50 protein-coding genes and 3 tRNA genes (2 of these 53 running past the window's edge) are annotated in these 57,671 nt (G+C 54.1%); 15 read left to right on the top strand and 38 right to left on the bottom strand.

What is annotated here, in order from left to right:
• From mdoH to CPH80_RS03355, 4 genes are all read right to left on the bottom strand, one after another.
• Positions 1-268, bottom strand: partial view of a glucans biosynthesis glucosyltransferase MdoH gene (mdoH, locus tag CPH80_RS03370; protein ID WP_227520332.1) — the start only. The gene continues 1,853 nt to the left of window position 1, outside the view; only the first 268 of its 2,121 coding nucleotides appear in the window; its start codon is at positions 266-268; the stop codon falls past the left edge of the window.
• Positions 246-545 (bottom strand): hypothetical protein, encoded by a 300-nt coding sequence (locus tag CPH80_RS03365; protein ID WP_096275618.1) that lies wholly within the window; start codon positions 543-545, stop codon positions 246-248. The genes mdoH and CPH80_RS03365 overlap by 23 nt, the downstream gene beginning before the upstream one ends.
• A 23-nt stretch (positions 546-568) precedes the next feature.
• Positions 569-2,122 (bottom strand): glucan biosynthesis protein G, encoded by a 1,554-nt coding sequence (locus tag CPH80_RS03360; protein ID WP_096275617.1) that lies wholly within the window; start codon positions 2,120-2,122, stop codon positions 569-571.
• An 87-nt stretch (positions 2,123-2,209) separates the two neighbouring features.
• A complete protein-coding gene (locus tag CPH80_RS03355; RefSeq protein WP_096275616.1) occupies positions 2,210-3,364 on the bottom strand; it encodes a ShlB/FhaC/HecB family hemolysin secretion/activation protein in 1,155 nt (384 codons plus the stop codon).
• 344 nt (positions 3,365-3,708) lie between these two features.
• Between CPH80_RS03355 and galU the strand changes: the two genes are divergently transcribed.
• Both galU and CPH80_RS03345 read left to right on the top strand, forming a co-directional pair.
• Complete coding sequence (gene galU / locus CPH80_RS03350) at positions 3,709-4,548, top strand: UTP--glucose-1-phosphate uridylyltransferase GalU (RefSeq protein ID WP_096275615.1); 840 nt, start codon at positions 3,709-3,711, stop codon at positions 4,546-4,548.
• Between the two features lie 79 nt (positions 4,549-4,627).
• Positions 4,628-5,506: a RibD family protein gene (locus tag CPH80_RS03345; protein ID WP_096275614.1), complete on the top strand. Its 879-nt coding sequence runs from the start codon at positions 4,628-4,630 to the stop codon at positions 5,504-5,506.
• On the opposite strand, the gene CPH80_RS03340 is transcribed toward CPH80_RS03345, so the two are convergent.
• Genes CPH80_RS03340 through CPH80_RS03325 form a run of 4 tightly spaced genes read right to left on the bottom strand, consistent with a single transcriptional unit; the run spans position 5,481 to position 9,806 of the window.
• A complete protein-coding gene (locus CPH80_RS03340) occupies positions 5,481-6,434 on the bottom strand; it encodes a lysylphosphatidylglycerol synthase transmembrane domain-containing protein (RefSeq protein WP_096275613.1) in 954 nt (317 codons plus the stop codon). The two genes, CPH80_RS03345 and CPH80_RS03340, sit on opposite strands and share 26 nt — an antisense overlap.
• A complete protein-coding gene (locus CPH80_RS03335; protein WP_096275612.1) occupies positions 6,431-8,404 on the bottom strand; it encodes a glycosyltransferase in 1,974 nt (657 codons plus the stop codon). The genes CPH80_RS03340 and CPH80_RS03335 overlap by 4 nt, the downstream gene beginning before the upstream one ends.
• Positions 8,391-8,789, bottom strand: coding sequence for a 6-pyruvoyl trahydropterin synthase family protein (locus CPH80_RS03330; protein WP_096275611.1), 399 nt, complete (start codon positions 8,787-8,789; stop codon positions 8,391-8,393). The genes CPH80_RS03335 and CPH80_RS03330 overlap by 14 nt, the downstream gene beginning before the upstream one ends.
• Before the next feature lie 9 nt (positions 8,790-8,798).
• Complete coding sequence (locus tag CPH80_RS03325) at positions 8,799-9,806, bottom strand: zinc-dependent alcohol dehydrogenase (RefSeq protein WP_096275610.1); 1,008 nt, start codon at positions 9,804-9,806, stop codon at positions 8,799-8,801.
• Between the two features lie 132 nt (positions 9,807-9,938).
• On the opposite strand from CPH80_RS03325, the gene CPH80_RS03320 reads away from it, so the two are divergent.
• The 8 genes from CPH80_RS03320 (at position 9,939) to CPH80_RS03290 (ending at position 15,746) form a co-directional block, all read left to right on the top strand.
• Positions 9,939-10,682: a CDP-alcohol phosphatidyltransferase family protein gene (locus CPH80_RS03320; RefSeq protein ID WP_096275609.1), complete on the top strand. Its 744-nt coding sequence runs from the start codon at positions 9,939-9,941 to the stop codon at positions 10,680-10,682.
• On the top strand, positions 10,669-11,286 hold the full coding sequence (locus CPH80_RS03315) for a YceI family protein (RefSeq protein WP_096275608.1): 618 nt from the start codon (positions 10,669-10,671) through the stop codon (positions 11,284-11,286). The genes CPH80_RS03320 and CPH80_RS03315 overlap by 14 nt, the downstream gene beginning before the upstream one ends.
• 125 nt (positions 11,287-11,411) lie before the next feature.
• A complete protein-coding gene (locus CPH80_RS03310; RefSeq protein WP_096275607.1) occupies positions 11,412-12,485 on the top strand; it encodes a hypothetical protein in 1,074 nt (357 codons plus the stop codon).
• 37 nt (positions 12,486-12,522) lie between these two features.
• Positions 12,523-13,611, top strand: coding sequence for a hypothetical protein (locus CPH80_RS03305; RefSeq protein ID WP_096275606.1), 1,089 nt, complete (start codon positions 12,523-12,525; stop codon positions 13,609-13,611).
• Positions 13,612-13,759: 148 nt separating this feature from the next.
• Positions 13,760-14,707: a DMT family transporter gene (locus CPH80_RS03300; RefSeq protein WP_096275605.1), complete on the top strand. Its 948-nt coding sequence runs from the start codon at positions 13,760-13,762 to the stop codon at positions 14,705-14,707.
• Positions 14,708-14,761: 54 nt separating this feature from the next.
• Positions 14,762-14,838, top strand: a tRNA-Val gene (locus CPH80_RS03295).
• 190 nt (positions 14,839-15,028) lie between these two features.
• Entirely contained in the window at positions 15,029-15,190 is a 162-nt protein-coding gene (locus CPH80_RS21490; RefSeq protein ID WP_157746843.1) for a hypothetical protein, read from the top strand.
• Between the two features lie 160 nt (positions 15,191-15,350).
• Positions 15,351-15,746 (top strand): glutaredoxin family protein, encoded by a 396-nt coding sequence (locus CPH80_RS03290; protein WP_096275604.1) that lies wholly within the window; start codon positions 15,351-15,353, stop codon positions 15,744-15,746.
• Between the two features lie 76 nt (positions 15,747-15,822).
• Here the strand turns inward: CPH80_RS03290 and CPH80_RS03285 are convergent, their stop codons facing one another.
• The 7 genes from CPH80_RS03285 to CPH80_RS03255 all read right to left on the bottom strand — a co-directional run bounded on the left by CPH80_RS03285 (position 15,823) and on the right by CPH80_RS03255 (position 21,828).
• Positions 15,823-16,830 (bottom strand): NAD-dependent epimerase, encoded by a 1,008-nt coding sequence (locus CPH80_RS03285; RefSeq protein WP_096275603.1) that lies wholly within the window; start codon positions 16,828-16,830, stop codon positions 15,823-15,825.
• Positions 16,831-16,858: 28 nt separating this feature from the next.
• A complete protein-coding gene (locus tag CPH80_RS03280) occupies positions 16,859-17,581 on the bottom strand; it encodes a TIGR04219 family outer membrane beta-barrel protein (protein ID WP_096275602.1) in 723 nt (240 codons plus the stop codon).
• A 45-nt stretch (positions 17,582-17,626) separates the two neighbouring features.
• On the bottom strand, positions 17,627-18,340 hold the full coding sequence (gene purC, locus CPH80_RS03275; RefSeq protein WP_096275601.1) for a phosphoribosylaminoimidazolesuccinocarboxamide synthase: 714 nt from the start codon (positions 18,338-18,340) through the stop codon (positions 17,627-17,629).
• A 46-nt stretch (positions 18,341-18,386) separates the two neighbouring features.
• Positions 18,387-19,514 carry an outer membrane protein assembly factor BamC gene (bamC, locus tag CPH80_RS03270; protein ID WP_096275600.1) on the bottom strand — a complete coding sequence of 376 codons (1,128 nt, stop codon included), beginning with the start codon at positions 19,512-19,514 and terminating at the stop codon, positions 18,387-18,389.
• A 47-nt stretch (positions 19,515-19,561) separates the two neighbouring features.
• On the bottom strand, positions 19,562-20,440 hold the full coding sequence (gene dapA, locus CPH80_RS03265; protein WP_096275599.1) for a 4-hydroxy-tetrahydrodipicolinate synthase: 879 nt from the start codon (positions 20,438-20,440) through the stop codon (positions 19,562-19,564).
• A gap of 65 nt (positions 20,441-20,505) precedes the next feature.
• Positions 20,506-21,585 (bottom strand): AI-2E family transporter, encoded by a 1,080-nt coding sequence (locus CPH80_RS03260; protein WP_096275598.1) that lies wholly within the window; start codon positions 21,583-21,585, stop codon positions 20,506-20,508.
• Between the two features lie 15 nt (positions 21,586-21,600).
• Complete coding sequence (locus CPH80_RS03255) at positions 21,601-21,828, bottom strand: sulfurtransferase TusA family protein (protein ID WP_096275597.1); 228 nt, start codon at positions 21,826-21,828, stop codon at positions 21,601-21,603.
• A 222-nt stretch (positions 21,829-22,050) separates the two neighbouring features.
• Here CPH80_RS03255 and CPH80_RS03250 point away from each other — a divergent pair, with 222 nt between their 5' ends.
• Positions 22,051-23,475: a M48 family metalloprotease gene (locus CPH80_RS03250; protein WP_264754861.1), complete on the top strand. Its 1,425-nt coding sequence runs from the start codon at positions 22,051-22,053 to the stop codon at positions 23,473-23,475.
• 2 nt (positions 23,476-23,477) lie between these two features.
• Here CPH80_RS03250 and nadA read toward each other — a convergent pair whose 3' ends face one another.
• The 14 genes from nadA to aspS form a co-directional block, all read right to left on the bottom strand.
• Positions 23,478-24,539, bottom strand: a complete 1,062-nt coding sequence (nadA, locus tag CPH80_RS03245) for a quinolinate synthase NadA (RefSeq protein ID WP_096275595.1) — start codon at positions 24,537-24,539, stop codon at positions 23,478-23,480.
• A gap of 184 nt (positions 24,540-24,723) precedes the next feature.
• A tRNA-Lys gene (locus tag CPH80_RS03240) sits at positions 24,724-24,799 on the bottom strand.
• 73 nt (positions 24,800-24,872) lie between these two features.
• Positions 24,873-24,948 (bottom strand) — tRNA-Lys (locus CPH80_RS03235).
• A gap of 85 nt (positions 24,949-25,033) precedes the next feature.
• Positions 25,034-25,804, bottom strand: coding sequence for a tol-pal system protein YbgF (ybgF, locus tag CPH80_RS03230; RefSeq protein ID WP_096275594.1), 771 nt, complete (start codon positions 25,802-25,804; stop codon positions 25,034-25,036).
• Between the two features lie 27 nt (positions 25,805-25,831).
• Complete coding sequence (pal, locus tag CPH80_RS22890; protein ID WP_096275593.1) at positions 25,832-26,401, bottom strand: peptidoglycan-associated lipoprotein Pal; 570 nt, start codon at positions 26,399-26,401, stop codon at positions 25,832-25,834.
• Positions 26,402-26,469: 68 nt separating this feature from the next.
• Positions 26,470-27,723 (bottom strand): Tol-Pal system beta propeller repeat protein TolB, encoded by a 1,254-nt coding sequence (gene tolB, locus CPH80_RS03220; protein ID WP_413772284.1) that lies wholly within the window; start codon positions 27,721-27,723, stop codon positions 26,470-26,472.
• 73 nt (positions 27,724-27,796) lie between these two features.
• Positions 27,797-28,828: a cell envelope integrity protein TolA gene (gene tolA, locus CPH80_RS03215; RefSeq protein WP_172898580.1), complete on the bottom strand. Its 1,032-nt coding sequence runs from the start codon at positions 28,826-28,828 to the stop codon at positions 27,797-27,799.
• 22 nt (positions 28,829-28,850) lie between these two features.
• Positions 28,851-29,297 (bottom strand): protein TolR, encoded by a 447-nt coding sequence (gene tolR / locus CPH80_RS03210; RefSeq protein ID WP_096275591.1) that lies wholly within the window; start codon positions 29,295-29,297, stop codon positions 28,851-28,853.
• A gap of 46 nt (positions 29,298-29,343) precedes the next feature.
• A complete protein-coding gene (tolQ, locus tag CPH80_RS03205) occupies positions 29,344-30,081 on the bottom strand; it encodes a protein TolQ (protein ID WP_096275590.1) in 738 nt (245 codons plus the stop codon).
• 3 nt (positions 30,082-30,084) lie between these two features.
• Entirely contained in the window at positions 30,085-30,546 is a 462-nt protein-coding gene (ybgC, locus tag CPH80_RS03200) for a tol-pal system-associated acyl-CoA thioesterase (protein ID WP_227520331.1), read from the bottom strand.
• Entirely contained in the window at positions 30,539-31,570 is a 1,032-nt protein-coding gene (gene ruvB, locus CPH80_RS03195) for a Holliday junction branch migration DNA helicase RuvB (protein WP_096275588.1), read from the bottom strand. The genes ybgC and ruvB overlap by 8 nt, the downstream gene beginning before the upstream one ends.
• Positions 31,571-31,709: 139 nt before the next feature.
• Positions 31,710-32,339, bottom strand: coding sequence for a Holliday junction branch migration protein RuvA (ruvA, locus tag CPH80_RS03190; RefSeq protein ID WP_096275587.1), 630 nt, complete (start codon positions 32,337-32,339; stop codon positions 31,710-31,712).
• A gap of 30 nt (positions 32,340-32,369) precedes the next feature.
• Positions 32,370-32,897, bottom strand: coding sequence for a crossover junction endodeoxyribonuclease RuvC (gene ruvC, locus CPH80_RS03185; protein WP_096275586.1), 528 nt, complete (start codon positions 32,895-32,897; stop codon positions 32,370-32,372).
• A 12-nt stretch (positions 32,898-32,909) separates the two neighbouring features.
• A complete protein-coding gene (gene aspS / locus CPH80_RS03180; RefSeq protein WP_096275585.1) occupies positions 32,910-34,715 on the bottom strand; it encodes an aspartate--tRNA ligase in 1,806 nt (601 codons plus the stop codon).
• Between the two features lie 202 nt (positions 34,716-34,917).
• On the opposite strand from aspS, the gene fabR reads away from it, so the two are divergent.
• Positions 34,918-35,541, top strand: coding sequence for an HTH-type transcriptional repressor FabR (gene fabR, locus CPH80_RS03175; protein WP_096275584.1), 624 nt, complete (start codon positions 34,918-34,920; stop codon positions 35,539-35,541).
• Here the strand turns inward: fabR and CPH80_RS03170 are convergent.
• From CPH80_RS03170 to guaB, 8 genes are all read right to left on the bottom strand, one after another.
• Positions 35,486-35,947, bottom strand: coding sequence for an HIT domain-containing protein (locus CPH80_RS03170; RefSeq protein ID WP_096275583.1), 462 nt, complete (start codon positions 35,945-35,947; stop codon positions 35,486-35,488). The two genes, fabR and CPH80_RS03170, sit on opposite strands and share 56 nt — an antisense overlap.
• Before the next feature lie 10 nt (positions 35,948-35,957).
• Complete coding sequence (locus CPH80_RS03165) at positions 35,958-37,298, bottom strand: UDP-glucose dehydrogenase family protein (protein ID WP_096275582.1); 1,341 nt, start codon at positions 37,296-37,298, stop codon at positions 35,958-35,960.
• A gap of 39 nt (positions 37,299-37,337) precedes the next feature.
• Positions 37,338-38,333 (bottom strand): UDP-glucose 4-epimerase GalE, encoded by a 996-nt coding sequence (galE, locus tag CPH80_RS03160; RefSeq protein ID WP_096275581.1) that lies wholly within the window; start codon positions 38,331-38,333, stop codon positions 37,338-37,340.
• Positions 38,334-38,339: 6 nt separating this feature from the next.
• Positions 38,340-38,843, bottom strand: coding sequence for a tRNA adenosine(34) deaminase TadA (tadA, locus tag CPH80_RS03155; RefSeq protein ID WP_096275580.1), 504 nt, complete (start codon positions 38,841-38,843; stop codon positions 38,340-38,342).
• Between the two features lie 106 nt (positions 38,844-38,949).
• Complete coding sequence (locus tag CPH80_RS03150) at positions 38,950-47,307, bottom strand: GH36-type glycosyl hydrolase domain-containing protein (RefSeq protein WP_197703604.1); 8,358 nt, start codon at positions 47,305-47,307, stop codon at positions 38,950-38,952.
• A 408-nt stretch (positions 47,308-47,715) separates the two neighbouring features.
• On the bottom strand, positions 47,716-48,648 hold the full coding sequence (locus CPH80_RS03145) for a formate/nitrite transporter family protein (RefSeq protein WP_096275579.1): 933 nt from the start codon (positions 48,646-48,648) through the stop codon (positions 47,716-47,718).
• A 102-nt stretch (positions 48,649-48,750) separates the two neighbouring features.
• Positions 48,751-50,328 (bottom strand): glutamine-hydrolyzing GMP synthase, encoded by a 1,578-nt coding sequence (gene guaA, locus CPH80_RS03140; protein WP_096275578.1) that lies wholly within the window; start codon positions 50,326-50,328, stop codon positions 48,751-48,753.
• Positions 50,329-50,361: 33 nt separating this feature from the next.
• Positions 50,362-51,825: an IMP dehydrogenase gene (gene guaB, locus CPH80_RS03135; RefSeq protein WP_096275577.1), complete on the bottom strand. Its 1,464-nt coding sequence runs from the start codon at positions 51,823-51,825 to the stop codon at positions 50,362-50,364.
• A gap of 238 nt (positions 51,826-52,063) precedes the next feature.
• Here guaB and xseA point away from each other — a divergent pair, with 238 nt between their 5' ends.
• Together xseA and CPH80_RS03125 are read left to right on the top strand one after the other, a co-directional pair.
• Positions 52,064-53,440: an exodeoxyribonuclease VII large subunit gene (gene xseA, locus CPH80_RS03130; protein ID WP_096275576.1), complete on the top strand. Its 1,377-nt coding sequence runs from the start codon at positions 52,064-52,066 to the stop codon at positions 53,438-53,440.
• Between the two features lie 89 nt (positions 53,441-53,529).
• Positions 53,530-55,404 carry a propionyl-CoA synthetase gene (locus tag CPH80_RS03125; protein WP_096275575.1) on the top strand — a complete coding sequence of 625 codons (1,875 nt, stop codon included), beginning with the start codon at positions 53,530-53,532 and terminating at the stop codon, positions 55,402-55,404.
• On the opposite strand, the gene leuA is transcribed toward CPH80_RS03125, so the two are convergent.
• Entirely contained in the window at positions 55,382-57,103 is a 1,722-nt protein-coding gene (gene leuA / locus CPH80_RS03120) for a 2-isopropylmalate synthase (protein ID WP_096275574.1), read from the bottom strand. The two genes, CPH80_RS03125 and leuA, sit on opposite strands and share 23 nt — an antisense overlap.
• A gap of 146 nt (positions 57,104-57,249) precedes the next feature.
• Here leuA and CPH80_RS03115 point away from each other — a divergent pair, with 146 nt between their 5' ends.
• Positions 57,250-57,671 carry the 5' portion of an Lrp/AsnC family transcriptional regulator gene (locus CPH80_RS03115; RefSeq protein WP_096275573.1) on the top strand. It continues 76 nt past the right edge of the window, so 422 of the gene's 498 nt are visible here — the first part of the coding sequence; the start codon lies at positions 57,250-57,252; the stop codon falls past the right edge of the window.

Below are 57,671 nucleotides of genomic sequence, written 5' to 3'. Positions count from 1 at the left end.
CGCCCAATAGCCTGATTACAAAGCCGAACACAGCCGTCCAGAACCCGATGGCTATCCACGCGTAAAGAATGGAAAAGAGCACCAGCATGCCGATTTCGAGCAAAGTTCCACCATGGTATGGCAACACCCATAGCAGAAAATAAGACGCCACACCGGTTTGACCAAATACCAGCAGCATCAACACAGCGCGCCGCAGGTTCGCGACCCTTCGCCACCTGTGTGTCACAGGGCTTCGCGTTTCGGCACTATCCACGGCGATGGTACCCAATGCTGCCTCTGCACAAAGGCGGTGCTGCTAAAGGAATGACCACCTCGGGAATAGCAAAGTATTCCGGCAGGCGGTCCATAACGCTCTTTAATAATCGGTGGCCTGTCAGCTCACGGCGGTCATTAACAATATTGTTAGAGCCTTCGCCGATCTCGGCCATGGCTTCGTCGATGAGCTGCAGCATCTGGCGGCAGCGCTCACTGGTCATTTCCACACCTGCTTCGCACAAATAGCCATACACACGGCTGAATACATGTTGGAAGGAAATATCGTCCATGTTCGTCTCGCTGCCTGTTAGATCTACTTTGGATTTCCACGCAAGTCTGTTTTGGGCCCAAGCAGGTAAGTCCAGGTTTCCGTGACGGGGTTATTATCCCTATTCAAAACGCCTCTCAGCGTGAGCGGCTGCTCTGCGGGAGGCTTTGCGAGAATCGACAGGCGCCACACATCGCTGACCTCAATATACTCAACAAAGTGCTCAATCACCTCAACGCCTTCACCGCCGCTCACTTGACTGACAACCGCCGCATCCGGGCTAAGCCCAGCGAGCTCACCGCCTTTGAAGTCAACAATCAATCGCAAAGCGTCACCTGAACCACCATTCTCTCTACCATTGCCAATAAACGTCCGCACGGCTTGGCCATTCGGTTGTTCGGTAATTTCGGGCTCGCCGAAGGTAACAGAGTACTCAAGGCGGCGATTTTCACCGGCGTTGACTGATTTATCCGGCTTGAAGAAAGCCACGATGTTATCGTTGGTTTCTGCGCCCGATGGGATTTCAACGAGCACGACCTCACCTTTTCCCCAGCCTTCATGGTCTTTGCCAAGAGGCTTTACCCACATGCTTGGCCTGCGGTCGTAGCGTGCTTCGTTGTCCTGAAAATCATTGAACTGTCGGTCACGCTGAATCAGGCCGAAGCCACCAAGATCTTGCACATGATGATAGCTCAGCTGCAGGTCGGCCGGATTAACGAGCGGCCGCCAGAGCCATTCACCGGTTTTGTCGTCGTTGATCAGCAGGCCATCAGAATCATGCACCTGGGGGCGCCACTCCCCCCGTGGGCGTAGTGTGTTGTCCCCATAGAAAAACATGGATGTGAGCGGTGCCTGGCCTAGCTGCTCAATGTCATTGCGGAAAAACAGTTGGGCAGTCACATCCATTTGCGTGTTTTTACCCGGATGAATTTCAAAGCGGTAAGCACCCGTTAGGCTGGTGCCATCCAGCAGGCCGTAGACCACCATAACGTCGCTACCTGCCTTCGGGTGTTCCATCCAGAATTCAGTGAATGCCGGGAACTCCTCACCGGATGGCAGGCCTGTGTTTATCGATATTCCCCGGCCCGAAAGCCCGAAGTTTTGGCTCGCTCCTACGCCCCGAAAATAACTCGCACCGCCAAACACCAAAAACTGGTTTTGTACATCTTTGCCGGATAAGGGATAGGTTAACTTGAACCCAGCATAACCAAGGTCTGCAGGAATCCGTTTCGCCAGTTCAGGGTTGGAGTATTCAAACCGGGCTTTATCAAACCCGATGGGTTGTACACCTTCGCTATCGATAACATTGAGCTGGACAGCATTGGAGTAAAAGCTGCCCTGGGGAATCATCATCACCTGAAACCGTGACTTGCCAGATCGCCAAAGGCTCTCTTCGGGCTTAAAGCGGATCGACTGGTAATCGGTGTAACTAAGGTTTTTGAGGAAGTCGGGGGCCTGTGCGGGTTTCTGATACTTTTCACCAGCCAGGGCTTTGGCTTTTTCAGCCACATCGTTAAAACCGAACGCCTGCGCGTAGCCGGAAATCGTGATCAGAATAATAAAAGAACAAAAAAACACGGGCAGCCGTGGTACAGCCATAGCGAAACTCCTTGCAAACCTAGCCACACATGTAACACCCACGACAGGGGTTGTCTCAAGTGACATCTTGGTAAGGGGAGCTTGCGATCAGATGCTAACGGTAATAGAAAAGGAAAGATCAGGGTGGGTAGGCATCATGAGAGCGGTGTTGGAAGCGTTGAGCATTTGCCCCACGCTCATGTCTGCACGGAAGTCTCTGGAATAGAGCTGGAAGGAAACTTCGCCAGAACTGGTGCTGCCAAAACGATCAGACTGGGCCGCTGAGTATGGCGCCCAGCCCTGAAGCAGAGAAAACGTAATGGAGGAGTTTAGCTCAGATGCAAATGGCCAATGGTAGCCCGGGCTGCGCGCATTCATCCGCAGCCAGCCACCTTCAGCCACATACACTGACTGGCCGTTAAAGCCGCGCATCAGGCTAGGCCCCGCAATGGCCAGATATTCGGAGGATGGCAAATCTCCTGGGGCAAACTGATACCGCCCATTTAATCCAAGGTTCCAGCTCAGCACTTCTCGGCTGAGAGAGGCTGCGAGAGCCAGTTTGTGAAAGCCATCGTCATCACTGCGATAACCAGATGCGCTGAAAAACTCCTCAGAATCCAGTCCGCCAACCGCGGTTAGAGATGACGCTGCATAAAATCCGCCAATCAGCTCCCGTGAAGCCTTGCCTTCAAGCCCGAAACTCGAGAGCCGGTGCGCAGAATCCTCAAGCCATACGGCGTCTTCAAACGCACTGCTGGTGCCGCTGGTGTGGGAAAACACACTGTCTACTTGAATGCCCTGCCACGACCAGAGGGAACGGTTGCCGGTCACCCTAAGGTTGCGGCGCTCGCCATGGGCATCGTAACGCTGCCCCGAACCGCTCACAGCACCGGAATAATCTCTGTTTGCGAGATCAACCCGGATATCACTGCCTGCAAATGGAAAAGAGTATCGCAGGGCAAGAGTGGTAGATTCGGCACTGCCCTCGCGAGCAACAGAATCGCTGAAGTTGAGGCCGAGTACGTGTCGGGACCAGAGCAGATTATTGCTCGTTAGATTGATTCGCCCGTCCGCTCTGTCACTGGTTTGTCTGGAGTTGCCGGAAAACTCAACATGGGAAGCAACATAACGGGTAACCGATTGAAGAAGATCTGAAGGATACAGATCCCACAAAGAGGACTCGGCGGTAGATCGCCCACTGTTCGCTGACACCTGGCCCGCAGCCAAGCTAAACATTAGAGCTGCGAGCAGAATACGTCCCACAGAAAAGCCTCTTTGGAGTGAAGAATAAGAATTACGGAACATTTAAAAACCACAGGGGGAGTCTAAAAAAACACCACGCCAGAATCTAGTGGCAGTTGCCAAAAATTACAATTTTAACATAACTAAAAACAGTAGGTTATAGCGACATTTAAATCTACTGCATGAGATACGACGGGCATCTTACCGGAACACGCTCGGCTAAACCGCCGGTTACAAAACGTAATGAATCTCGCCCACCCTCTCCCTTTGAACGGATAACTTGGTAAACTCGCCGCACTCTATGGAAACTGCCTGCCTGACGAAGCAGCTGGCCGGCTACAAATCCCCACCAAAGGACGAACGCAATGATCAAACAATGCCTGTTCCCAGTTGCCGGTTACGGCACCCGCTTTTTGCCAGCTACAAAAGCGATGCCGAAAGAAATCCTGCCCATTGTTAATAAGCCGTTGGTGCAGTACGGCGTGGAAGAAGCAGCCGCAGCCGGTATTCATGAGTTTGGCTTTGTGACGGGGCGCGGAAAGCGGGCCATTGAAGACCATTTTGATATTAGCTACGAACTTGAGCACCAGATTGCGGGATCAGGCAAAGAAGGCCTGCTGACCTCCATTCGTGATTTGATCGACAACAATACCTTCGCGTTTACCCGCCAGGTTGAGATGAAGGGACTTGGCCACGCCATTCTGAGCGGCCGCAACCTGATGGGCGACAACCCGTTTGCGGTTGTGCTCGCAGACGACTTCTGTGTTGGGCCGGGCGAAGGCGAAGACGGCGTTTTGGCGCAGATGGTTAAATTGTATAACCAGTTCCGCTGCTCCATTGTTGCCATTGAAGAAGTTCCTGCAGATGAAACGCATAAGTACGGTGTGATTGCCGGTGAGTCCATGAAGGACGGCCTGTACCGCATCACCGATATGGTTGAAAAACCGGCACCTGAAGACGCGCCAAGCAATCTGGCGATCATTGGCCGTTATATTCTCACACCAGACATTTTCGACATTCTTGAGCGTACACCGGCCGGTAAAAATGGTGAGATTCAAATCACCGATGCGCTGCTGGAGCAAGCGAAGAATGGTTGCGTGCTTGCCTACCAGTTTAAAGGCCGGCGTTTTGACTGCGGCAGTATTGACGGGTTTGTAGAAGCTACCAACTACGTGTACGAGAACATCTACAAAAAGCAGCAATAAGCGGCACTTTCGGCGAACTGGCCGCTTGTTCGGCCAGAAGCTGCCTCTACTGGGGTGAACTCAATCACGCAGGGATCTTATGACCTCTCACGCTCTGGATACTGAGTCCGCTTGGAAACTGATCTTGCTAGCGGAGAACCGAACGGGTGTGACACTGGCGCACCCCGGATCTGAAGAACCTGCCCTCGAGCTAAACAGTATCGGGGAATGGCGCCTGCTGGTGCCAGCGACAGAAGAAGCCAGTGCACTGCTCAGCGTGTTCCTACCTTTATGCCCACCACTTGCTGCGGGCGCCCCCTTGCACGTTATCGGCCAGCTCGGGCAAAGCCTAGATGGCCGTATCGCAACGGTTACCGGGCATTCCAGGTTTATTAATGGTAACGATGGGATTGTTCATCTGCACCGCATAAGGGCGCTTTCGGATGCCGTGGTTGTTGGCGCTGGTACGGCGGCAACGGATAACCCCCAGCTGACCGTGCGCTGTACCAGCGGTGAAAATCCTGTAAGAGTGGTTGTTGATCGCAATCGCAGAGTGCCGGAAAGCCACCACCTGTTTACGGACGGAGCAGCACCCACACTGCGACTGGTGGCCGGCGACTATACCCCTGGAATGGCTGAGGGCTATGGGGAGCGCGCCGTAATAGAGATCCCCTGTTTGGGCAATGGAATAGAGCCTGTGAGCCCCAAACTCATTCTTGAGGTTCTTGCGGATCTTGGTTTGAAAAAGATCTTCGTAGAGGGCGGCGGCATGACGATCTCATCTTTCCTCGAAGTTGGCTTGCTCAATCGCCTTCATGTGATGGTCGCACCGATGATTATCGGCAGCGGTAGGCCTGCTTTTTCCCTGCCAGAAATTGACTTCTTGGATGACGCGCTCCGGCCCGCGTCTCGATTTGTGAATCTGGGCACTGACATGTTGTTTGATCTGGATTTCAGCATTTCTTTGCCGGCGAACTGAACACAAACAAGGCGCCCGGCAAGCTGGAAACAAATATTAAAACGCCATATGCCACACTCAGAGCCACGCCCTGCTCCGCGGGCAAGCCCACCATGGGCCACAAGATAACCGCTGCGCCTTCGCGGACGCCCCAGCCAGAAACAGTAACCGGTATCACCATGCTGAGCAAAAGAAGACTGCACAGCGCCGCGACTACAACCGCCGAAGGCAGGCCAGCCAAATAACCCGCGCCGTTTGCAAGTACAAGGAACACCGCCAGATAACTTGCCACGACTAGCAGAGAGGTTAGCACCTGCAACGGGAAGGCTGGCCATGACAACAAAGCCAGAGTGAGATCTTCGCGCAGCGTGTCAAAATATACGGATACCCGCTCGCTCCTCCGGGCAAAAAACCACGCCAGTAAAACCACAGTGGCCACGGCTGCAAGCAGCGAGTAAAGATGGCCCAGAGAGCCTGAGCCGGTGGCGTCATTACCGATAATTCTGCCTGTGATAAACAACCACGCGAGGCCAGTTACAACCACAGCCGCCAGCACTACTTGCCCGGACAAACGCTCGATAGCCACACCGTGGGCAGCTGCCGCCCGGTTGTCAGTATCCGCACCATGACGCAGTGCCCGGTTTACATCACCCAGAACACCGCCCGGCAAAACCTGGTTGGTAAAGGTTGCCAAATAATACTCGCGCACTGCCTGCATGTAGGGTATCGGAAGGCCTAGAAGGCCGGCAGTATACCGCCACCGCCAAGCCGACAAACACACTTGGCCAACGCCTAACACAAGCCCAAAAACCAACGCAGATGGAGGAATGCGGGCAACTTCGCGAATCAGTGTTTTGCCATCCACGAACAACAATACCGCACCTATGATCAGAGCCGTCACCAGCCATTTCAATGCGATGCGAATGCCTGTATTGCGAAACAAATTCATGCGGATCGTTCGAGTATTTTTTCGACAGCGCAGCCAGGCGGCAGGCCAAGAACATCCTGATGGTGCACGGTGATTTCCAGCTCGCCCGCTACCTGTTGCTGCTTTCTGGCAGCAAACCAGGCATCCAGCCGATCACTGGCATCTTCAGCACCCGGGCTTTGTTGTTTTGCTGCAGTTACCCAGCCTGCCATGAGCATCGTCGCCAGCTGGGCGTCCTTGCTGTCGAGCTGCCAGGGGGTTTCAACAACCTGCACCTCATAGCCCTTCATGCGCAGTTGGTCTGCAAGCACAGCGGCGGCTTCCGGCCCAAGCGCGGCACCTGTGCCTTTATCGCCATGTTGATGCTGGTTAACCAGCTCCCGAAGCAGAGCGTCGTCTTTATGGGCCGGCGAAAGCGTAAAGCGGCCGGTATAGCTCAGCACAACGAGAATAGCCGCTTGCTTTGAAATCACCTCGGCCACAAGCGCTGCCAGCCAAGCTTCAGAAACCAGATCAATGAGTGCCGAGGCTGTTACAACAGACGTGTCTTGGGGGAGAAATCCCTGAAAATCTTCCGGCATTAAACGGCGCTGCAAAGTCTTAAACGACACATTCAGCTGGTGCGCCTTTCTGGCGGCCGCAGCCAGCAAATCGTTATCCTGATCAACCAGCAGCCATTCCTGCGGCAAAGAAAACGCAGGGGCAAGATAGGCGACGTTTGAGCCGCGACCTGTGCCTATATCAACGATCCTGACCGGGTTTTGGTGGTTGCTCTTTAAGGTATCCCCTGCCCACTGTTCCAACCGCTGTGTCAGTTCCACGGAACGCGCACAATGATCTGCGGCTTCGCGGGCCTGTAGCCATTCGTCTGCAAAGAAGGTGGCGCGATGGCGTTGGTCAAAATAGCCAAGCCCTTGCAGGAACAGGCTTGCCGTATCCGCCCAGCTTCTTATGTTGCGGGATTCAGCCGCAGCAAGTTCACGGGCATGCTCCAAAGCTGCAGAGTCGCCCAGCCATGTTCGCAGGCTGGCTTGCAGAGCATCTGTGTCCCCTGCCCGGTACAACAAGACACCCGGCCTGTTCCCGGTATGCTTCAAGGCGCCGCCATCGGATGAAATAACGGGCAGCCTTGCCGCTAGGGCTTCATCAATCACCATGCCGTAGCCTTCATACAACGACGGCAGCACAAACAGATCAGCTTCCCGGTAGAGACTCGCGAGCTGCTGTTCTTCAACTTCTTCTGCAAAATCAATTCGACCGCCGAGACCTGATTCTTGAACCTGCTGCCGCACGCCATTTGCGTAAACCGGATCACGCTCGCAGGAGCCGGCCAAGGTACAGTGCCATTCCAGGCCTTTCAGGCCGGCAAGAGCGTCTACCAGATGGCCTTGCGCCTTGCGCGGTGAAAGATGCGCAACGCAGAGGATTTTCGGAGCCTTTGACGCTTGGGCTTCATGCTTCTTGCCGAAAATCTCAGTGTCGCTTGCCAACGCGTTACCAGCCGGGCTTTCCACTCCCGGCTCGGCAGTTTGAATACGCCCGGCGTCAACGCCGTAATCTGCTAGTCGGGACGCCGTAAATGCGCTTGTTGTAAAAACATCCCGAACGATTCTTAATGCCTTTTCTTCGCGTTCAAAAAACCAATCCTGCTCGCTTAGGCTTAGCCCGGTTTCGTCTGCCAGCGGGTGGTGAATAAGAGCCACAAGACGCAAACGCTGCGCATGTTTTTCGAGGGTGCTGGGCATTGCACTCATCGCAAGCCCGTCCAAAATTACCCAGGAGCCGTCAGCAAACTGCGAGAGCAGGCTGTCCATCCCGTGTGTGGCGATGCCATCAGGCTTTGGGAACCTACCCGGCAGCCCCGTTACCTCCGCTGTCGCGCCAGCCTGATTCAGCGCTTCGATCAGTTTTCGCACATAGCGATAACCACCCGTGTTCTGGTTCGGATCGCCTGGCACGATAAAGTGCAGAGCCGTGTCAGATTCCAGCATGGTAGCTGGCCCAAGCAATGTGCGACTCAGCCAAGGTGACCTTCAGCGCACAGACGGCTTTTGCCGTCTCACCCAACCGCCCTTCGTGGATGGCTGTAGCCATGCGATCGAACACCTTCTTCGCCATGAACTCGGTGGTGGTGTTGCGGCCACGGAAGTCTTCGATGTCGTCGAGGTTCTGCATGTTGAATTCGCTCAGCACTTGCTTGAGAACCTCTGAAGCCAAGCCAATATCAATAATCAGATCATCACTATTAAGCTCGCGGCGCTCAAATGTCATATCAACGACATAGGTGGCACCGTGGGTCTTTTGCGCCGGGCCGAAGATCTCACCATTAAAGCTGTGCGCGATCATCATGTGATCCCGGACGGTCAAGCTGAACATAAGAAGCTCCTAGTATTTTATGCGGTGGCAAAGCGTATCACTGCCGTTCGAAAGAATCCGACTCATGGTTTCCGGCATCTGCTCAAACGCCGTCTCACCCGTAATCAGTTGGTCCAGAATATCGTGTTGAAGCAACTCAAGCGCCAGCTCGAGGCGTTTGCGGTATGTCCATCGGGGCTGGCGTGCCGGCGGAATTTGGCCGACCTGGCTGGATTGTAGCGTAAGCCTGCGTGAGTGAAATGCGCCCCCAAGTGGCACAGAAACAGACCTATCGCCGTACCAACTCATTTCCAGCACGGTTGCATCCTGACCTGCCAGAGACAGCGCGGTTGTAAGGCCAGATGCATGACCGCTGGCGTGAATAACCAAATCGTGATCATCTGCCAAAGACCCCGAAGCAAGGGTCAGCCCCAGAGCTTCTGCGACCGACGCACGGGCGGGATTAGTATCAATCACCGTTACCCGTGTTCCCGGAATACGGCTAGCGAGCCAACTGACAAGAAGGCCAACCACACCCAACCCCACCACGGCTATGCGATCACCTACGGCCGGCATGGCATCCCAAAGGCCATTGATCGCGGTTTCCATATTGGCTGCAAGAATGGCCCGCTCCGGCGGAACGCCAGCTGGGATAGGTGTCACCGCGCTGGCTGGGACGGAATAACACCCTTGATGGGGGAATAGACAAAACACCGTTTTACCGATGAGCTCAGCCGGGCCCTCAAGTACTCGCCCAACATTGGCATAGCCGTATTTTACCGGCCATGGAAACGCGCCTTCCTGAAACGGGGCCCGCATGCGATCGTATTCACTTTGCGGAACCCGGCCGTTGAATACCAGAGATTCCGTACCCCGGCTGACACCAGACCAAAGCGTTTGCACAACCACCCAGGGCTGGTTGTTCTCCGGTTGGCCGGATGCTACGGGTGCTGCCAGAATACGACCTTCCCCGGGCCCAGTTATCCAAAAGGCCCGGGACTCGGATTGTTGTGATGAATAGCTTGGGCCGGAACTCATCCTGCACTCCTCTGAAAAGAATTCACTGTGGTATGCATTAACGTGCTTTGGAAACTATAGTCATTAGTATATGCCCGGCACCGATTGACGCCTGAAGGCGATGCACACAAGCCTATACGCTGGAGCAATGTTATGGATTTTGGAGGGCAATCAAGACCTTTCATATTACCGCCCTGGGTCGACCTGCTCTGGGGCGCTGTATTCACCGCATTGTGGATGGTTGGTGCTGCGCGATTATATTCATCATCCGGGTCGATGTTTCTCATAGCAGCCCTGCTTTACGGTTTCATTTGTGTCGCTGTGCTCACGCGCTGGCCCCGAGGTAAAGATTTTGGCTGGGCAAATCGCGCTACGCTCTTTCGGAGCAGCCTGATTGTTGCCCTGGTCGCTGGCGCCCCATTTATACCTGCGCATCCCACATCGACCTACACACTCTGGATTTACGCCGTTGGTGCTCTGATTGCACTGATTCTCGACGGCGTCGATGGCAAGCTTGCCCGGGTAACCCACTCCGCCAGTGCTTTCGGCGCCCGTTTCGATATGGAAATGGACGCGCTGTTGATTCTGGGTTTATGCGTAGCCGTGACCGCGAGCGGTAAAGCCGGCACCTGGGTTATCGCTCTCGGGCTTATGCGCTACTTGTTTGTTGCCGCTGCTTTCGCGATGGATTGGCTAAACCACCCATTGCCCGAGAGTTTCCGGCGCAAAACCATCTGTGTATGGCAGATCGTTACGCTGATGGTCGCTATTGTACCGCCCATTCCACCCATGTTCGCCAGCCTGACGCTGGCAACCGCCCTGTTGTTACTCGCCTGGTCGTTTATGACGGACGTGTATTGGCTTTATGAAAGGAGATTTCATTATGAAACCCTCTAAATCGCTTTCCCTGACACCGGCGTTTATTGCCTGCTTAGCACTGGCGCCTATTACAAACGTAGCAAATGCCGAGCCCGCCAAATTCGAGGTGGATGACGAGCATTTCTCGATGGTCTTCGAAATTATGCACATTGGCTACGCTCCGGTCATGGGGATGTTCCGGAAGGTTGAAGGCGAATTCGTTTACGACGATGAAACCCAGGAGTTGATATCAGGCGAGCTCGCGTTCAAAAGCAAAAGCGTGTTCACCAATCATGAAAAGCGCGATAGCCACGTCACTGGCAAAGATTTTCTCAACAGCGGCAAATATCCAGACATCACGTTCACAGTCACGGGCTTTGAGACAACCGGGGAATCGACTGGAGTCGTCACTGGGGATTTGGACCTACTCGGGCAAACAAAGCCGGTTGAGCTGGATGTTACTCTGAACAAGGCTGCCGAATACCCTATTGGCCATGAGGAATACACTCTGGGCATTAGCGCTGAAGCAACGCTCAAACGCAGTGACTGGGGTATGACCTACGGGCTCGATCCCGCTCTAGTGGGGGATGAGGTAACTCTCAGGTTTGGCTTTGAGGCGATAAAGGATTCTGGCTGGTTTTGAGTGACTTTGTGACGACGATCACAGGAAACTTACATATCTTTACTTTTATCGACTATATTTTTGCCAGTAAGGACTAATCGGCACTAGGTTTGTCGAACAACACAACAAAAAAGAAGGACAGACGAATGCCCCCAAAGGCGCTCGTAGTCATTGTAGCTGCAGCCTCCATTGTGGTCGGTACGGGATATCTGTTGTCAGAAGACAATCGCTTCGGCTTTAGTTGGAACACAAAAGCTGTGGGGGCTGGAAGCCAATACAAACCCACCCTGCCGACGTTCCCACCTGGATCTTCTCAGGCGGCTGCGGGCTTTCAGCAAAAGCCGCCCTCGAATAATCCGGTTGGGTTTATGTTGGCCAAAGTAGCAGACCAATATGCAGAGTCCGTTCGTTATCCGCCCTGGTCAGTACCTTTAACCCAAGCCCAGGCAGACGGGTACCGTGGCAATCGCTACGAGCCTGTGGCACTGCCCCTGGAAAACGGCGGTCAGTTTACGGTTACCCTCGATAAGTTCCGCTTTACGCGCGGTGAAGACATCCTTGTTGTCGCCTCGTTACAAGGCCCTCAAGTGATGGGGTATTCGCTTCGGGCGACACTTGAGCGCCCTGAATCCAGAGACACCGTTGGAAGCACAACGCTGGAGCAGGATAACCAGACTGGCTACTACCAGGGCAGCCTGACCACCGACGAAGAGCCTGGGGAATATCGGCTTATCGTGGAGGCAACCGTTGATGGAAAGCCTGTGCGGCACGCCTCCAGCCTTACCATCGAACCCTATCTCGGGGACTTTGAAGGGTTGGAAGACACCTATCTAAGTAACAACAATCTGGTTATTCCTGTTAGCTTCTCACCGCAGGATTCGGGCTTCTATGCGTTATCTGCCCAGCTGTATAACGGGCAGCAACCAGTGGCTCAGCTTCAGGCTGAGAAGCGCCTCGACCGCACCTCCGACACCCTCTCGCTAAAAGCCCATGGGACGGTGCTTGCCAACAAGTCGTTCAACGGAAAGTTTCAGTTGCGCAACTTACAGATACGGCAGCTGCCTGCCCGGCCCGGTGACCAAACCCATTATGCCTTCGGCCCAGATGACGGGTACGACTTTGAACCGCCGGATCTTGATGATCTTAATGACACTCCGGCGGTAGATCCCGAATCAGGACAGCGTGCAGCTCTGCTGAAACAGCTGGCTGACAAGTTCTGAGGTACCACAACAATAACCAAGCAAAGACGGAATAATCATGACAACAAAAAAGCCCCGAAATGCCTGTAAAATCGCGCTGGCGGCAGCGCTCACCAGCAGTATGATGGCCGGAACTGCCCAAGCGCAGCTTGCCGGGCACAACGTTATACTGGTTCACGGATTCCAAATGGAAGACCTTTCAACCCCACCCGCCAACCTTCAGGCGATCAAAGACGCAGGTGAGGACTACTGGCAAACATTCTGGCTGTCCCGCTCGGAAGCCCGCATTGATTGGCCAAGCGATGGCCGGGTGGAAGGCACCATTGCACAACGGGCCTACGAGCAGATTCGCGAAATAAGTCAACAGGGACTGTGCAATGACTTTTGTATCGTCGTTTCCCACTCAACCGGCGATCTGGTGACACGTTACATGCTAGAAAACCAGGCTCGCTGGCTGCAGAACGAGGGTTTGCCACCACTGAAAATCCTTGCCTCTATAGACTACTCCGGCGCCGGTGGCGGAACCGAGTTGGCAAACTTGGCCATGTCCCTCGCGTACAACCCAACTTGGTACAACTGGGGCCTTCGTGCAGCGGTGCAAGCATTCACCGGCATAGAGCCTTCACCGGGCAAATTGGGTGTGGTGAATGATCTGCAAACCAACACCGCCAGAAACCTGGCCCTGAGCCCCAACTCGATTCCACGGCTGCGGTTCGTGGCAGGCGGATCATCCTACGGTGGCATCACCAAACCATTCATCTCTGGTAAGGACGACGGCGTTGTACCCACCCACTCCGCCTGCGGTGCCACCTCCGCTCAAGGCATAGACTCCTGCTCTGGCAATCTGAGCATGGGCGGCAAAGTAACCAGCCAGAACGGCCCTGCGGGGCTTTACTACAACCATTACCCGGTATTGATGAACGAAGGCGCGACCCACAGTGGCGTACTGGGCACAGAAACCGGCAACATCTCAGTACCGGTAGTAAACAACGCCACCCTGAACGGCCTGCAGGTCGACTTTGCCACCCGGAGCTACAACCAGCGCCCCTGGTGGAAGCTATGGGGATCCGGAGACCAGTACATTGAAGTACCTGGTTCAGATCAGACCGACATGTCTTCGCTTGTGTACTCCACACTTAACAACTGACGCGATCTGATTTCTTTGTGTTGCGTTACGCGAAGAAAGCTCTTGAAAATATCGCCGGCTCATGGAAGAGCCACCTTTCTTTTTTAGTTCGCTAACTATACATTGTTGGGCTATCACCTTTTCTTACCTCTTTTAAAGCCCCTATCCCATGTCTGACGCCCACAAATCTGACCTGCTTCTCGTCACCGTAACCCTGCTTGCTGCCATAAGCTGGATGTTCTCAAAAGAAGCCGTTTTGCTCATGCCACCTCTATTGTTTATGGCGTTGCGGTTTTTGGTCGCAGGCGGCTTTTTAGCTGTGATCGCCTGGCGGCCATTGACGCGCCTGACCGCGGATCAGCTTAAGCGTGGTGTAGGCGTTGGGTTGGTATTCGGTATAGCCATGAGTTTCTGGGTGATGGGTTTGTTTCATGCCACCAGCATGGGGGAAGGCGCCTTTATTACCAGCCTTGGCGTGGTTATTGTTCCGATCATCGCTCGCCTCGCTTTCAAAGAGGTGCAGCCAGCGAGCACCTGGTTTGCTATTCCGGTAGCCGTAGCTGGGCTGGCTTTGCTTTCCCTTCGCAATGGTTTTCAGCCAGAGTCTGGCCAGATATTCTTTGCGGTGGCTGCAACCATCTTTGCGCTGTATTTCACTTTGAACACCCGAGCTGCAAACCAGCGCACGGTGGTCAGTCGCGGTAAGACAATCGAAAAACACCGCATTCCCGCCCTACCCCTAACGGCCATTGCGCTGCTTACCGTCGGGCTGGTTACTTTGGCTGAATCTTTGGTGCTGGAACCTTGGCAGCCAACGTTCGGCAACCCTCCACCGTTTTTAATCTGGTGGGTGCTCGCCAGCGCCATCGTGGGAACAGCCGGGCGTTTCCTTGTGCAAACCTATGCTCAAAGCCTGTCCACCCATAGCCACGGCGCCGTTATTCTGGTGCTTGAACCGGTTTGGGTATCTCTGTTTGCAGCGGGTTGGTTCGGTGAAACCATGACCCCCATGCAACTGGCCGGCTGCGGGTTAATCTTCGCTGCATTGATCGTTAACCGCTGGGGCGCCTTGAGCAAAGCCCTTAAAGCCTCCCTGAGAAAACACAAAACCGGATAAAAGAGGTTGACCAAAAACCCCGGAGTCAGTATATTTCGCCCCGTTGCAGATTGCAGGACCATAGCTCAGTTGGTTAGAGCGCTGCCTTGACATGGCAGAGGTCCCCAGTTCGAATCTGGGTGGTCCTACCATTTCTGCCAGAAAAGTCAGTTGCTTGCGCCCTCCGCGAGAACTGGCTTTTTTATGCCCAAAAAAAGCCGAAGAACTATTGCAGCCTTTTACCTGAACTTTACGTTATGATGAGATAACCAGGTTGATTTCTATGAAATCATTAGTCTGGCGAAATCACTTTTGTTCGTTTGATAAATACGAGAGAAACGCATGCGTAAATCAGGATTATTTGCGGCTTTCGCGTTGAGTGCTGTCGTAGCAAGCCCCGCTGTGGCCCAATTGGATGTGGAAGACCAGATTAAAACCCGCCAGAGCGACTTTACGTTTGCCGCATGGAAAGAAGCGTGCGTGTGTAGAACCAACAACCAGTGAAACAGTAGTGTGGGCACATTCCACAGGGAAATCGACTTCATCTAAAAGCCCCTCAACTAGCGCTCACTTACAATCCACGGCGGCAGAATACCCGAACCGTGCTTGTTTTGCTTTATACTACAGCCCCTTCTTAATGCACCAACCCTAAAAGGTCTGATTAATGCGACTGGTTATTCGTTACTTTTTCCGGACGTTACGTCTTATTTTGACACCCTTTGTACTGTTGAGCGAAAAGCTGGGCGGCGGCAAGCCCCTAGAGCGCAGTGCCGAGGAACAGCAAAAAGTGGACACTGCCTGCGAGCAGCTTGCGTTATACCAGTTCAAAACTTGCCCATTCTGCGTCAAGGTCCGAAAGCAGATCGCGCGGCTGAACCTGAACATTGAAAAGCGCGATGCCCAACACAATGAAACTCACCGTGCGGATCTTGAGCAAGGTGGCGGCAACATAAAAGTGCCATGCCTGCGAATCAAGAATGACGATGGCAGCGAACAATGGATGTACGAATCCGGTGATATCAACGCTTGGCTAGAACAACGCTTTGGGAAAGCTGACTGAGACAGGAATAGCGGCTTGTATTGATTCACGCCCCTCTTTGGAGGGGCGCTTTAATTCTGGGGAGACGCTTGCGGGTTCAGACTTGGTAAAACTCGCGGTACCAATCCACAAAGTTGGCTATGCCCTCCTCCACGGAGGTTTCCGGTTTGTAGCCCACATCGTTGATCAAACCATCGACGTTTGCGTAGGTAGCCGGTACATCGCCTGGCTGCATGGGCATCAGGTTTTTTTGAGCTTTTTTGCCCGTTCGTTCTTCAATAATTTCGATGAAGCGAGACAACTCTACGGGGTTATTGCTGCCAATGTTGTAGATGCGATACGGGGCTTTGCTGGTACTGGGGTCAGGAGCTTCCCCACTCCATTCGGTATTGCCAAGAGCCACTTGGTCGAGCGTACGGATAACACCCTCTACAATATCGTCAATGTAGGTGAAATCCCGTTTGTGCTGGCCATGATTGAATACGTCAATCGGCTTTCCGGCGAGGATGTTTTTGGTGAAGATGAACAGCGCCATGTCAGGGCGACCCCAGGGGCCATACACTGTAAAAAACCGCAGGCCAGTGGTGGGCAAATCGTACAGGTGACTATAGGTGTGGGCCATCAGTTCATTAGCTTTTTTAGACGCCGCATACAAGCTTAACGGGTGATCCACGTTGTCGTGAACGGAAAACGGCATAGCTTCATTAGCACCGTATACAGAACTACTGGACGCGTATACCAGATGCTTCACATGGTTATGCCGGCACCCTTCCAAGATATTCATGAAGCCAACGATATTGGCATCCACGTAGGCATTAGGGTTTTCTAGCGAATATCGTACACCTGCTTGGGCGGCAAGGTGTACGACACGCTCGGGGCGGTACTTTGCGAAGATCTCTGACATCACAGAGCGATCTGAAATGTCCTGACGCACTTCTGTAAAACCGGAGTTACCGGTAAGGCGTGCAAGCCGGGCTTCCTTGAGACTGACATCGTAATAGTCGTTAACATTGTCAACGCCGATGACCTCGTCTCCCCGCTCAAGCAACCGATGCGCCAACTGCGCACCGATAAAGCCGGCGGTACCCGTGACCAGAATCTTCAAGTCTTTCGCTCCTTATTCTAAGCCTTTGTTAGAAAGTTACGCCGGCACTGATGAACGGGCCGTCGATTTTAACGTCAAACACGTCGCTGCCATCTTCATAGTCAACAGCCAGCTGGCGATAGCCTGCGCGCAGCTGCAGCAAAGAAATGCTGTACTGGCCATACACATTGAAGTCGCGCATGGAGTCGCCGTCAAAGGCAATGAAGTTGCCTTCAGCGCCAACGGCTACGCCGGTCAATGGCAGGTCAAAGCGGGCGGCGATATAGCCTAGTGGTAGAACAGCATCTGCTTTGGTTTTGCTTGGTGTACCGCCGCTGTCCATAATCAGAAGTTCACCGGAAAAGTCCCTAACCGTTAGGCCCAGATCAAGGTTTACCCAGTTATCAAGGATTTCGTAATACAGGGTAAGATCGAGTTGCTCAAGATCGAGATCTGAGCGCACAGCACCACTCAAACCATCATATGAACCACCAAGCGTACCATTACCGCTTTGCTGAACCAGCGTATAAGCCAGACGCACATTTGGAAGCACGGGGACTGGGTGTTCCAGATAGATACTGGCGTTCGCGTTGCCATCATCTTTCAGTCGCAACTGATCATCTACGTCTACGGAACGATTGTCTTGGGCAATACTCCCCGACAAGTCAGAATCCCAGTAGCTCACGCTGGCGCCAAGGCCAACAATGTCGGCTTGGGCCAAAGGGGCGGCCAAAATCAAAGAACTTCCTACCGCAAGTGTCAGTTTACGCATAATGCACCTGTATCGTTTTTGTCTGTTTGGATTTATCGGTAATGATCAGTTAAAGCTGATACCTAAGCGGCGACCAACTTCTTCATAAGTTTCGATAACGTCGCCTAGCCCTTGGCGGAAGCGATCCTTGTCCATCTTTTTCCGGGTTTCCTTATCCCAGATACGGCAGCCGTCTGGGCTAAATTCATCGCCCAAAACAATCTCTCCACCGCTACGCCCGAATTCCAGTTTGTAATCCACCAGTAGCATTCCAGCTTCATCAAACAGGTTTTTCAGTACGTCATTTACTTTGTAAGTTAGCTCTTTCATGCGGGCAAGCTCCGCTTCGCTCGCCCAGTTATAGCTCACCGCCAGAGACTCATTTACCATGGGGTCGTGCAGCGCGTCGTCTTTCAAAAACAACTCATAGGTCGGCGGGGTAAGCTCTTGCCCCTCTTCCACACCAAGGCGACGGCACAAGCTACCAGCAGAGATGTTCCGCACCACACACTCTACCGGGATCATGTCCAGCTTTTTGACGAGTGCTTCGGTAGCAGATAACAAACCTTCAAAATGTGTTGGTACACCCGCAGCTTCCAGTTTTTCCATGATGAACCCGTTGAAACGGTTATTCACCATACCTTTGCGATTCAGCTGTTCTTTCTTTTCGCCATCAAATGCCGAGGTATCATCCCGGAAGACAAGAACAAAACGATCTGGATCGTCAGTGTAGAACACAGATTTGGCTTTGCCTGCGTAAAGTTCTTCGCGCTTTTCCATTATAGTCTCCAAAACAGGGGCCCGCGCTGCGGGCGCCCTTTCTTAATCAGTATAGGTAATCGAACAGCTGTGTGAGCAGATCTTCAGCACGCCTGTCACCGCTGTAGCCTTCGGCCTCTTCAGCGGTAACCTGCACATGGCCATCGCTCTCAACCAGATTAACCGTGTGAGTATGGCGGGCTTTTTCTTTATCACTGAACCAACTGAACCAGCCCGAATCGCGCTCATCGGCGGTGCGACCATCAACAAAGAGCCAGCCTTCACTGCGGTTGAGGTCAACCACTACAACCTCTGACTCGATGAGCGATCGGTTCACCTCGGCCCACGAACGGCCGTAGTCGAGATCCATGCGGATGGATTGCGCCTTATCATTCTCAGTGACAAGCTTCACCAACGGCTTGGTGACCATACCCGAAGCTGCACGGGAGAATGACTTGCTCTCTTCACGGGCTTTCAAGAATTCGCCAAGATCGGCAAGAAGGCGCTTCTGCAGCGCCAACTGTTCCGGTGAAGGTTCTGACACACCACGCCAGGAAATCAGCTCATTGGGCCAAGACGAGCTTTCGTCCGCCGTGTTCTCGGATGTGAGCTTGCGCACTTGGATCTCGGTGGTTTTACGGCGAACACCAGGAGCAATGCGAACCTGCAATACCGCTTTAGGCTCGGCAGTGGTCGCTTCGGCGGGCTCACTGGAAAGCTCAAGAAGCTCACGGGCGCGCATACTAAAGTTGGCCAGCTCACTTTGCATCAGGCCCAGTTGTGGATTGTCGTGGGCGACACCTAGGCTCTGCTCATTCATATAAGCCGTTACTGCAGGCCAGATGCGACCCGGCACATCGTTTACCAGCAGCCAAACTCGGCTATCGAGTTCCTCAACCGCGTAGTTCTCGTCGAGAATTTCTGAGGTCATATCCGGTGGCCGAGGAATATCAGACGGATACATGTTGCTGGCGTCTGCTGAGTTTACCTGGCGAACGGGCATTACCTGAGAAAAGCGGGACGAATCCGCTGTTTCTGGCAGCGCCAAGGCGTCGCCTTCCTTCGCGTTCACATAGCGTTCAGAACGATCTTCGATCAGGCTGCAACCAGACGTCGCGACAGCGAGTAGTAGTCCGGATGCAATAGCCAAGGGTCGGAGTGCAAAAAACTTACGGGTTCCTGAAAGAACCGACATCGGCCTTCTCTCTGTATGGGACTGTTTCAGGGTTGGTGTCAGCAAACTCAGAGTACACCCGAGGCTTTCATAGCTTCTTCAAGCTCGGCGTGGAACTTCTCGCTGAACGGAGTCAGCGGCAGCCGTATACCTTCGCCGATCATACCCATGCGCTGAAGCGCCCATTTAACCGGGATGGGGTTGGCTTCTAGGAACAGCTTGCGGTTCAGGGGCATCAGAAGCTCGTTCAAACGCTCCGTCTCTTCCCGGTTGCCCGCAATGGCTGCCGCGCACATCTCGGCCATGCCTTTGGGCGCTACGTTCGCGGTAACAGACACATTACCCTGAGCGCCCGCAAGAATGAGCTCAGCTGCAGTGGCGTCGTCGCCAGAATAGACAGCCAGCCTGCCGTGCAGCGCATCGATCAGTTCTGCACCGCGGGGGATATTGCCGGTGGCATCTTTGATGGCAACAATGTTTGGAATATCGGCCAGGCGCAGAACGGTTTCGTTGAGCATGTCGCATGCGGTGCGCCCAGGCACGTTATAGAGCATTTGGCTCAGCCCCGGCACCGCTTCTGCGATGGTTTTGTAGTGCTGATACAGGCCTTCCTGAGTCGGCTTGTTGTAATAAGGCACAACCAACAGGCAGGCATCTGCACCAAGCTTGTAGGCTTCGGTGGTCAGCTCGATGGCTTCACGGGTGCTGTTACCGCCACTACCGGCAATAACAGGAACCCGCCCGTTAACACGTTTGATGATATGGCCCATTACCCGGCAGTGCTCTTTCTGATCGAGCGTTGCGGATTCACCGGTGGTTCCTACAGCAACGATACCGTCTGTACCGTTCTGCAGATGAAAATCGACCAACTTGTCCAGATCCTCCCAGTGAATGTCACCGTTTGGATGCATGGGCGTGACCAGTGCGACAAGGCTACCCGTAATCATAAAAGCTCCGTCCGAGTAAATTAGATATGGTAATGTTGGGCACGAACTGACACAAGGAAATTAAATTACCCCTCGTCTGAAGTCGTTAAGGAAGCAGGCCCCTTCACCGGCCAGGCAAAGAATACTGCCTTCAGCATAGTCGCCAACGGAATGGCAAAGAAAACGCCCCACAACCCCCAAATACCGCCAAAGAACAGCACCGAGATAATGATCACAACCGGGTGCAGATTGTTCACTTCGGAGAACAACACGGGGACCAGCACGTTACCGTCCAAGCCCTGAATAGTTCCGTATACCACCATCACCCAGATGAAATGACTGCCCCAACCGAAGGCGAACAGTGCAATCACTGCAACCGGAATAGTAACCACGGCAGCGCCGATGTACGGAATGACAACGCTCAGCCCCACTAAAAGCGAAAGCAGTGCCGCATAAGGTACACCCATAAGCTTGAACCCGATGTAGGTTGCGCCTCCAACTATCATGATTTCTAGGGCTTTTCCCCGCACATAGTTGGCACACTGCAAGTTCACTTCATGCCAGATTTTCAACATCATGGGGCGCTGGGGCGGCAACAACTTTGAGATGGCGCCAAGCAGAACTTCCCGATCCTTCAGAAAAAAGAACACCAGAATCGGCACCAGCACCATGTATATCAGCAACGCGACCAAGTCGGGAATACTGGATATTGAGACGGACACAAGCCACTGGGTCATTTGCCCTACTTCCGTGTTCACCTGGCCGTAAAGGCTGCTAACCGTTTGGGCTGAGATGATGTGCGGGTACTCGTCGGGCAGCAACTCTACATAGGATTGCAGCTCGCCGATGATACGGGGGGCTTCGCCTGCGAGGTTGCTGACCTGAGTCCATATCAGCGGCAACAGGCCAAAGATGAACCCCACCAGCACACCGAGAAATATCAGGAACACGCCAAGTATTGCCAGGCCCTCGGGCACGCCGAGGGTGTTAAGTCGGGTAACCAGGCCCTGCAGAATAAAGGCAACGATGAGGGAGGCAATCGCCGGTGCAAGCATGGCGCCGAACCAGATCACAAAAACTGTGCCTATCACCAGAATCAGGAAAAGAATGACGGCTTCGTCGTCTGAAAAATATTTGTGCGCGAGACCGCGTAAAATTTTGACCATCAAGGACTCCGGAAATTAGCCGCCGCACTCTATCACAAAGCAGTACTGGCCATCAGTTTCTGAGGAATTCACCAAGCGGTGGCGAGACAACGCCAAAAAGGCCGGGATGTCGCGAGCGGAGCCCGCGTCGGTGGCAATCACCTCAAGCTTTTCGCCAGGGGACATGCCATTGAGTTCCAATTTTGTTTTCAGCAGAGGCATTGGGCAACGAAGCCCAGACGTATCCAGTGTACGATCGACCATATAAAAGGTGCACCATCACAAGACATGGAATTCGCAAGCCGGCATTATGCCCCCAGTGATACTGTATTGCATCACAATACCTGTTAATCCGCAGATCAGGATTTTGTATCGGAACGTCAACCAAAATCTGCGGTTACAGGAACGGTTCGAATCAGGAGCACATAGCATTACATGATTAACGTTCTTACGGAGTTTGGCTGTTACCGGAAGCTGTCGATCGCCATGACTTTTGCGTTTGCTCTGGTTTCAAGCCCTGTGTCGACTGCGCAGGAAACCCGGCTGCCAAACATTGGAGGCACCGGGGGCGGCCTTATTTCGGGGCAACAGGAAAGTGATATAGGCCAGCAGGTTATGGTCTCGATCCGGCGATCTGCACCGCGCATAACGGATCCTCTGGTATACGATTATCTCAGCGCCATTATCTACCGACTGGTGCCCTCAGCCCCCCTGGACAATCGCAATCTCACCCTGGCACTGATTGATAGCCCCGCCATCAACGCTTTCGCGGTTCCCGGCGGTATTGTGGGTGTTAACGGGGGCCTGTTTCTTAACGCTGCTACGGAGCAGCAGTTCGCTTCCGTGCTCGCCCACGAGCTTGCCCACCTTAGCCAGCGGCACTTTGCCCGCCGGCTGGAACAACAGGAAACCAGTGCGCCCCTCACCATTGCCGGAATGATTGCTGGCATTGTGCTTTCTGCGGTTACGCAATCCGATATAGGCATAGCCGCCATCGCCGGCACACAGGCCCTAGCAATACAGAATATGCTGGCGTATAGCCGTTCGCACGAGCAGGAAGCCGACCGGGTGGGGCTAGATATTCTGGCGACCGCCGGATTAGATCCCCAGGGCATGCCTGAAATGTTCGAGATTATGATGCGGCAGAACCGGCTACAGGGAAACAACATGCCGGAGTACCTTTCAACGCACCCTCTGACGCAGAACCGGGTTGCCGATACCCGTAACCGTGCGGCGCAGTATCCTGAGAAGACGATTCGAGACGCCCAAGAATACCATCTGATGCGCAGCCGCCTGCAGGTGCACTATGCGGCTTCGCCTGAAATTGCCGTGGACACCTTCGAAAACTATCCGAACAAACCGGATGCCCAAAGCAACGAAGCGATCCGATACGGGCTGGCGGTCGCCTACTTGAGTAACAATCAGTTTGAAAAAGCGGCCGATACTATCAACGAGTTGCTGGCCAGCAACTCAGGGCGGATAACGTTCCAGGTAACACTGGCAGAGATTCGGATTCAGGAGAAAAAACTGGATGAGGCGCGATCGCTGCTAAAAGAGGCTCTTAGCCGAAACCCGGGCAACTACCCTATTACCTCAACCCTTGCAGATGTGGAAATTGCAGCCAGCAATGGCACACAGGCCGCTGAGTACCTCAAACAACTGACCCGCAGAATGCCCCAGCAGGAGTATCTGTGGTTACGTTTGGCAGAAGCCGAAGGCATGGCCAGAAACATCGTGGGTGTTCACCGCGCCAGGGCGGAATACGATGCACTAATGGGAGATTTGGAGTCGGCCCAAAGGCAGCTGAGGCAGGCTCAAGAGAAACTGCCAGCAGGCTCAGCCCAGCGGCAAGTGGTAAGCGAGCGGCTGAGTGAAATCACCAACCGCCTTCAAGCGAGCCGAAACAGCTGATTTCAGGCGTTACCAGCCACCTGAAGGTTCATCCCCGCGGTGAAATCCAGCATGCGCCTTAGAGGCCTTAGCGCGGCCTCTCGCGTTTGTGAATCCACAAACACTTCTTGGTCACCATTCTCTATCACATGAAGCAGGTTTTCTAAGCCGTTCATGGCCATCCACGGACACTGGGCACAACTGCGGCACGTAGCGCCGTTACCGGCTGTGGGTGCTTCAATAAGGGTTTTATTGGGCGCCAGCTGCTGCATTTTATAGAAAATGCCGTTATCCGTAGCGATAATAAACTGCTGGTTCGGCAAGGTTTGCACCGCGTGAATCAGCTGCGATGTTGAGCCAACCACGTCCGCCATTTCAACCACCGCGTCTGGAGATTCTGGGTGCACCAGAACCGCTGCATCTGGGTAAATGGCCTTAAGGTCTTCCAAACCGCGATGCTTAAACTCTTCGTGCACGATGCATGAACCATCCCATAGCAGCATGTCTGCGCCCGTGGTTTTCTGAACGTAATGGCCAAGATGCTTGTCTGGTGCCCAAAGAATTTTCTCTCCACGAGAATCCAGATCTTCTACGATTGCCTGAGCACAGCTAGACGTTACAACCCAGTCTGCACGGGCTTTTACTGCGGCCGACGTATTGGCATAAACCACAACAGTACGATCGCTGTTCTCATCGCAGAAAGCTTGAAACTCATCTGCTGGACACCCGACATCGAGAGAGCAGGTTGCTTCCAACGTGGGCATTAAAACACGCTTTTCAGGATTCAGTATTTTGGCGGTTTCACCCATGAAACGAACGCCGGCCACAACCACGGTCGTGGCGGGATGCTGATTCCCAAAACGGGCCATTTCGAGTGAGTCTGCCACACAGCCACCGCTTTCCTCAGCAAGGCGCTGGATATCTGGATCTGTGTAGTAGTGCGCCACGAGCACGGCGTCTTTTTCCTTGAGGGCAACCTTGATACGAGCTTCAAGCCGCGCCTTCTCATCAGCGCTGAGCGGCTTCGGCTCCGCTGCACGGGCCAAGTGTTCATGAACACGGATTCGGTCTTCAGCTTTAGTCATCTACAGCTACTCTCAGTTACTTTCTGCGCCTGAGTATATCATTACAAACACCCGTAGCACTGTACGGACTATACCGTGTTTCGCAACAGCCACTTTGGCCGCAGCCGTAGGTAAACCAATAAGTAAAAAAAAAGACTGCATCTCTGCAGCCTTTTAAGCTTTAACTTTTTTAAGTTTCAAAATATGGTGGGTCGTGATGGATTCGAACCATCGACCAATTGGTTAAAAGCCAACTGCTCTACCAGCTGAGCTAACGACCCAAAACTTGTGACCAGTGCCTGGAGACCCTGATCGATTCCGTGGCGGCTCAGAAACTGCCCCGGAATATCGATATGGTGGGTCGTGATGGATTCGAACCATCGACCAATTGGTTAAAAGCCAACTGCTCTACCAACTGAGCTAACGACCCAAGCGAGGCGCATATAGTAATGATTTTTCCCCGACGATCAACCCTTTCGCGCCATGTTTTTAAATATTTCTCTAATTACTGGTTCTCAGCCTTGGCTAGAGCCCAGAAATTTTTTGGCCAACCGGGCCGCTTCGCTTTCGGGATAGTCATTAACAACCTGCTCCATTTGGCGACGAGCCTCAGCTTTCTTGTCGAGCCGATCCAGCGTCACCCCCAGCTTGTAGACGGCGTCCGGCGCCTTGCGATGATCCCCATAACGGGTTGCCACAATAGAGAAAGCTTGGCGCGCCTGCTCAAGCTGAGGCTTTACAAGATACACCTCACCTAGCCAGTAATAGGCATTCACCGTTAAGTCCCCTTCTGGGTACTTATCGATAAACTCATAAAGCTGACTGATGGCTTGATCGTATTCTTTCTCGCTATGAATAAGATCCTGAATGGCTTTGTATGCTTTGCGCTCCTCGGCCTCGGGCTGTCGATACTCTCGCACTTCAGCCGTGCTCTTTTTGTTTCCAGCTGCGCCACCTGCAGCCTCGCCAGCCTGAGGCTGGGCCGACACTTTCTGTGAAAGATCGAGAATGCGCTGATCCAGATCTATGTATCTGTCTCTGCCTTGGCTCTGCAGTCGTTTTAAAAGGTGTCGTTGCTCTTCAGATTCACCCTGAAGCCGCCGCACCTCGCCCTGAAGCTGCTGGATCATGTAGAACAGCTCCGACGTGGCCTGACTAGTATTGGCCGTGCGCTCGGCCTCTGAGGCATTGCTCTTGTATGCGGACGTAGATGACTGCGCCAGCGTTATTTCCGCTTGCCCGAGGGCAAGCGGAAAAATCACTGCCGCCATGAGCTGTTTTCTCATGGGTTTAACCTGATGTTGTGTGTGCGTTTACTCGAATACCAGTTCCACACGACGGTTCTGTGCCCATGCGCTCTCTGAAGAGCCCATGACCGCTGGCTTCTCTTCACCATAGCTTACGGTTTCCATTTGGCCCCGTGAAGCACCATTCACAACCAGGAAGCTTTGAACAGCATTGGCACGACGCTCGCCTATGGCCAGGTTATATTCCTTGGAGCCACGCTCATCAGCGTGGCCTTCAAGGCGCACGTTCTGGCCAGGGTTGTTGGACAGATAGCGGGCGTGAGCCATCAGTCCGTCGCGAGCTTCAGGCTTGATTTCGGAGGTGTCAAAATCAAAATAGAATGTGGTGATTTCGCGCAGGGCTTGCTGTTCAGACTGCTGCTGAATCTCCATGCGCTCCTCTTCAGTCATGGAAGACGAAGAAACACCATCCTGATCGCCACCGCCATAAACGGTAGAGCCTTGATCCTGATCGATCGGCGCTACATCGGAGTCGTAGCCGCCTTCTTCCATGTTTTCACCGGTAGTGCTACAACCGGCGAAAAGGCCTGCGGAGAACAAAAGAGCAATTACTTTGGTTTGAGCTGACAACTTCATGGTTCATTCCTTTCCGTTGGTTGACTTAGATTTTTGCCTTATCAGATGAATGCTTTTGCAATCACCCACTACCGAACAATAGGTCCCCAAGCGGGGTCGCGGACGTCACCCTCCGAGGCGGGAAGGCTGTATGCAGCGCCACCGTCGGCGGAGATGACAGTCAGTACGCTTTCACCGCTGTGCTTGGTGGCATATATCAACATGCGGCCGTTCGGCGACACGCTGGGGGACTCATCGGATTCTGTACGAGTAAGAACTGTTTCCTCCTCGCTTTTAAGGTTGGTGCGTGCGATCAAGAACGCCCGATCTCGCTGGTGTACGTAATACACATAATCGCCTGTGTTGTCCGGGCGCGGGCGCGCATTGTAACGACTACCAAACGTGATGCGCCGTGGCTCAGCACCGGGCTTTGCCATGTAATAAATCTGTGGGCCACCAGAGCGGTCTGAGGTAAAGAACACGCCTTCATTGGAACTATCCCAGGCTGCCTCGGTATCAATCGCCCAATGGTCGGTCAGTTTTGTTACTTTCTGAGTCTGAAGATTCATCTGGTAGATCTCAGCGTTACCATCTTTCGATAACGTCATGAGAAGCGACTGGCCGTCTGCCGACCAGGACGGCGCTGAGTTGAGGCCCGGGAAGTCGGCCACTTTTGTGCGCTGCCCAGAACTGAGCTGATGGACAAAGATAACGGGCTTGCCAGTTTCAAACGAAACGTAAGCCAGCTTTTTGCCATCCGGTGACCATGCTGGCGACAGAATAGGCTCTTTGCTTTCAAGACGAACCCTGGCGCGCTTGCCGTCTATATCACTCACCTGCAACCGATAACGGGATGTTCCGTTTGCCCTATCGAGCGTTACGAACGCCAGCTTGGTAGAAAAAGCCCCGGGAACGCCGGTAATAGCCTCATATACTTTATCGCTGACATGGTGGGCCAGTGAGCGCATATTTGAGGCTGGCGCTGCGGCGGTTTCACCAAGGATTCGCTCTTCACGGTTAACATCAAACAACTCATAACGAACCTCCACCCGATCGCCGTTTCGGGTTTGTTCGCCTACCAGCACATATCGCTGGCCAAGCATGCGCCAGTCTCGAAAATATACGTCTGCACGCTTTGATGGCAGGCTCAGCATCTTCTCCGGAGATAGCGGACGAAACTCGCCACTCATAGCCAGGTCGGCCTGAACAATGCTGCTCAGCTTATCCCCTGCTGGCATGCTGCCACTTTCGGAAAACGGCACCACTGATAATGGGATAGCGGAATCGGCTCCTTCGGTAACACGGATCAGTAATTCGGCCTGGGCGCTGGTAGTTAGAAGCATCAGGGCAACCGCCACATAAAACGCCTTTGATAGCCTGAAAAAAACTTTCTGCATCATAGTGTTACCCGCTTCCTTATCTCAATCTGCGAGGATTGAATTCAATGGTAAACTGGCGGAAATAGGTTTCAAACGTGTCCCGCTCAGACGGCACCGGGTACCGGTTTAAAGACTTTACTGCGCCTAGCGCAGAGTTATCAAACGCCGTGTTTCCGCTGCTAGCCAGCAATTTTACGCCAGCCAGCTCACCGGTTGGCAGCAAGGTAATCTGCAACCGAGCGGTCATGTCTTCTGTCGCTGAAGAAGGCGGATACCAAGCCTGACTGAGGCGTTCACGGATCAACGCTTGATATTTTTGGCTCTCAGACAGCATTTGGGCTTCTCGAGCTTTGGCAGCGGCGGCCTGTTTTTTGCGTTGCGCCTCTTCTGCGCTGGCTTTGTTTGCTTGCTCGGCCTGAGCTTTCAGCTGCTGCTCTTGGAGCCTGCGCTCAGCCTCTAGACGCTTACGTTCTGCCTCCTTACGCGCCTGCTCTTCTTTTTTCTTGCGTTCGGCTTCTTCGCGCTCACGCTGTTCTTGCTGGCGCCGCTTTTCCTCTTCGGCCTTGCGCTTGGCTTCTTGCTGCCGCTGCTTTTCAGCTTCTGCCTTCTGGCGCTCCCGCTCTTTCGATTCAGCGTCTGCCTTCTGGCGTACCGCTTCTGCTTCACGTGCCTTTTGAACCTTACGCTCTTCGGCCTTGGCCTGCTCGCGCTCCTGCTCTTGAACTTTTCGCTTGGCGTCTTCGCGTTTTTTCTGCTCCGCAGCCTTGCGCGCCGCTTCTTCTTTTTGGCGTTTTTGCGCGTCCGCCTGCTTCTTTTTCTCCAGCTCCTTTTGCTCCTGCTCTCGGTCCGGTTGCTCTACCGGTTCAACAACCGGACTAGGCTCGGGCTTCTGCTGGGTAATAAGGCGAGCAGACACACTGTTGGGAGGCGGCTCATGAATGGGAGACGACCACGACCAACCCGCAAGGGCAACACCGACGATAAGAAGGTGCAACGCAACCGACAGCGCGACTGGTGACTTCCAAGCCGGCACTCCAGTACTGATAATGTCCCGTTCGTGGCCTATCACAACAATTCCGCCTGCCCTGATCTCACGTTTTGTCCGGGAGCGTATCGGTAATCAGACCAATGCTGGTTGCCCCCGCACCCTGAAGAGCTGCCATCAAACGCACCACCGTGCCGTAATCCACGTTTTCGTCACCGCGCACGAGAATGTCGCTGGATGTCCTTTGAGACAAGATTTTGGCTACCTGCTCACGAACCTCCGCAAGAGACATAGGGTCGCTGCCCTTATCACCAACCTCAACGTAATAGGCGCCGTTGGAATCGACAGACACGACGATGGATTCCACGTTTTTGTCTGCCTGAATCGGGTCAGATGAGGTCTCCGGCAGATCCACTTTCACGCCCTGAATGAGCATAGGCGCCGTGACCATGAAAATAATCAACAGCACCAGCATTACATCGATATACGGAACGACGTTAATTTCTGCCATCGGCTTACGCCGATTTTCGGGCATCATCCCCATGCCTTTCATAGCACTGTACTCCGGCTGTTAAAGGTAAGCGTCATGGCTATCGTCACTACTCTGCACCCTTATCGGCACTGGTATTGGCGCTGTTATTGGCGCTGCTATTAGCGCTGCTATTAGCGCTATGAACCCGACGATGGAGAATGCTGGAAAATTCTTCCGCGAAGGTTTCAAAATTCTTCAAAAGCGCATCCGACTTGGTAGAGAACCGGTTGTAGGCAATAACCGCCGGAATCGCGGCAAACAGGCCCATGGCGGTCGCAATCAGCGCCTCTGAAATGCCTGGTGCCACCGTGGCCAGCGTAGCCTGCTGAACCTGAGCCAAGCCGCGAAACGAATTCATAATGCCCCACACGGTACCGAACAGACCGACATACGGGCTTGTGGAGCCCACCGTGGCAAGGAACGACAGATGGGCTTCAAAGCGCTCCTGTTCACGGGAAAATGCGACTCGCATGGCTCGCTGGGTTCCTTCCATGACAGCATCTGCGTCATGGCTTTGCTGGCGCAGCCGGGAAAACTCTTTAAAGCCGGCACGAAATAACGTTTCCATCCCAGAGAAGGGTGTCGGCTCAGCGCTCACTTCGCGATAGAGCTGCCCCAGATCCATGCCGGACCAAAAGCGCTCTTCAAACGCGAGCTGCGCCTGCCGGGCTTTGCGAAACACCTGAAAGCGCTGAAAAATAAACGCCCAAGACATTATCGATGCGGCGGCAAGTAGCAACATAACCAATTGCACCAACACACCGGCATTTGAAATCAGACTCCATACTGACAGTTCCGAATCCACCGCTTACTCCTGGCCTATTTCGTGTTTTGTTTCAGGGTGCTGCTTGTACTGTTCGAGCAGCGCTCGCATGTTTTCTGGTAAACGCCTTGGACGCCCGCTATCGAGGGCTATACAGGCAACTCGTACATCTGCTTCACATAACTGCTTTTTATCTCGCACCCGGACAACCCGTTGCCGAAACTCCATCCAAACCCGACCAAATGCCACCGGCTCTGCGGTTACGGTGAGCTCGTCATCGAGCACGGCCGGCGCAGCATAGTGAATCGACAGGCGCTGCACGACATAACTTATGTTTTCGGCCATTCCTGCCCGAAGCCCTACCCCGCAACTACGCACCCACTCTGTGCGGGCGCGCTCCATGTAATGCAGATAGCGCGCATGAAAAACAATGCCGCCTGCATCTGTGTCTTCAATGTATACCCGGACTGGCCATGTGAACGTTGCCGGGGCTTGACCGTCACTCAAAGGGGCCTCCTGCAGAATCCGAACTCTCCTTCACAATACCGAAATGCTGATACGCATGAGAGGTCACCATACGACCACGGGGCGTACGCATGATATAGCCCTGTTGAATCAGAAAAGGCTCAATCACATCCTCAATCGTACCCCGCTCTTCACTGATCGCCGCGGCAAGGCTTTCAACGCCTACTGGCCCACCATCAAACTTTTCAATCATCGCTAGCAGCAACCGCCGATCCATATGATCGAAACCTTGCCCATCCACTTTCAGCATGTTCAGTGCTTGGTCTGCAATTGCTGCGTTTATATAGCCATCTGCCCGCACTTCTGCGTAATCCCTCACCCGACGTAACAGCCGGTTCGCTATTCGGGGCGTTCCCCGAGAACGACGCGCTATCTCGTAGGCGCCTTCTTCATCAAGATCAACGCCTGACAAGCGCGCGGAACGCATAATAATGTGCGTAAGATCCGCGGTGTTATAAAACTCCAGGCGCTGCACAATGCCGAAACGATCCCGCAGGGGCGATGTAAGCAGACCAGCCCTGGTGGTTGCGCCTACCAAGGTGAACGGTGGCAGGTCCAGCTTGATCGAGCGTGCTGCTGGCCCCTCGCCGATCATGATATCCAGCTGATAGTCTTCCATCGCCGGATACAATATCTCTTCCACTACAGCACTAAGACGATGAATCTCATCAATAAAGAGGATATCTCCGTCCTCAAGGTTGGTAAGCATTGCTGCCAAATCCCCGGCTTTTTCAAGCACTGGCCCGGAGGTGGTTTTTATGGCCACCCCCATTTCATTGGCAATAATGTTCGCAAGCGTGGTTTTACCCAGCCCTGGCGGCCCAAAAATCAGCACATGATCCAGTGCTTCTCGGCGACCACGAGCCGCAGACATAAAGATGTCCATCTGTTCCCGTACGACGGGCTGCCCCACATACTGCGAAAGCAACGTGGGCCGGATAGCTCGATCCTGCACCTCTTCGTTGTCACCGGTCCGGGCTGAGATCAGTCTGTCGGACTCAATCATTTACTCATCCGCTTATCGGGAATCAATAGACTGCCACTTGAAACCAAAAGTGACCCAATTGTACAAACAGCCCTGTGCGTGTCACGTTACGCTCTCTACAGGTTTGGCGCTATACAGGCGACACATTAACATCACGTCATCAAGCAGGGATCATATTGCGCAGGGCCAGACGAATCAGGGCCTCGCTGGACATGCCCTCTTCCGCAACTCTGGTAATGGCCCGCGCGGCCTCTTGGGGCTTATACCCAAGAGCGATCAGCGCTGCCTCTGCTTCGTCAACGGGCTTGTGTGAGTTAGCTGAAGACTGGGAAGTGTCTGTTGCGGAACCCTCTGTGCGCGTAGACGCAGGTATAAACTGCCCTTCAAGCTGCTTGATACGGTCTGTCATCTCGATTAACAGGCGCTCAGCGGTTTTCTTGCCAACGCCCGGAAGCTTAACCAGTGAGTTGATATCCCGCCCTTCAATACAGTGAATAAACTGCTGTGCATCCAAGCCAGATAAAATGCCGGTGGCCATTTTTGGACCCACGCCGTTAACCTTAATCAGCAACCGGAATAGGTCACGATCGAGCCGTGACGCAAATCCAAAGAGACTTTGGGCGTCTTCGCGGACCGCAAAATGTGTATGAAGGGTAACTTCCTGCCCGGCTTCTGGCAGGTGAAAGAAGGTGGTGTAAGGGATATCAACTTCATAACCCAGGCCGCTGCACTCAACCAGTGCCTGGCCGGGTGACTTTTCGATCAAAATACCTCGGATACGACCTATCAAGGAAAGCCTCCTGCCGCTCCGCAGAGCAGCTTATTGTTGTCGCACGCGCCCACTACGCGCTTTGCCCGCAGCGCCTGCTACTCTCACAATACTTTGATTCATGTGTGCGTGGCACAGGGCGATTGCCAGGGCATCGGCTGCATCTTCTTGGGGTTTGCGGGAGAGTGACAGCAACACCTGAACCATGTGCTGTACTTGGGATTTGTCGGCACCGCCAGTGCCTACCACAGCCTGCTTAACCTGTCGTGCGGAGTACTCATGAACGGCCAGCCCACTAGTGGCGGCGCCCACTATAGCTGCGCCACGGGCCTGCCCAAGCTTGAGTGCGGAATCTGGGTTACGGGCCATGAACACCTGCTCAATGGCAAATTCCTCTGGCCGGTATTCACCGATCAAACTCACCAGGCTCTGAAAAATTATTTTCAGCCGCTCCGGCATGGGCTTCTCACCCATGCGGATACAGCCGCTGTCGATATATTCTATGTGCCGGCCCTCGACGCGGATAATCCCGTAACCGGTGATCCTTGAGCCGGGGTCGACACCCAGAATAGTCGTCACATCAGTGCCTGCTTACGTTTCTTCGGTTTCAGAAGCCTGATCGTCAGCCGCTTTTGCCGGCTTTTTGCGTAGGCGAATGTTCAGCTCACGCAATTGCTTCTCATCCACTTCACCCGGTGCTTGAGTCATCAAGCAGGTTGCACTCTGGGTTTTCGGGAAGGCAATTACGTCACGGATAGAGCTGGATCCGGTGAGCAACATGATCAGACGATCCAAGCCCAAGGCCAAACCGCCATGGGGCGGGCACCCGTACTTGAGGGCATCAAGTAGGAACCCGAACTTAGCGCGGGACTCTTCTTCGCTAATGCCCAGAATGCGGAACACTTCCTGCTGCATCTGACCACTGTGTATACGAATAGAACCGCCACCCAACTCGGTACCGTTCAGAACCATATCGTAGGCACGGGACAAAGCCGTTGCCGGGTTCGCCGCTAATTCTTCCGGGCTGCAACTCGGCGCCGTGAACGGGTGGTGAATAGCCGTAAACCCGCCATCTGGCAACTCTTCGAACATCGGGAAGTCCACAACCCACATGGGTGCCCATGCAGCGGTGAGCATGTCTAAATCATGGCCAACGCGAACCCGCAGCGCGCCCAGAGCTTCATTTACAACCGTGGTTTTGTCGGCGCCAAAGAACACGATGTCGCCGTCCTCAGCTCCCGTGCGCTCGATAATGGCCATGGCAACATCATCACCAAGGAACTTAACGATTGGCGACTGCAGGCCTTCCACGCCCTTGGCCAGATCATTCACCTTGATGTACGCCAAGCCTTTGGCACCGTAGATACCGACAAACTTGGTGTACTCATCAATCTGCTTGCGGCTCAGCTTACCACCTTTGGGTACACGCAGAGCTGCTACACGACCCTGAGGGTCATTTGCCGGGCCCGCAAATACTTTGAAATCGACGCCGGCGACCAGATCACCCACATCTTGAAGCTCCAGCGGAATACGCAAATCTGGCTTATCACTGCCAAATCGATCCATGGCTTCGGAATGAGGCATGCGCGGGAATGCCGGCAGTTCCACTTGCATAACGTCTTTGAACAGAGCACGAATCATGTCCTCGTTCAGGTTCATCAACGTTTCTTCGTCAACGAAGGATGCTTCGATATCCACCTGGGTGAACTCAGGCTGACGATCTGCACGCAGGTCTTCATCTCGGAAGCACTTGGCGATTTGGTAATAGCGATCTACGCCAGACACCATCAACATTTGCTTGAACAGCTGAGGCGACTGCGGAAGCGCGAAAAACGAGCCTTCGTGAGTACGGCTCGGCACCAGATAGTCACGGGCACCTTCGGGCGTGGCACGGGTTAGGATGGGTGTTTCCACATCCATAAAGCCGTTGCTGTCGAGGTAGTTGCGGATGTAGCTGGTTACCCGCGAACGAAAGCGTAGGCGGTTCAGCATCTCTGGGCGACGCAAATCGATGAAGCGATAGCGCAGGCGAACGTCCTCACCTACATCTACATGCTCATCCAGCGGGAACGGAGGCGTGGCTGCGGCGTTCAGAATGGTGACTTCCTTGCCGAGCATTTCAACCTGGCCCGTGGGCATGTTGCTGTTCTCGGTGCCTGCCGGACGACGACGCACTAAGCCTGTGATCTTAACCACATACTCGCTGCGCACTTTTTCGGCAAGTGCAAAGCTTTCGGGGGTATCTGGGTCTACTACAACCTGGGATATGCCATCCCGATCTCGCAGATCCAAGAAGATAACCCCACCATGGTCACGGCGGCGGTGTACCCATCCGCAAAGTGTAACTTCCTGATCGATGTGAGATTCGTTGATCCCACCGCAATAATGACTGCGCATACCGGTTCCCGTTGTATCTGATGTTTACGTAATTGTCTGAAAAGCAGGCGGCTTATTATAAACATAATGGCGGTGAAAATCAGGCTTGTTTACCCCCCCGGGCAAGGGCTGAGGATAATCTGGCTCCGACAACCCATGGTGGTTCCCTCTCAGGGAGCAGACCGCTAGACTACTGCGCTCATGTGTTATTGGAGCCACTACCTTGTCAACCAGAGCCGAGCAGAAACTTCTCACCCGGCGTTCCCTGATGGACTCTGCCCTCGCCCAATTGAGCTCGGACCGCGGGTTTGGGAGCCTGAGCCTGCGGGAAGTGGCACGGGAGGCCGGAATTGCGCCAACGTCGTTCTATCGCCACTTCGCAGATCTTGATGAGTTGGGGCTGGTATTGGTCGATGAAGGCGGCGTGGCTTTGCGACAGCTTATGCGCCAGGCGCGCAAGCGGATTGCCCGGGATGGCAGCGCTATTTCTACCTCTGTAGAAACCTTTATGGAGTATCTTGGCGACAACGCCAACCTGTTCCGGCTAATGCTGCGGGAGCGCACCGGTGGCTCCAAGCCGTTCCGGACTGCCATTAAAGCCGAGATTGATCATTTCGTAGCAGAGCTTGCGGACGATCTGCGGCGTTTGGCGGAAGAACAGCGCAAGCCTCTTTCTGATGCGCGGCTGGTTGCTGAGGCAATGGTTACTCTGGTGTTCAACCAAGGCGCGGATGCGCTGGATGCCACGCCTAAAGAGCGGGAAGAGCTGAAAATAAAGTTGAAAACCGAGCTCAGGATGATTCTGATCGGCTCGCAACGTCTAGCCAAGCATGAGGCAACCCGGTAGCCAGAGACCGCTTAACCTCCTCGAGACGGCTTTTATCATAAGGCACCGGCGGTTGCTTTCCCCACACTGGGCCGGGCCAGGCCGGATCACCTTCAAATCGGACAATATGATGCAAGTGCAGCTGGGGCACCATGTTGCCGAGTGCAGCCACATTCATCTTATCGCCGCCGAATGCTTCCATCATGCCACGACTGAGCGCTGAGGATTCCTGTATCAACAGGTGTTGCTGGGCTGCACTTAACTCGTAAATTTCGCGAATGCCGGCAAGAGCCGGCACCAGCAATACCCAGGGCCAGGTTTGGTCATTCATCAACCGGATTTCACATAAACCGCTATGACCGAGGCTGATGGTATCTGCCGCCAGCCGTTCGTGAAGTCGGTAATTCTGATCTTGGCTCTGAGTCATCGTTATACCCTCACAAATGAAACTGGTTACGGCCACGACCAATGGCGTAATAGATCAGGCCGTGACGCTCCAGCATTTCCGGCTCGTAAAGGTTACGGCCATCAAACACAACCGGCTCACGCAACGCCGAGGCAATCGTTGCAAAATCCGGTGAACGGAACTCTTTCCACTCGGTACAGATGGTCAACACATCGGCACCCCGCAAAGCCTGCTCCTTTGTTCCGCACAGTGATAAGCCTTCATGGTCACCATAAATACGCTGGGTTTCTTCCATCGCCTCTGGATCAAACGCCTGCACTTTAGCGCCAGCTTTCCAGAGATTTTCCATCAGAGTACGAGCTGAGGCTTCGCGCATGTCGTCTGTGTTTGGCTTGAACGCCAACCCCCAAATCGCCACCACTTTACCCTTCAGCTCACCACCGAAATAGTGGCTGATCTTGTCGAAAAGCACGTGCTTCTGAGCGTAGTTAACTGCCTCTACGGCATTGAGCAAACGCGCGTCATAGCCGCAGTCGCTCGCCGTGCGCGCCAACGCTTGCACATCTTTGGGGAAGCACGAACCACCGTAGCCGCAACCAGGATAAATAAAGTGATAACCGATGCGCGGGTCGGAGCCTATGCCGCGACGAACCGCTTCGATATCCGCACCCAAGCGCTCTGCCAGGTTCGCAATTTCGTTCATGAAGCTGATCTTGGTGGCCAATAAAGAGTTGGCTGCGTACTTGGTTAGCTCCGCAGACCGGATATCCATGAAAATCATGCGGTCATGACTGCGGTTAAACGGGTAGTACACTTCGCGCAGTACATCTGAAGCTCTAGCGCTATCCGTGCCAATAATGATGCGGTCCGGCTTCATGAAATCGTTGATCGCCGCGCCTTCTTTCAGGAATTCCGGGTTGGAAACCACATCAAATTCAAGCTCCAGGCCACGATGATCAAGCTGCGCACGAACCGCAGCCTTTACTTTATCGCCAGTGCCGACTGGCACGGTGGACTTGTCTACAATCACCTTGTAGTCGTCCATGTACTGCCCGATAGACTTGGCTACCGCCGTTACATACTGCAGATCTGCCGAACCGTCTTCGTCCGGTGGCGTACCAACCGCGATAAACTGAAGCGTGCCGTGCTGAACGGCTTCCTCTGCATCGGTTGTGAACGCAAGGCGCCCTGCTTCCACTGTGTGCTTTACAATATTTTCGAGCCCAGGCTCAAAAATGGGGATCTGGCCGTTCTTCAGCTTGTCGATCTTTGCTTGATCAACATCCATGCAGAGTACGTTATGGCCAACATCGGCCAAGCAGGCTCCAGTCACAAGCCCTACATAACCGGTACCAAAAATCGTAATGTTCATCCGTTAAATCCCGACATTTTAAATGTTAAAAACAGGTTCTTACTGGCTAGCCGCAGCTTTCTTCTTCTGCCAGATTGCTTCCCAGGCCAGAGCAGTGCCAACAATCGTTTCCAGATCATCATAGGCAGGCTTCCAGCCCAGGGTTTTTTTGATCAATGAATTGTCTGCCATCAGTGCGTCTGGGTCACCAGCTCGACGGCCCGCTTTCTCTACGGGGAAATCGACACCAGATTGTCTGTGCACCACATCAATAACTTCTTGCACCGTGAACCCGCGGCCATAACCGCAGTTCATCACTTTTGACTCCCCGCCCCCGGCCATATAATCCAGAGCCATAACATGGGCACTGGCGAGATCTTCTACGTGAATATAATCACGCACACAGGTGCCATCACGGGTGTCGTAATCGGTGCCAAATACGCTCATTCCTTCGCGCTGACCGGTTACACACTCACAGGCAACCTTAATCAAATGAGTCGCTTCCGGCGTTGCCTGGCCGAGCAGCCCATCAGGATTGGCGCCTGCCACGTTAAAGTAGCGCAACACCACGTAATTCAGACTGGAAGCGGCTGCAAGATCGATAATCATCCGCTCGCTCATCATCTTGGATGCGCCGTAAGGATTGATCGGGGCAAGCGGGAGATCTTCCGTAAGAACCGTCTGCTCGGGCATGCCATAAACTGCAGCGGTTGAAGAAAACACCATATACGGCGCTTTGTGCTTATCGACGGCTTTGAGCAGGTTCAGGGTATTGCGAGTGTTATTGCTGTAATACTTGAGCGGGTTGGTAACGGACTCCGGAACCACAATATTGGCTGCAAAATGCAGAACCGCTTCAAACTCGTGCTCTGAAAAGACCTGATCGATCTCGGCCTCATTCGCCAGATCACCCACCACCAACTCACCGGCGGTAACGGCCCAGCGGTAACCCGTCGAAAGATTATCAAAAACAACGATGTCGTGACCGGCTTCTGCCAGTTGTCGCACCACATGGCTGCCAATGTATCCGGCCCCGCCGGTTACCAATACTTTCATTCAGACTTACTCCTTCCATGAATCCTGTTTGCGCCGCTGCCGGATTTCGGCCCGCCGGCGGCTGAAAAAGTCACTGATCATCCGGCTGCAATCATCCACCAGAATGCCACCCACCGCCTCTACTTGCCAGTTCAGGTTGGGTTCATCCAGAGTTCGGCGTGCAGATTCTATCGCACCCGCTTTGGGTTCGCAGGCGCCGTAAACAAGCCGGCTAATGCGGCCATGAACAATGGCACCCACACACATGGTGCAGGGTTCCAACGTAACGTAGAGGGTTGCTCCGGTCAGCCGGTAATTCTCAGCTCTCGCTGCCGCATCACGCAATGCACATATCTCAGCGTGAGCAGTAGGATCACACCCGGTAATAGGTGTGTTATACCCAGCGCCCAGCTCTTCACCATTGCGAACAATAACCGCACCTACAGGAACTTCACCTAATAAAGCGCCCTTGGCCGCCAACTCCAGCGCACGCGCCATCCAGTATTCGTCGTTTTTCTCTGATTCGGGCATGGCGGCGGCTCTGCTAGCAGATTTCACGTGCGGATAGCCTATGCGCGAGGCTATATAAGCGCCACGAAAATACCATTATTTACAGTTATTACCAAGCAATCTGGCATTAGCGCACGTGCACGACAACATGGTGCTCCCGCTGGTCGTCCATCAAGGGCACTATATGTTGCAAACCCCCTGCCCGATCTTCACTTATCGTCGTGACCCGAGCACCATCGAGCATCACCTGACCTGCCTGCTCCGATTGTTCGCCGTTGCATTTAACGGTGATGTGGTAAAGCGTTTCGCGATAGCGGTAATGGATGGTGTATTCATCCCAATGTTCCGGCACACACGGCGTAATAATCAGATGATCCTTTTCCAGTTTCAGGCCTAGAAGGCTTTCCACGGCCAGCCGATACATCCAACCCGCAGCTCCCGTGTACCAGGTCCAGCCGCCTCGGCCTGTATGCGGCGGTGCGCCATAAACGTCAGCACACATAACGTAGGGTTCGACCTTGTAGAGCTCCATCGCATCCGGCTCACTGCTGTGATTGACAGGGTTGAGCATATCGAAAAGTTCCCAAGCGCGCTCTCGGTCGCCCAGCTCGGAAAATGCCATCGTGGCCCAGATTGCAGCATGGGTATACTGGCCGCCGTTTTCGCGAACGCCCGGAACGTAGCCCTTGATATAACCCGGCTCAAGGACGGATTTATCGAAGGGTGGATCGAGCAACTGGATCAACTGAGCATCTCGGCGCACCAGTCGCTGGTCTACTGATGCCATCGCTTGACGGGCACGCTTGGGATCGCCTCCGCCCGACAGAACTGCCCAGCTCTGGCTAATCGAATCAATCTGACATTCGTCGTTTTCGGATGACCCCAAAGGCGTGCCATCATCAAACCACGCGCGCTTATACCAGTCGCCGTCCCAGGCATGGGCTTCAATATTTCCTACGAGCCGTTCGGCCTGCCCGCTGCACAATTCGGCGAAGCCTGTGTCGCCCCGTTCATGTGCCAAACGGGCAAACTGCTGCAAATTCTCATACAGAAACCAGGCCAGCCAAACACTTTCACCCTTACCGTGCCGACCAACAAGGTTCATGCCGTCGTTCCAGTCGCCACAACCCATTAGTGGTAACTGATGCACACCAAAACGCAGCCCGTGCTTGATAGCTCGCACGCAATGCTCATATAAGCTTGCCGACTCCGCAGAACGCTGGGGCTGGTCGTAATAAGCCTCTTCATCCGGATACAACTCACGCCCTTCCAGGAAGTGCACCTGCTCCTCGAGAACGTCAGTGTCGCCGGTGGCCAATACATAACGACACGTGGCATAGGGCAGCCACAAATAATCATCAGAAAAATGGGTGCGCACGCCTTGTCCTCTGGGAGGATGCCACCAGTGCTGTACGTCGCCCTGAGTAAACTGGCGCCCTGCGCATCTAAGCAGCTGCTCACGAGCAAGCAAAGGCGTGGCATGAATCAGTGCCAGGGTGTCTTGCAGCTGATCACGGAAACCGAAGGCGCCACCAGATTGATAATAGCCACTGCGGCCCCAAAGCCTGCATGACAGGGTCTGGTAAAGTAACCAGCCGTTTACGAACACATCCATCGCTGGGTTCGGAGTCTCCACCTGCACTGCACCCAAAGTATGGCTCCAGTATTCCGAGACCGACTCCAGGGCCTCCCGGGCGCCCGCTGGTCCGCTAAAGCGCTGAATGAAGTGCTGCGCCTCATCGGTGTTGCTAGCTGCACCGAATACAAACACAATTTCGCGCTCTTGGTCTTCAGCCAATTCGATCTGTGTCTGCAACGCGGCGCAGGGATCCAGCCCCGCACCAACCCTGCCTGACAAATGCGTACGGTGCAGCGCCGCGGGACTCGTCAGCGAACCGTTGCGGCCGATAAACTCACTGCGGTTACCCGTTAATGTCTGCACGCGCTCGCCTATACCATCATGGTTTACGTGGGCGAAGACGACTCGATTGGCACATTCACGGCCATAGGCGTTGCGTGCAAAAAGCGCACCGCTGTGTGGATCCTTCTCGGTTACTATGTGCATCAAATTGGCGTGACGCCATTCACCAAGCACCAGTTCCCAATAGCCAGTAAGCGATATGCGCCTTGGTCGACTGGAATGGTTGCGTAGTTTGACGACCACAAGCTTCACCGGTGCATCCATGGCGACGTAAGTCGCCAACTCCGAGTAGATACCGGCTTCGTCGTGCTCAAATACGCTATAACCAAACCCATGCCGGCACACGTAGCCTGAAGCACTCTGGCTGTGAGTTGGAGCGGGCATTGGCGTCGGCGACCAGAAAGCACCCGTGTCCTCATCACGGATATACAGCGCCTCGCCGCTGCTGTCGCTCAACGGATCATTGTGCCAGGTGGTAAGGCGGAATTCGTGGGCGTTCTCAACCCACGTATAGACACCCCCACTCTCACTGACGACCGTACCTATGTAAGGGCTGGCAATAACGTTAACCCATGGCGCCGGTGTGGTCTGCCCCGGCTCAAGGGTAATAACGTATTCGCGCCCGTCCGGCGTGAACCCACCCAAACCATTACAAAAAATGCGCTCGTGAGCCGGCAGGGCTTGAGCGCGTTCGGTTTCTGGCTCAACAACGGTTTGCGCAAAAGGTAGCGGACGATCCGGAACACGCTCCACCAACGCACGGCGCCCAACTTGTTCAGCCAAAGTTTCGGCGGTATCGGTTATTACGACGCGAGCAACCGTCATGAACAGCACTCTATCCTCTTCGGAAAGCTCATCGGCGCGCCGCACAAACACACCGCCCGGTTTGTCGATGATTTCCGCTTCCGGCCCGGTATTGATCAAACCAATGATCCGATCCTGCAGATCCGCCCGATAGCCCGAAAAATCTTCGTTCAGAATCACCAAATCCACACTCAAGCCCTTCATCCGCCAATAGGCATGGGCTTGCAGCATCTGTTTCACCAAATCAATGCGGTTCAGGTTGCCAATTCGCAGAAGAACGATCGGCAAGTCGCCGGAAATGGCGAAACGCCACAGCCCGGACTGCCCCGACTGATTGCGAGCAATCATGCTAGGCGCGGCGCGGCGCAGGGCATGAGCGTATATTACGGAACTGGCCAAACGAGCATAAACCTGCGCATCGGCTTCCGTCGTGTTGATAAGGCGCAGCACCTCCTGACTTTGGCACCAGGCCATTTCAAAGGCGCGGTCAATGAAATGCCTGTCGCAGTATTTCTCAAGCAGCGCCAGGGCCGCTTCTCGCGTGTCCGCGACACCGGAGATGAGCTGCACAGAGGCCGACTCGTCAGGCTCTAGAGTGAGTGTACTGCGGATTGCCACTATCGGATCGAGCACAGGCCCCGCCGAGTTCGACAAGCGGTGCGCACCCTCATTAATCAGGCCTTTTGAGCTGCGAGGCAATTTATCAATGTGATCCAGTACTGTTGGATTGGCAGCCGTACGACCCCGCCCAATGAACCGGCTGCGGTCGGTCTCGTACGACGGTTGATCAATATTCGCGTCAGGTGCCGCCAGCAAATGAAACATCCAGGGTACCTGCTCACCCGGTGTTCGTGGCCTCCGTGTACAGAGAATTGCTTGCTGTTTAGGCAGAATTTCAGTCTGAACGAACAAATTGCTGAAAGCTCGATGGGCCAAGTCAGCATTCAAAGGTGCCAGCACCACCTCTGCGTAACTTGTTACCTCGATGTGGCGAATCTTGGAAGACTGATTAGTGAGTGTCACCCGGCGGATCTCAACATCATCTTCCGGCGATACGCTGATTTCGGTATGCGAATCAATAGCTTCATCTCGGCGGCGGTATTCAGCGCGCGCCTTAACAAATATCGCCTCATAATGCTCTGGCTTGCGCAGTGTTGGCTGATACGCCGTTGACCAATAACGTCCTGTGTCGCGATCGCGCAAATAGATGAAAGCGCCCCAGTTGTCGGCCGTGGCATCCTCACGCCAACGGGTGACCGCCAGATCCTGCCAGCGGCTGTACCCACCACCAGTATGGGTCGCCATGACATGATACCTGCCATTGGATAGCAAATGTACTTCAGGCAGCGGTGTGTTTAGGTCGGTAAAAACACGCATTATCGCGTCGGCTTCGGCTGAGGGAGGACGAGCAGCCGCACTGACTTCCGACGAATGTGGATACAAGGTGGCGCCTTGCTTCGGCACCCGCTCATGTAGCAACAACTGTGTCGCCCGAACTAAGGGGTCGGACATGAAACGGCGCTGCATAGGCTGATCGAGCAATAGATGTTCGAAAGCGAGCAAGCTCATACCCTGATGGTGTGCCATGAAAGTGCGCACGACGGCATGCTGCTTGCCCTGCGGCACCCGTGAAGGGGTGTAATCAATCGCTTCGTAGAACCCGTAGTTGCCCAGAAAACCGTTTTCCGCCAATACCTGCAGGTTTCGACAGGCTTCCAGCGGCATCACCATCAGTGCCAAGGCGCTGGCGTAAGGCGCAATAACCAGATCGTCCCCCAGCCCGCGTTTGAGGCCTAACCCGGGCACGCCGAACGCTCGGTACTGATACACTTGGTGCATGTCCGAGGCGTTATAACAGGACTCGGATATACCCCAAGGCACCGCACGCTGTCGGCCATATTCGATCTGGCGCGAGACCACAGACTTACAGGTCTGATCCAACAAGGTGTTCTCATAGCTCGGCATGATCAACTGCGGCATGAGGTACTCAAACATCGAGCCGCTCCAAGAAATCAGGCTCACGTCGCCGCCATGACTGGTCAACAATCGACCAAGTGCGAACCAGTGCTTCTGTGGCACCTGTCCTTGCGCGATAAGAAGGAAACTGGCCTGACGCGCCTCGGATGCCAGCAGGTCGTAGCACGAAGGATCCCGACGCCGCTCACCCACATCGTAGCCAATCGTCAACAAGCTGCGCGCGGTATCGTATAGGAATTCGAAATCCATCACAGCCAGTTCCCGGCATCGACCTACAAGACTATCGATACGCCTGAGCCGCTCAATCGCGCTCTTGTAGCCTGGGCCGCCAGCCCCGGCCAGAGTTAACAGTGTCGGCATGGTATCGAAATACCCGGGTTCCGGCGCTAACTCGCGAAGATCGTCTCGCAACGCTAGGGATTGTTGATCGAAAGCTCGTGCCCAGTAATAGAGTTCGGAACGGGTATTGGTATCTATGGGCAACCAAGCAACCAGGCCCCCAATACGATGAAGCTCACTTAGGGCGCTGTCAGTGGCGATCAACGTTTGTGGTGGCCCATAAATAATCAGCACGCGGAGGGTGTCGTCAAGAAGGCTAATTTTGTCCGAAAGCTCTTGGGCGAGTGTCGCAGATACATATTTTGTAAACACATGCAGGGTGTCCTGCAACCCTTGAAACGCATTTTCCGACAGTATTGGCGCATCTTTTAGCTCGGCCAGCCCCGCCTGTAATGTCAGCAGGCTACCGGCGAGGTTGCCGCTGTCCACTGAAGAAACATAATTTGGGCGCAGCGGTTGTAGGGTGCGGGTGTCATACCAGTTATAGAAGTGGCCACGGAAGCGCTCCAGCTTTTCCATCGTCAGCAGCGTGTTCTCGATCCGGCTCAGGGCTTCACCGGCGTGAATGTATCCAAAATCGTACGCTGCCAGATCAGCAAGCAGCGCCATACCTATGTTGGTGGGCGAAGTACGGGATGCGATGACTGGCACCGGGTATTCTTGAAAGTTATCGGGAGGCAGCCAGTTATCCAACGGAGATACAAAGTCCGTGAAAAAGCGCCATGTGCGGCGAGCCGACATGCGCAGGAAGGCCCGCTGGTCGGCCGTCAACTTCGAATCCGGTGTCTGTAAGGGTGTACTGATCCACCAACCGATGATGGGCGACAACAGCCACACCAAAAGGGTGGGCGTCCAGTATATCCACTCAGCCGAACGGGTCTGCCACAATGCAATCGCCAAGAGCACCGACACAGTCGGCGCGCCCCACATCTCCCTGAAAAAATCGACCGGTGTTTTTCGAGCGTTGCGAACGCCGTAAGATCTAAGCTGCCAAAGCAGCAAGCCGCGCTGAGTAAACAGCATGCGTATACCTGAGCGCAGAATCGCATCAAGAGAAACCAACGCTTCGTAGGGCAGAAAAACCCACGCGAGCATGGTCACAAAGAGCGGGCGAAGCACAGATTGACTGGCCAGAATCAGATGCAGCCGCCAGTTTCGTTCTTCAGGCTTACGGATGAATTCAATCAGAATTCCGAATAGCGCTGGCACAAACACAATGCTGGCGACCAGCAATAGCCAAAACCACGCAGGCCCCGGCCCTAGAAGCCAGCCAGCCACCAGCAAAAAAAGCAGCGCCGGGGACACGAGGCTGCGGCGTAGATTGTCGGCGATTTTCCATCTAGACAAGGCGGAAAGCGGGTTTGGCTGCCGTGTTTTTCCCGGCCCGGGTACGCTCGACCGCAACCAACCGGCAAGCTGCCAGTCGCCGCGTATCCACCGGTGCCTCCGGCTGGTTTCCTGGGTGTAACTGGCCGGATGCTCTTCAATGAGGTCAACATCTGTCACCAGTGCCGAACGCGCATAGCCACCCTCCAGCAGGTCATGACTTAGAATGAGGTTGTTCGGAAACCGACCATCAACGGCCTGGCGAAACGCATCTACATCGTAGATACCCTTGCCGATGAACGATCCCTCTCCGAAGATGTCCTGATAAACATCCGATATTTCACGGGTATACGGATCTATGCCCGCTTCGCCCGCGAACAATTTTGTGAACCTTGATTGACCTGCACTGGTGAGACTAATCGAAGCACGCGGCTGCAAGATCGCGTAACCCGCGACGACGCGCCCCTTGCTTGCATCGTAGACCGGCCGATTGAGCGGATGAGCCATATTACCGACCAGTGCGCGTGCTGAATCCCGTGGCAGTTGGGTGTCAGTATCCAGCGTAATGACATACTTGATCGACTCGAGGATAGATGGATCACCGATTCTTTCCGAAAATGCCGTTTGCCCCTCGCCCCTCAGCAGAGCATTAAACTGCTCCAGTTTGCCGCGCTTACGCTCATACCCCATCCATACCCGCTCGACTGGGTTCCAAACCCGAGGCCGATGAAACAAATAGAAGATGCAAGGGCGATCGTCGCTGTAGGTCGCGTTGAGCACATCAATCGCTACACGCGCGTATTCAAGCAGCGGCTCATCCTCGGGCAGAGAACATTGCGATGCATCATGGCAATCCGTCAAAAGGGCAAAAAACAGATTGCGATCACGGTTGCCGAGATAGCGAATTTCCAGTGCTTCAAGCAGATCATCCACGTCCTGCGTCCGGCAGAGCAATGTAGGAACGACCACCATAGTGCGTTCGCTATCTGGTATACCCTTCGAAAAATCCAGGCGCGGTAACCCGCCCGGCGGCAGGAACGTGGTTACAACGCGGTTTACCAAAGAAACCGCCAGCCCTGAGGCGCCAATAAAACCGGTTATAGCGAATAACCAATAGCGCCAGTCTCCCGGTACAAATCCACCAAACGGAAACTGCACCAGTGTTGCAGTTAGAGAGGTAAGTAACAGAATCGGGGTAAGATACAAAAACAGGCGATGAGGCCCGCCCATCCGGCTGGCTCGCGTCTTCCACGACAAACAACAGCCAACGGCCTGCTCTAAGCTTGGGCGACCTTGATCAATGAGGTAGCAGCCCACATGTGCACTTCGATCATGGGGGCCAAGTCGCTTTGCCGCTCCCTGAGCGAGATCAATGGCTTCGCGTGTTACCTCCCACTCGCGATGGGGGCTATCTCTAGCGATATCCTCAACAACATGCCGATAACGATCCCGGGTAGCAAAATCCTGACCTGCGTGTGTCCCTGCCGGATCTTTTTTCAATATTTTTTCGACGACACTGAGCGTCTCAACGAAATGCTTCCAATCCGTTGCGCCGATGAAACGCAGACTGCCAATGCTGTTGGCAATGGACACCTGATTAGCAGCAGCTGTTCGGCTGGCGGCCTGAGACAATTGGCTTGCGGTCACGCCCTGCTCATGCAGCTTTTGTTCAACCCACGCCTGCACAAAAGCAAGCGCTGGCCCCTGCAGTTGCAGTCTGGCGTAGAATTCCTCTACAAAGGGGGCCGTCAACGGTACGTCAGCTTGGGCAAACTCGGCTAACAAATGAACAAGGCGGCCGGGCTCCTTTTCGGCCGTTGTAAGCATGCGATCCGCCCAAGTGATGGCCGCATCGAGATCTTCTCGCCGGCTTGCTATTCGCACCGCCACTCGACGAAGGTTTTCCAGTAACGCGAGCCGCAGCATAATCGGAAACGCCCACAGCTCGCCAAGTTGGAGCGGTTCAGCGGTCTGGTAGGCAGCGACGAATTGGGTGGTGTTGTCGATATCGACGCGACCGTCCATGTGCGAAATCAGTTCTAGGCCCAGATCGTAGATGCGCGGAAAACCGGCAGACAGCCCCCCCCGCCAGCCGCGGTAGCTGTCGACTGTAGCCACGGGGGAGATGTCGTCGCGCCAGATTGATCTGCTGTTCGATGAGATAAAAATTATCGAGCAACCAAGCTTCCGACGGAACGATCCTTTGGCCAGGCATGACGGCAGCGGTTACTACGTCGTAAGCCGCCAGCAGCACACGCGCATTGTCTGCTAGTCGTGGCAGCAGCCTGTCCGGCCCCGGATGCGCATCGATTCCGTGCTGGGCAACCAGCGTAACCGCGTGGCGCTTCAGTTGTTCGATACTAAATAGTTCCGCACGTAACAACTCCGTATCCCGGTCATCGAACGGAAGGTTCTGCGTGCGTGCGGTAAACCCAAAATCTATCTTGCCTATGAGATTCTCCTAGTGGCGACCCGCCTAAACTATCGTATATTCATACTCAATTAGCGCCCTCCACGTATGCCGCATCACATTTCTTCATGAACTTGACCATAGGCCAGCATCGCGAATAAACCTGTCCCGCCGAGAATATTGCCAAGGAGTACCGGAGAAATATGGTAGATCAAGGCGGTGAAGATATTCATGTCGCCATTGAGCACCAGAGTAAAAATTTCATTTGACCCGGCAATCACGTGGGTAAAGCCACCCGCCGCGATCAGCCATGTAAACATGATGATAACCAACACTTGGGATCCCTTCGCCGAAGGCAGCATCCACACCATTGCCGCTATGAAAAATCCTGCTGGAATCCCCCGTAAAAATGTCTCAGTGGGAGTCAACGTTGCCAAGTGGTGCGAGATCTCCAGAATCGCCGAGAGGGTGTCTGCGGTAAAAATGCCTCCGTGAACGCCGATGGTGGCGGTTAAAAACGTGCCACACAAATTGGCCGTAAGCACAATTCCCCAAAGGCGCGCGGTGCAATAAAACCGGTTACGCGTAGGCTCGGCAAGAACCGGCAGCACCACCGTGATGGTATTTTCAGTGAACAGTTGAAGCCGACACAGGATCACCAGAACAAACCCGAACGTGTAGCCCAGGCTTTCAATCAACGTTAAGTAGGGGTGATCTGCGCCTAGATTGGAGCGGATAATCCCTTCAACGAGAACCGAGGTCGAAATCCCGACTCCCGCTGCCACACCTGACCACCAGAGTGAAATTTTCGGGCGTTGTAGCTCGTCTTCGCCCTCGCGCAGGACAATAGAATAGAGAGTCAACGGCGATAGATTGCCATGCTCGGATACGGTATCACGCTCTTTCGGAGTCAGTGATTTCTCGCTAGACGTGGGTGTCTGTTCCCGGGATTCACGATCCTGAGCCTTGGCACGAGCCTCTTGATCGTCCGCAGATTTCTTGGCTTTCTTTTCGGAGGAGATATTACGATCGGTTTCCCCATCACCCATCTAAGTGTCCTTTAGCCATCCCGAAAACGATTATGTTGCTGCAACGTTGAGCTTTTGGAAAGCTGCCTTCGATAATTATAATAGCTTAGATCCCGTATTCGGCTACTCCCACTCGATGGTCGCAGGCGGCTTAGAGGACACGTCATAGGTTACGCGGGAGATACCGCTAATCTCATTGATGATGCGGTTAGAAACCGTTTCAAGCAGATCGTATGGAAGGTGCGCCCAGCGAGCTGTCATGAAATCGATGGTTTCAACGGCACGAAGGGCGACAACCCACTCGTAACGGCGGGCATCACCGACAACACCTACAGATTTCACGGGCAGGAATACTGCAAACGCTTGGCTGGTTTTGTGGTAAAAGTCAGCGCGGTGTAACTCTTCCAAGAAGATAGCATCGGCGCGACGCAGAATGTCTGCGTACTCTTTCTTTACTTCACCCAGAATACGCACGCCCAAGCCCGGCCCCGGGAACGGGTGGCGGTAAACCATGTCGTAAGGCAGGCCAAGTTCTAAGCCAATACGGCGAACCTCGTCTTTAAACAGTTCACGCAGAGGCTCTACCAACTTCAGTTTCATGGTTTCTGGCAGGCCACCCACGTTGTGGTGGGATTTGATCACGTGAGACTTACCAGTCTTGGAAGCCGCCGATTCGATCACATCCGGATAAATAGTACCCTGGGCCAGCCAGTTCACATTCTGAATACGGGTGGCTTCTTCGTCGAACACATCAATAAACGTGTTGCCAATAACCTTGCGCTTTTGCTCCGGGTCGCTAACGCCTTTAAGGTTAGTAAGGAAGCGTTCTTCGGCATCGGCACGAATCACTTTTACGCCCATGCTGCTGCCGAACATGTCCATCACCTGGTCGCCTTCGTTCAGACGCAACAAGCCATTATCTACGAACACGCAGGTAAGCTGGTCACCAATGGCCTTGTGCAAAAGCGCTGCCGTGACGGATGAATCGACGCCACCAGACAAGCCCAGTAGAACCTTATCGCTCCCTACCTTCTCACGAATTTTCCGTACCGCGTCATCGACAATTTTGGCCGGTGTCCACAGTGCTTCGCAACCACAGATCGACAGAACAAAGTGTTCTAGAATGCGCTTACCTTGCAGCGTATGGGTCACTTCTGGGTGAAACTGCAGGCCATAAAGGTTGCGAGACAAATCCTGCATTGCCGCGATGGGCGCACTTTCGGTGGATGCCAGCAGCTCGAAGCCCTCCGGCATGGCAACAACTTTATCACCGTGGCTCATCCAGACGTCGAGAAGAGATTCGCCCGTCGCAGTAAGGTGATCGGTGATGTCTTGGAGCAGCGGGCCTTTGGCGCGCACCTTCACCTGAGCATAACCGAATTCCCGCTTCTCAGAGCTGGCTACCCGACCACCCAGTTGCTCGGCCATGGCTTGCATGCCGTAACAGATCCCCAGCACCGGAATACCAAGCTCGAACAACCCTTCTGGCGCGCGCGGACCACCCAGCTCTGTGACGGATTCTGGGCCACCCGCCAGCAGAATGCCTTTGGGGTTGAACGCCTGCAGCTCTTCATCCGTGATGTCGAACGCACGAACTTCACAGTACACGCCAATGTCACGCACACGACGTGCAATCAGCTGAGTGTATTGAGAACCAAAATCTAAAATCAGAATACGGTGATCGTGAATATTGTGAGCCATGGAATCCTCGGGAAAAAATTAAGCTGTCTGTTCTCAACTTACGCGATAGTTCGGGGCTTCTTTAGTGATGGTTACATCGTGCACATGGCTTTCACGCATGCCAGCACCGGTAATGCGCACAAACTGGGGCTTAGTGCGCATGTCTGTCATGGTTGCGCTACCTGTGTAGCCCATGGACGCACGCAGGCCACCTATCAGCTGGTGGATAATATTACGCATTGGCCCTTTGCAAGCAACGCGACCTTCAATGCCTTCTGGCACCAGTTTCTCAATACCCTTGCTGGCGTCCTGGAAGTAGCGGTCGCTTGACCCCTGCCCCATGGCGCCCAGTGAACCCATACCACGGTAAGCTTTATAGCTACGACCCTGATAAAGTTCGATTTCGCCGGGCGCTTCATCTGTGCCCGCCAACAGACTGCCGATCATCACACAGTGGGCGCCAGCAACGATGGCCTTGGCAATATCACCGGAGAAGCGCACGCCGCCATCCGCAATCAATGGAATATCACGGCCTTTCAGCGCTTCCGCAACGTTGGACACAGCCGACACTTGCGGCACGCCCACGCCAGCCACAATGCGGGTAGTGCAGATAGAGCCGGGGCCGATACCCACTTTTACCGCATCCACGCCGGCATCGGCCAACGCAATAGCCGCTTCACTGGTGGCAATATTCCCGCCTATCACCTGCAAATCCGGGTAATTCTTCTTGATCCACTTAACACGCTCAATCACACCGCGAGAATGGCCGTGGGCGGTATCCACTACAATCACATCCACCCCAGCATCGGCTAGCGCAATGATACGGGCTTCGGAATCGCCGCCGGTGCCAACCGCAGCGCCCACGCGCAGGCGACCCTGGTTGTCTTTGCATGCTAACGGGTAGTCTTTGGCTTTTTGGATGTCTTTAGCGGTAACCAGCCCCCGAAGCTGGAAGTCGTCATTCACCACCAGTACTTTTTCGATGCGGTGACGGTGCAGCAACTCCTTCACTGACTCCAGGTCGGCGCCTTCCTTAACGGTAACCAGTTTTTCTTTAGGCGTCATGATTTCACGGACTAGCGTATCCATGCTGCTCTCAAAACGGATATCCCGACCGGTCACAATACCAATCAGCTCGCTACCGTCGACGACCGGCAAGCCTGAAATATTATTGGCTATGGTGATTTCAACCAGTTCGCGTACGGTATTCTCCGGCTTGACGGTAATCGGATCTTTTACCACACCGCTTTCGAATTTTTTAACCCTGCGCACCTCAGCGGCCTGCTGATCTGGGCTCATGTTTTTGTGCATAATGCCAATGCCGCCTTCTTGGGCCATGGCAATCGCCAACTCTGCGTCGGTTACCGTGTCCATGGCCGCCGACACCAGCGGTATGTTCAACGTAATGGTTCGGGTCAGCCTGGTGCGCAGATCTGCCTCGTGGGGCAAAACCTCGGAATAACCGGGTACCAGCAGAACGTCATCGAATGTGAGAGCTTCTTCGGCAATTCGCAGCATTGGGATAGGCCTTTTGAACGTGCTAAATTTGAACCTTCGGTGCGGCACCTATCAACCTGAAGATGAGGAAGATGAGGGTGCAGCCGCAAAGTAAAATGCGTAATCGAGCTATTATAAAGAGGTGTCGCAGGTCAGTAAACTGCGCAATTTCCTGTATCAAGCCGCATGCGATTGAATTTCCGCCACTTTACACTCATATTTTTCGGCTATTGCGTATAAGCCGGTTAGGAGCTTTTTGGTGAATGATGTGTTTCAGGACACCCGGCCCAGAGCGCTGACAGTCAGCGAGCTGAACCATCAGGCCCGACACCTGCTGGAATCCAGCTTTATGCAGGTGTGGGTTGAAGGCGAACTGTCGGGCTTTTCCCGGCCCTCATCTGGCCACTGGTATTTTTCTCTGAAGGATCCCAAGTGCCAGATTCGTTGCGCCATGTTCCGGGGAATGAACCAGCGTATTCGTACCATACCAAAAGAAGGCGATAAGGTTCGCATTCGTGGCAAGGTGACCCTGTACGAAAACCGGGGCGACTTCCAAATCATTGTCGAGCACATCGAACCCGCCGGCTTGGGCGCGTTACAGCTGGCCTTTGAGGAGCTAAAACGCAAGCTGCAGGCAGAAGGCCTATTTGAGGTGGGCCGAAAAAAGCCGATTCCCACGCTGCCCGCACACATCGGCGTAGTCACTTCCCCAACCGGCGCAGCCATACACGATATTCTCACGGTTCTTGCACGGCGCTGCCCGGCGATACCGGTCACGCTTTACCCCACAACCGTTCAGGGCCAGCCCGCTACCGCAGAAATAGTGAGAGCTATTGAGCTGGCGCAAGCGCACGGCGTGGCCGATGTACTGATTATCGGCCGTGGCGGTGGCTCAATAGAGGATCTGTGGTGCTTCAATGAGGAGGCCGTAGCCCGTGCAATCGCAACCTGCGCTATTCCTACAGTGAGCGCCGTTGGCCATGAGACCGACGTGACCATTGCCGATTTTGTGGCGGATCTACGGGCACCCACCCCCTCAGCAGCCGCTGAAAAAGTGTCACCAGATCAGCGGGAGATGCTTCGACAAATAAACGATCGTGAGCTCCGCCTTGCCAACGCCGCCAAACGGGTGTTCCAGCGCTTGAACACAAAGCTGGAACACCTCTGGGCGCGCCTTCGCGATCCCCGGCGCGAGCTGCTGGAAAAAGCTCAGCGCTTAGACGAACTGGAGTTGCGCCTGGGGAAATCCATAAAACAAAACATGGATCGTTCGCAGGTGCGAAACGCTCACCTGGCGCAACGTCTTGCCATGCAATCCCCCGGCAAACAGCTCGCAAATAGCCGCGAAGGCCTTGACCGCTCTGCTTCACAACTGAAAAAGGCAATGCAACGAATCCTGACGCAGCTGCAAGACAGGCTGGAACACACAGCAGGGACTCTCAACGTGGTAAGCCCACTGGCTACTCTGGGGCGCGGGTATGCCATTGTTCGTGATGAGCATGGCAATATCATCCGCAACGCATCAGACGTCGCCTCTGGCGACCGGATTTCTGCACACGTAGCAAAGGGTACCGTCACGGCCGAAGTAAAATTTATCAATTCAGATAACAACTGGCCTCAAAACCCCAGTAACTAAGCCTATTGTCTACTGGATCACTATCTTAAAGCGCCTAAAGTTGGAAGCACTCACAATAGAATAACAACAGGCCCAACGAGGTAGAATGTATGGACTATCACTCAGAGTTCCGGAGATCGATTGATAAGCCGGAAGACTTCTGGCGTGAAAAGGCAGGCGACATCGACTGGATCAAGCCACCAGAAACCATCTGGCAAGCCACCGACAACGGCCACGGCGAGTGGTTTACAGACGGTACACTCAATACGTCTTATGTGGCCCTGGATGCCAACGTGCGTGCTGGCCGGGGCGAGCAAACAGCCCTTATTTACGATTCTCCAGTTACGGGTTCAAAGCGCACCTACACCTACAGCGAACTGACCGACGAAGTTGCCCGTTTTGCCGGTGCCCTGAAAGCGCAGGGCGTCAGCAAGGGCGACCGGATTATCATCTACATGCCGATGATCCCCGAGGCTGTCATTGCGATGCTGGCATGCGCCCGTATTGGTGCTGTTCATTCTGTAGTATTTGGTGGGTTTGCAGCCCATGAACTTGCCGTTCGAATTGAAGGTGCACAACCGAAAGCGGTTATCACCGCATCTTGCGGTATCGAAGTCACCAAAGTGATTGAATATAAGCCCTTGGTTGATAAAGCCATTGAACAGGCTTCCCACAAGCCTGATTTCTGCGTCGTATACCAGCGTCCACAGGCAAAAGCACAGATGCAGGCTGGTCGTGATCACGACTGGAGCGACCTAATGGCCAGTGCCGAACCTGCCGACCCGGTGCCCGTTAAGGCTACCGACCCGCTTTACGTGCTTTACACCTCCGGCACCACTGGCAAGCCTAAAGGGGTGGTGAGAGATAACGGCGGGCATGCCGTCGCTCTCAAGTACAGTATGAAATTAGTGTATGACGCCAGCCCCGGCGACGTATTCTGGGCTGCATCTGATGTGGGCTGGGTGGTGGGCCACAGCTATATTGTGTACGCCCCGCTGTTCGCCGGCTGCACAACCGTGCTCTATGAAGGTAAACCCGTCAGAACACCAGACGCCGGCGCCTTCTGGCGGGTAGTGCAGGACCACAAGGTAAACCTGCTGTTTACCGCGCCTACCGCTTTTCGCGCGGTGCGCAAGGAGGACCCAGAGGCAGACGAGCTTTCACGTTACGACACCAGCTCCCTGCGGAAAATTTTTCTGGCGGGTGAACGCCTGGATCCTCCCACTTATGAGTGGCTCAGGGAGCACACCCAGCTCCCCATACTGGACCACTGGTGGCAGACCGAAACCGGTTGGGCCATTTGCTGCAACCCGGTTGGCATAGAAACCATGGCCACTAAGCCCGGCTCCGCAACCGTGCCTTCACCCGGCTATAACGTTCAGGTTGTGAGCCCCAGCGGCAGCCCGATGCCCGCAGGCGAACAAGGTCAGATCGCGATTAAGCTACCGCTACCCCCCGGCTGTTTGACGACAGTATGGGAGAATGACCAACGCTTCCTAGACAGCTACCTTAATCCTATTCCCGGCTTTTACAGCTCGGGCGACGGCGGCTTTATAGATGAAGACGGTTATGTCTTTGTTATGGGGCGCACCGATGATGTCATTAACGTAGCTGGCCACCGCCTTTCTACCGGTGAAATGGAAGAAGTGGTTGCCGCTCATCCGGCCATTGCCGAGTGCTGCGTGGTGGGCGCTCACGACGATATGAGAGGCCAGGTTCCGCTGGGCCTCGTGCTCATCAAAGACGGCGCGACCATTGATCACGATGAGCTAGAGGAAGAGCTTGTTGAGATGGTTCGGGACAAAATCGGCGCAATTGCCTGTTTCCGCCGAGCACTGGTGGTGGATCGCCTGCCCAAGACTCGCTCTGGAAAAATCCTGCGGCGGGTTATTCGGCAGATTGCCGATGGGGAGGAATACGCGGTGCCAAGCACCATTGATGACCCTGCAATACTTGAAGAAATCAGCGAGCAATTCCGTCGCTGACTGGGTCTTTTAAGGCAGCGTAAGTTACCTTTCCAACCTTATTGTCTAACTCTCCCACTGCTTGGGCGACTGCGGAAAACAGTGCCTGCAGAGTTGCCGAGGCTGTATCTTCCGCCAGAGCTGCGGCGCTGCATTGTTTGCCTCCGGCGGTCAGACGTATACAGGCCAGAGCGTTGGCCCGGGTACCCTCACCCAGGGCAAACTCATCATAGGCCTCCACCGCTATGGCAAATCCGAAGCGTTTTTCCAGTGCGGCCGATACGGCCTCAACAGCACCAAGGCCTCGACCTTCAAGACGTACCGGGGCTGATTCGTTGCCGAACGCCACCTCAGCAAACACTCCCTGCTCGTCTCTGTGTAAATCGTAAGCTCGCAATGCCCAGTCTTCATGTACCTTCAGATATCGCTGTTCGAACAAACGGTGAATAGACGCTGCGTCGATCTCGCCGCCGTTGGTTTCCGCAGCCTTCTGAACCACCTTGCTGAATTCAATCTGCAACCAGCGAGGCAGGCTGATGTTGTAGTCCCGCTCAAGGATATAAGCGACACCGCCCTTGCCCGACTGGCTATTAATGCGCACCACTTCTTCATACCTGCGCCCCAGATCAAACGGGTCGATGGGCAGATACGCCACATTCCAAGCATCGCCGTCTTTTCTACGCGCCAAACACTTGCGAATGGCGTCTTGGTGGCTACCGGAAAAGGCGGTAAACACCAGTTCGCCGGCGTAGGGATGTCGCGGATGAGTTGAGATTTCAGTACAGGCCTCCACAACCTCTGTGATTTCCGCCATGCCAGACAAATCCAATGTAGGGTCAATGCCCTGGGAATACAGGTTCATGGCCATGGTCACCAAATCCATGTTGCCCGTACGCTCGCCGTTGCCCATGAGCGTACCTTCTACGCGATCTGCACCGGCCAAAACAGCCAGCTCAGCAGCGGCTACGCCACAACCCCGATCGTTATGCGTGTGCACGCTGATGCTGATGTGCTCCCGATGGCGAATGTTGTCGCACACCCATTCGATCTGATCCGCGAAAACATTCGGTGTGGACATTTCAACGGTGGCTGGCAAGTTGAAAATAACCGGCTGCCCCTCGTCCGGGCGCCACACATCAGATACCGCATCGAGGACTTCAACAGCAAAGTCCAGTTCAGTACCGGTAAAGCTCTCTGGCGAGTACTGGAACGTCCATTCGGTATCTGGATGCTGTGCAGCTAAATCTTTGACCACCTGAGCGCCGTTCACCGCAATATCTCGGATTCCCGCTCGATCCAGCCCGAACACCTGTTCACGCTGTACCGTTGAAGTGGAGTTATAGACGTGAACAATGGCACGCCGAGCACCTTTTAATGCTTCGTAAGTACGCTTAATTAACTCAGGCCGGGCCTGGGTCAGCACCTGGATTTTCACATCGTCAGGAATCCGATTTTCTTCAATCAGCTTACGGCAAAAATCGAAATCTGGCTGGCTGGCTGCTGGGAAACCAATTTCGATTTCCTTGAACCCCAGCTTTACTAGCAAATCGAACATGCGTTGTTTCTGGGCAACATTCATGGGCTTTACCAGCGCCTGGTTGCCATCGCGAAGATCCACCGCGCACCAAGTGGGTGCTTTTTCGATGACCTTATCTGGCCAGCGGCGGTTGGTTTTTGCTACCGGCCGGAAGGCCGCGTATTTGCGATGATCAAAAGCCATGTCTGTCGTACTCCGTAGGGGTTCGGATGGTTGTCTTAATAGAATCTAGCTTAACGCGTTCTCTGAAGCATGTGGTTGCGAAATTGCAGATTAAAGGGTAATTTATTAGTCATATATTTCCCATATTCAATATGGAACGCAATTTTATGCTCCTAAAAAACGAAGTACTCATACAAATCGACAAAACCGACCGGCGCATCCTGGCACAGATACAAAAAGACGCCTCCCTGACCAACCAGCAGCTCGCGGAACAGGTGGGGCTGTCCCCGTCACCGTGCTTGAGACGGGTGCGTGCGCTGGAGGATGCGGGCATTATTGTGCGCACAGTGACAATCCTTGATCACAAAAAACTGGGCCTTTCATTAACTGCTATTATTCTAATTGGGATGGATAGGCACACACCTGAGCGTTTCGCTGCGTTTGAGGAAAAAGTAGCTGAATACCCCGAAGTTCTGGAATGTTATCTGGTGACCGGTCACGATGCTGATTACATGCTGAAAGTAGTGGTTCCAGATATGGACGAATACCATCACTTTCTGCTGAACCGGATCACCCGGATTCAAGGGGT

The sequence above is a fragment of the Marinobacter sp. LV10R510-11A genome (genome assembly GCF_900215155.1).
Lineage (GTDB): Bacteria > Pseudomonadota > Gammaproteobacteria > Pseudomonadales > Oleiphilaceae > Marinobacter.
Note: the sequence above shows the minus strand (reverse complement) of the source record. Positions and strands in the feature narration are given on the sequence as shown.

What these genes read in the sequence shown, in the direction of transcription:
- CPH80_RS03365 (WP_096275618.1), bottom strand. Translation starts at nt 545, where the DNA reads ATGGACGATATTTCCTTCCAACATGTATTCAGCCGTGTGTATGGCTAT.
- CPH80_RS03360 (WP_096275617.1), bottom strand. Translation starts at nt 2,122, where the DNA reads ATGGCTGTACCACGGCTGCCCGTGTTTTTTTGTTCTTTTATTATTCTG.
- galU (WP_096275615.1), top strand. Translation starts at nt 3,709, where the DNA reads ATGATCAAACAATGCCTGTTCCCAGTTGCCGGTTACGGCACCCGCTTT.
- CPH80_RS03345 (WP_096275614.1), top strand. Translation starts at nt 4,628, where the DNA reads ATGACCTCTCACGCTCTGGATACTGAGTCCGCTTGGAAACTGATCTTG.
- CPH80_RS03340 (WP_096275613.1), bottom strand. Translation starts at nt 6,434, where the DNA reads ATGAATTTGTTTCGCAATACAGGCATTCGCATCGCATTGAAATGGCTG.
- CPH80_RS03335 (WP_096275612.1), bottom strand. Translation starts at nt 8,404, where the DNA reads ATGCTGGAATCTGACACGGCTCTGCACTTTATCGTGCCAGGCGATCCG.
- CPH80_RS03330 (WP_096275611.1), bottom strand. Translation starts at nt 8,789, where the DNA reads ATGTTCAGCTTGACCGTCCGGGATCACATGATGATCGCGCACAGCTTT.
- CPH80_RS03325 (WP_096275610.1), bottom strand. Translation starts at nt 9,806, where the DNA reads ATGAGTTCCGGCCCAAGCTATTCATCACAACAATCCGAGTCCCGGGCC.
- CPH80_RS03320 (WP_096275609.1), top strand. Translation starts at nt 9,939, where the DNA reads ATGGATTTTGGAGGGCAATCAAGACCTTTCATATTACCGCCCTGGGTC.
- CPH80_RS03315 (WP_096275608.1), top strand. Translation starts at nt 10,669, where the DNA reads ATGAAACCCTCTAAATCGCTTTCCCTGACACCGGCGTTTATTGCCTGC.
- CPH80_RS03310 (WP_096275607.1), top strand. Translation starts at nt 11,412, where the DNA reads ATGCCCCCAAAGGCGCTCGTAGTCATTGTAGCTGCAGCCTCCATTGTG.
- CPH80_RS03305 (WP_096275606.1), top strand. Translation starts at nt 12,523, where the DNA reads ATGACAACAAAAAAGCCCCGAAATGCCTGTAAAATCGCGCTGGCGGCA.
- CPH80_RS03300 (WP_096275605.1), top strand. Translation starts at nt 13,760, where the DNA reads ATGTCTGACGCCCACAAATCTGACCTGCTTCTCGTCACCGTAACCCTG.
- CPH80_RS21490 (WP_157746843.1), top strand. Translation starts at nt 15,029, where the DNA reads ATGCGTAAATCAGGATTATTTGCGGCTTTCGCGTTGAGTGCTGTCGTA.
- CPH80_RS03290 (WP_096275604.1), top strand. Translation starts at nt 15,351, where the DNA reads ATGCGACTGGTTATTCGTTACTTTTTCCGGACGTTACGTCTTATTTTG.
- CPH80_RS03280 (WP_096275602.1), bottom strand. Translation starts at nt 17,581, where the DNA reads ATGCGTAAACTGACACTTGCGGTAGGAAGTTCTTTGATTTTGGCCGCC.
- purC (WP_096275601.1), bottom strand. Translation starts at nt 18,340, where the DNA reads ATGGAAAAGCGCGAAGAACTTTACGCAGGCAAAGCCAAATCTGTGTTC.
- bamC (WP_096275600.1), bottom strand. Translation starts at nt 19,514, where the DNA reads ATGTCGGTTCTTTCAGGAACCCGTAAGTTTTTTGCACTCCGACCCTTG.
- dapA (WP_096275599.1), bottom strand. Translation starts at nt 20,440, where the DNA reads ATGATTACGGGTAGCCTTGTCGCACTGGTCACGCCCATGCATCCAAAC.
- CPH80_RS03260 (WP_096275598.1), bottom strand. Translation starts at nt 21,585, where the DNA reads ATGGTCAAAATTTTACGCGGTCTCGCGCACAAATATTTTTCAGACGAC.
- CPH80_RS03255 (WP_096275597.1), bottom strand. Translation starts at nt 21,828, where the DNA reads ATGGTCGATCGTACACTGGATACGTCTGGGCTTCGTTGCCCAATGCCT.
- CPH80_RS03250 (WP_264754861.1), top strand. Translation starts at nt 22,051, where the DNA reads ATGACTTTTGCGTTTGCTCTGGTTTCAAGCCCTGTGTCGACTGCGCAG.
- nadA (WP_096275595.1), bottom strand. Translation starts at nt 24,539, where the DNA reads ATGACTAAAGCTGAAGACCGAATCCGTGTTCATGAACACTTGGCCCGT.
- ybgF (WP_096275594.1), bottom strand. Translation starts at nt 25,804, where the DNA reads ATGAGAAAACAGCTCATGGCGGCAGTGATTTTTCCGCTTGCCCTCGGG.
- pal (WP_096275593.1), bottom strand. Translation starts at nt 26,401, where the DNA reads ATGAAGTTGTCAGCTCAAACCAAAGTAATTGCTCTTTTGTTCTCCGCA.
- tolB (WP_413772284.1), bottom strand. Translation starts at nt 27,723, where the DNA reads ATGCTTCTAACTACCAGCGCCCAGGCCGAATTACTGATCCGTGTTACC.
- tolR (WP_096275591.1), bottom strand. Translation starts at nt 29,297, where the DNA reads ATGAAAGGCATGGGGATGATGCCCGAAAATCGGCGTAAGCCGATGGCA.
- ruvB (WP_096275588.1), bottom strand. Translation starts at nt 31,570, where the DNA reads ATGATTGAGTCCGACAGACTGATCTCAGCCCGGACCGGTGACAACGAA.
- aspS (WP_096275585.1), bottom strand. Translation starts at nt 34,715, where the DNA reads ATGCGCAGTCATTATTGCGGTGGGATCAACGAATCTCACATCGATCAG.
- CPH80_RS03170 (WP_096275583.1), bottom strand. Translation starts at nt 35,947, where the DNA reads ATGACTCAGAGCCAAGATCAGAATTACCGACTTCACGAACGGCTGGCG.
- CPH80_RS03165 (WP_096275582.1), bottom strand. Translation starts at nt 37,298, where the DNA reads ATGAACATTACGATTTTTGGTACCGGTTATGTAGGGCTTGTGACTGGA.
- galE (WP_096275581.1), bottom strand. Translation starts at nt 38,333, where the DNA reads ATGAAAGTATTGGTAACCGGCGGGGCCGGATACATTGGCAGCCATGTG.
- tadA (WP_096275580.1), bottom strand. Translation starts at nt 38,843, where the DNA reads ATGCCCGAATCAGAGAAAAACGACGAATACTGGATGGCGCGTGCGCTG.
- CPH80_RS03145 (WP_096275579.1), bottom strand. Translation starts at nt 48,648, where the DNA reads ATGGGTGATGGGGAAACCGATCGTAATATCTCCTCCGAAAAGAAAGCC.
- guaA (WP_096275578.1), bottom strand. Translation starts at nt 50,328, where the DNA reads ATGGCTCACAATATTCACGATCACCGTATTCTGATTTTAGATTTTGGT.
- guaB (WP_096275577.1), bottom strand. Translation starts at nt 51,825, where the DNA reads ATGCTGCGAATTGCCGAAGAAGCTCTCACATTCGATGACGTTCTGCTG.
- CPH80_RS03125 (WP_096275575.1), top strand. Translation starts at nt 53,530, where the DNA reads ATGGACTATCACTCAGAGTTCCGGAGATCGATTGATAAGCCGGAAGAC.
- leuA (WP_096275574.1), bottom strand. Translation starts at nt 57,103, where the DNA reads ATGGCTTTTGATCATCGCAAATACGCGGCCTTCCGGCCGGTAGCAAAA.